Genomic DNA, 57,671 nt, shown 5'->3' with positions numbered 1-57,671 from the left:
TTCTGCTGCGACTCCACGTCGCCCCGGCGCGTCACGCTCAGCTCGCCGTCGCGCCAACGGATCATCGTACGCACCGATCCGCCGCCTTCTCCGTCTTCTTGATACAGGATGAAGACGGTTCCGCCTTTGCGGAACCACTCGCCCTGAAATACGTTCTCTTCCACTTCCCCGTCGATATCGCTTCGCAGCGAAATCGTGACAATCGCTCTATCTGTCATAATCTGCGGTCTCCCGTCGCCTTATATGCTACTGTCCCCACTATATACAGGAGCATCATCAATTTCAATGTCTCGTCATATCTGTTCCGGTGTCCGCAGCCCCAGCAGCGCAAGCCCCGAGCGGAGTACGCCGGCGACCGCAGCTGCCAGCAGCAGCCTGGCTTCCGTCTCCTCCCGGTTCTCGGTCAAAATGCGCTCCTGATGATAGAACCGATTGAAGCGCTTGGCGGCATCCAATAGGAACCGCGCGACAACGGCCGGCTCGTTCTGACGGAGGGCGTTTGCAATCGACTCGGGATACGCGGCAAGCAGCTTCAGGCATTCCCATGCCGCGGCGCCGGCAAGATGGCGACCCAACCCGCCGCTCTCGGTGACAGCGCCGGATAAGCTGCGCGCCTCCGCATCCGCCAGCGTCAGCCCGCCCTTATCGAGCAGCTTGAACGCTCTCGCCGCCGTATACTGCACGTATGGCCCGGTCTCCCCTTCGAAGCGAAGCGCATCATCCAGCGAGAAATCGATCTCCAGCATCCGGTGATGAAGCAAATCGCCGAAGACGATCGCGCCGATGCCGACAGCCTCCGCCGTATCCTGCGCATCGGCCAGATCGGGGTTTTTCTCGGCGATGATCGCCGCGGCCTTCGAGACCGCTTCGTCCAGCACTTCGTCGAGGAAGATGACCTGGCCCTTGCGCGTCGACATTTTGCGCCCGCCGAATTTCATCAGTCCGAAGGGAAGATGGAGACATTCGTCCGCGACTTCCTCGCCCATACGCTTCAGGACGGCAAACACCTGCTGAAAATGCAGCTTCTGCTCCGCGCCGACCACATAGAGCAACAGATCCCCGCCCATCTCGTTCTTTCGGTAGAGCGCCGTCGCCAAGTCGCGCGTAGGGTAAATCGTCGTGCCGTCCGATTTCAGAATGAGGCAAGGCGGCAACCCCTCCTCTTCCAAGCGGACAACCTGCGCGCCGTCGCTCTCTTCGAGCAGCCGCAGCTCCTGCAGCCTCGATACGACGGCAGCCATCTTGTCATTGTAGAAGCTTTCGCCAAGCGTATGATCGAACTGCACGCCAAGACGCGCATACACGCGGTCAAACTCCTCCATGCTGAAGGACACAAAATGGCGCCACAATTTATACGCTTCCTCGTCCCCGTTTTCCAGCTTCCAGAACCAATGCCGCGCCTTGTCTTCCAAAGAAGGGTCGCTTTCGGCCTCTTCGTGAAACTTCACATAAAGGCGCAGGCTCTCGCGAATCGGCTCTTCCTTCAGCTTGGCTTCATCTCCCCAGCGGGTATAAGCCTCCAACAGCTTGCCGAACTGCGTCCCCCAGTCGCCGATATGGTTGACCGTGACGACCTCATAGCCGGATGCGCGGTACAGCTGCGCAAGCGCATTGCCGATCATCGTGGAGCGCAAATGCCCGACGCCGAAGGGCTTCGCGATGTTAGGAGAAGACATATCGATGATGACCCGTTGCCCGGCACCGGCCTGCGATTGGCCGAATTCGGCCAGCAAAAGCGGCGCGAGCAGCTTAGGCGCCCATTCTTCCCTCTCGAAAAAGAGGTTCAAGTACGGGCCATTCGCCGCCGCACGGACATTCGAAGGCCCTCCGGCTCCGATATGCTCCGCAAGCTCGGCCGCGATATCGACGGGCGAGCGTTTCCATTGACGCGACAGCGAAAAGCAAGGAAAGGCGGCATCGCCAAGCTCCGGATTTGGCGGAAGCTCCAGCACCTGGGCGATCTCGTCGTGCGTCATCGCCGCCGACAAGTAAGGCTGCAGCTGCACGGCAGCCCACTGCAACAACAGATTCATCTTGATCATCCTCCCCGAACGTGGTTTTCGGCCTGAAAACAATAAAACCCCCGTCTCTAGTAAAGAGACGGAGGTCAAATTTCCGCGGTACCACTCTTCTGGTCTTTCCATGCCTGCGCGAATAAGCTGCAGGATCGAAAGCCTCTCAAGCACGATAACGGCGTGAACCGGATCCATCTACGTGCAGGCGCCGCCCGCAGTTCAATGCATCTACTCCCGGGTCCGCTTCGCTTGCGCCGCTGCACCGGCTTCCACCAAGGATGATTGGTTGCGAGGCCAATAGGCCGCGCAGCATTCATCCAACCCGGCTCGCTGCTAGCAACGATCTGCAAGGTACTGTCCCGTTCATCGCATGTTGCGTTATGCTGTATTTCCCCTATTATATGCAACCTCGCGAAAAATGCAAGCCTCTTTCTCGGGGCTAACGCTATGTAGTTTCCAGCGGATTCAAGTATGGCAGCAAAATGCGCCAAGCTTCGATGCGGTCTTCGGTCGTCCGCATGGCCGGTGTCGGAATCGGGCTGGTGGACGGCAGCTTCAGCAGCGTGAGTCCGTTCTGCTCGGGCAGGCTTCCAAAAGACTTCCGGAACGAATCGTGCGACTTGGTTCCGTTGCACGCGATGCAGCGGATGCCCGGATGCTCCTCCAAGAGGCCGGGAATATCGTTGGGCAGCTCCTCGCGGATGTTGGCATCGAGGCTGCCCTCGCGCTGGCAGGACGCAATTGTATCCCACAGAGCAATGCCGCGCTCCTTCGCAAACGCGAGCCGGGCCTCATAATCCTCGTCCGGGGAAAGGCCGAAAAGCCCGTAGATCACCCGCCAAAAATGATTGCGCGCATTCCCATAATACTTTTGCATCGCAAGCGAGGCCGCCCCCGGCATGCTGCCTAGAACAAGCACCCGCGCATGCGGGCCGACCTCCGGCGGAAACGAATGTACCCTCATCCCGCAATCCCTCCTCTCCTTCTTAAGTAACCTGAAGAGACGGTTTTTACAAGCATCGCTACAGCTGCGTGGATGCCGGCGGCGTGCCGGTCAGCCGTTCGATTTTGCGGCAAATGTCGTGCTGCCACTCCGTGTCGCCGGTCATTGACGCCAGCAGCGACAAATTGTACAAATTGGCCACTTGCCGGCAGATCATCGCGTTCACCGCCAGGCAGTGCTCGAAATCCGCCAGCTCCTCCGCCGAAAGCGCCCGTTTGCTGCGTATGGTCCACAGCTCCGCGAGCCGTTCGTGAATTGGCATTAAGCTCATGATTCCGCTCGCCCCCTTTTATCGTTAGCATGCTACTATTCTTCATTATGACCAAAATTTCAAGCGCTAAGCGGCCATGACGCAGGAAGCACGCTAACTGGGGCTGCTTATTTCTATTTTATAGCGGCGCCATGCGCTCCGAAACTTGACCGCGAAATAGAAAAAGCCTGATTTTCAAAGAAAAAAGGACGGAAGCCATGCTTCCGTCCCGCCTGTTTACTTAATGAAGCCGAGCAGCATTTCGCGGATGACTTTCGCCGCGACGATCTGCGTTTGCTCGGTCGGGTCATATGCAGGCGCAACCTCTACGAGGTCGCAGCCGACAATGTCGATGCCGGCATTGGCAATGGCATGAACCGCGTCGATCAGTTCTTTCGACGTGATGCCGCCGGCTTCCGCCGTGCCTGTACCCGGTGCCGCGGATGGATCGAGCACGTCGATGTCGATCGTCAGATAGACAGGGCGGCCCTTCAGCTCAGGCAGTATTTCCTTCAGAGGCTCGAGCACCTCGAACGGGTAGAAATTGATGTTCTCGCGCGCAAACTGCCACTCTTCGCGGGAGCCGGAACGGATACCGAATTGGTAAATGTTCTTGCCGCCGATGAGACCGGCTGCTTTGCGCAGCGGCGTGGAGTGCGAAAGCGGCTCGCCTTCGTACTGCTCGCGCAGGTCGGCATGGGCATCGAAGTGAATGATTGCCATGTCCGGATATTTCTTATATACCTCTTGGAAAATCGGCCAAGAGCACAGATGCTCGCCGCCTAGGCCGATAGGCATCTTCCCGTCTTCCAGCACGCCTGCCACGAACTCGCCAATGATGTCGAGCGAGCGCGCCGCGTTTCCGAACGGAAGCAGCAAATCGCCGGCGTCGAAATATTCGATGTCCTCCAGGCTGCGGTCCAGGTACGGACTGTACTCCTCCAGGCCGATCGACACCTCGCGGATGCGCGGAGGGCCGAAACGGGAGCCTGGGCGGAACGATACGGTAAAGTCCATCGGCATGCCGTATATGACGGCCTTGGATGCGTTATAGTCATCCGAGCTTAGAATGAATACATTGCCGGAATATTTTTGATCAAGTTTCATGGCAGCGGTCGTCTCCTCTTACTTAACCAGGTCTTCCACAAATTTCGGCAGAACGAATGCCGCCTTGTGCAGACGCGGGGAGTAGTATTTGGTGTCGATTTCAGGGATGCTGGACTCGTCCACTTCAAGCGGATCGTACTTTTTGCTGCCCATCGTAAACGTCCACAGACCGCTTGGGTACGTCGGTACGTTTGCCCAGAACACGCGTACGATCGGGAATACTTCCTTCACGTCGCGGTTTACGTTGGCGATCAGGTCAGGCGTGAACCAAGGGTTGTCCGTTTGGGCTACGAAGATGCCGTCTTCCTTCAGCGCATCGTAGATGCCTTGATAGAAGCCGCGCGTGAACAGGTTAACCGCGGGACCGACCGGCTCCGTGGAGTCAACCATTACAACGTCGTATTCGTTCTTATGATCGTGAATGTGCATGAAACCGTCGTTTACGATCACTTCTACGCGAGGGTCGTCCAAGCCGCAAGCGATTTGCGGAAGGTATTTTTTCGAATATTCGATAACTTTGCCGTCGATATCGACAAGCACCGCTTTTTCCACGTTCGGATGCTTCAAAATTTCGCGGATGACGCCGCCGTCGCCGCCGCCGACAACCAATACCTTCTTAGGGCTTGGGTGCGTGTACAGCACCGGGTGAGCTACCATTTCGTGATAAACCCACTCGTCTTTATCCGTAGTCATAACCATGCCGTCCAGGACGAGCATCGTGCCGAATTCTTCCGTCTCGATCATATCGAGCTTTTGGAATTCCGTTTGCTCGCTGACGTAGGTTTCCTTCACCTTCATCGTAATGCCGTAAGTAGGGGTTTGCTTCTCCGTGTACCACAATTCCATCGTTTCGTTACCTGCTTTCTTTGTATGTAGTGGTGCTATTGATCATAGGGTCCGATGTTTCAATCTGTATTATAAGTTAACGAGGGGAAAAAGCAACCTTTTGCCAGTATGGCACAAAAATTTCATATTAAGCTGCGCGTCCCTTGAATAGGGTGTCCCAATGTTTTCCATACTAGTGGGATAAAGCGGACTTTCTTCCGGTAAGGAGACGTGCACATGATGAAATTTCGAATCGGGCAGAGCGGCGGCAGGAAGCGTCGGCTGCCTGTTTCTATTCAATTGGAAAAATGGATGCCGCTGCTTGCGAGGGTCAAGAGATGGCTTCTTTATTCAGGCGCAGCGCTGCTGCTCATGTTCATTGCCGCGTTTTGTTTCCTTTATTACTTGCGCGTTCAGGCGCTGCCCGCTTCGGCGATCAGTCAAACCTCGCAGATGCTCGATGCGCAGGGCCATGTCATCGATACCTTTCATGCCGGCGAGAACCGGCAGTCGGTGCCGCTGAAGCAAATTTCGCCTTATCTCGTGGAAGCGACGCTCGCGATCGAGGACCAGCGCTTCTATGACCATCTCGGCTTCGACATGAGAGGAATGGCCCGTGCGGCGCTTATTAATGTAGAGCATATGTCGCGCAAGCAGGGGGCGAGCACGTTAACTCAACAGCTGGCCCGCAACCTGTACCTCACCCACGAGCGCACTTGGTCGCGCAAGCTGAAGGAAGCGATGTATACGATACAGCTGGAAATGCATTATTCCAAGGATGAGATATTGGCGCTGTATTTAAACCAAATCTACTACGGTCATGGAGCATACGGCGCGGAAGCCGCGGCGCAGCTGTACTTCGGCAAGCATGCCTCCGAGCTGACGCTCGCCGAGAGCGCCATGCTGGCGGGCATTCCGAAAGGCCCCAAGTACTACTCGCCGTATATGGATATGAAAAACGCGAAGGACCGGCAGCGCACCATTCTCCAGACGATGGTGAACCAAGGCATTCTGCAGCAAGAAGCGGCGGAAGCGGCCGGCGCCGAGCTGCTTAGCTTCGTGCCGCTCGGTACGAGCAAGCAGACGGGCATGGCCCCCTACTTCCGCGACTATATACGCTACATGGCGGTCGATAAGCTCGGCATCGACGAACGCACGCTTAGCGAAGGCGGCATCCGCATCTATACGACGCTCGATCCGGATGCGCAGCGCGCGGCGGAGGAAGCCGTCGCCGCGGGCATTCCGGAGGATTCGGAGCAGCAGGCCGCTCTTGTCTCCATCGATCCGCGTACCGGCTACATTAAGGCGATGGTCGGCGGGCGCGATTATAGGAGCAATCAGTACAACCGCGTCTTTGCCAAAACGCGCCAGCCCGGATCGTCGTTCAAGCCGGTCCTGTACTTGACAGCTTTGCAGGAGGGCGTGCTGACGCCGGTATCCCAATTCAAAAGCACGCCGACTATCTTCACCTACGATGAGGGGCGCAAGACGTACTCGCCGAGCAATTACAACAGCAAGTACGCAGGCGATTTTATCGATATGCGGCAGGCGATCGCAAGCTCCGATAATATCTATGCGGTCAATTCGATTATGACGGTAGGACCGGAGAAGGTCATCGGCATGGCCCGCAAGCTCGGCATCGACAGCCCGATGAAGCCGGTGCCGTCCCTCGCGCTCGGCACGTTCCCGATCAGCCCCTTCGAGATGGCCTCCGCCTTCGGCACGTTCGCTAACGGCGGCGTCCGCATGGAGCCTACCGCGATTCTTCGCATCGAGGACAGCAAGGGCAAGGTGCTGTATGAAGCGCAGCCCGCTTCCGAACAGGTGGTGGATGCAGCGCATGCCTACGTGCTGACAAGCCTCATGGAGAGCGTGTTCGATACCGGCGGTACCGGCAACCGCGTCTCCGCGATGATCAAGCGTCCCGTCGCCGGCAAGACCGGCACAACCGCGACGGATGCCTGGCTGGTCGGCTACACGCCGGAGCTGGCGACGGCGGTCTGGGTCGGCTACGACAAGGGCCGCAAGCTGACCTCCGTTGAGGCCCGCCGCGCTGCGCCGATCTTCGCCTCGTATACGGAAGCGGCGCTTTCCGCCATTCCGCCTAAGATCTTCCCGCTGCCGGACGGCGTCGTCTCCGTCTACGTCGATCCGGACAGCGGCAAGCTCGCCGGAAAAGGCTGCCCGAACCGGCGGCTGGAATCGTTCGTGAGCGGCACGCAGCCGGTTGAGGTGTGCGGCTTGCACGGTGACGCCGGCTCGGAGGCTTCGCAGGAAAACAGCGCGCGCGAGGAAAAATCCCGCGGCTGGTGGAAACAGCTCAAGCGGTGGTGGACGAATTAGTTTAGTTTTGTGACGGGGTAATGCCGCGCGCCGGATTGGCGCGCGGCATTGTTTTTTGTGTTGCTAAGCGATACAACGCAAAATGGGTAGCGCTCGGCGGCAAAGCGGCGAATGTAACACCAAGTGAGGTAACAGTTACGCACATGGGCGGAAAAGCGGCGAAAGCAGCCCCAAGAGAGGTAACAGTTACCGCACATGGACGACAAAGCGGCGAAAGAAGCCCCAAGAGAGGTAACAAATTACCGCACATAGACGGCAAAGCGGCGAAAGTAACGCCAAGTGAGGTAACGATTACCGCACATGGACGGCAAAGCGGCGAAAGTAACGCCAAGTGAGGTAACAGTTACGCACATGTGCGGCAAAGCGGCGAAAGCAGTCCCAAGAGAGGTAACAGTTACCGTACATGTACGGCAACGCAGCGAAAGCAGCCCCAAGAGAGGTAACGGTTACCGCACATGGACGGCAAAGCGGCGAAAGCAGCCCCAAGAGAGGTAATAGTTACCGTACATGGACGGCAAAGCGGCGAAAGCAGCCCCAAGAGAGGTAACAGTTACCGCACATGGACGGCAAAGCGGCGAAAGCAGCCCCAAGAGAGGTAACAGTTACCGCACATGGACGGCAAAGCGGCGAAAGCAGCCCCAAGAGAGGTAACGGTTACCGCACATGGACGGCAAAGCGGCGAAAGCAGTCCCAAGAGAGGTAACGGTTACCGCCCTGGAGGCTCTTCTTTCGCTCGTCTGGGCGATTCCGCACCAATGTAGCGCTCTGGAGGCTCCTCTTTCGCTCGTTTGGGCGATTCCGCACCAATGTAGCGCCCTGGAGACTCCTCTTTCGCTCGTTTAGGCGATTCCGGGCCAATGTAGTGCTCTGGAGGCTCCTCTTTCACTCGTTTGGACGATTCCGCGCCAGTGTATCGCTTCGAAGGCTCCTCTTTCGTTCGCTAAGTCATCCCCTTTTGCCTGCCCCGTGCATTGACACCGTTTTCGCCCATTCGCTATGATACTTAAGTAAGCGTAAGTGGAAGATTGTGTAACCCGTTCAGCCAATCAGGAGAGGATGATGTTCACAATGTCAGGACTATTGGGCACCAAAGTCATTACGCAAATTGGCATACTCGTCAACGATATCGACAAGGTCAGCCAAGCCTATGCCGATTTCTTCGGCGTCGAGAAGCCTCAGGCAATCATTACGGATACCTATGATAAGGCGCAAACCCAATTTAACGGCGAACCGAGCGAAGCTCGCGCGAAGCTGGCTTTCTTCAACATGGGCTCCTTGCAGCTGGAGCTGATCGAGCCGGACGAGCATCCGAGCACGTGGCGCAACTACCTCAATGAGCATGGCGAAGGGCCTCATCATATCGCATTTGTCATCGAAGGAATGAAAGAGAAAATCTCGCTGCTGGAAAGCAGGGGATTCCCGCTTCAGCAGAAGGGCGAATATACCGGCGGACGCTATGCGTACATGGACACAATTCCAGAGCTGAAGGTGCTCGTGGAGCTGCTCGAGAACGATAAATAAGCAGGAGAGAAGCGTACATGAACATACTCATTACAGGCGCAAGCCGCGGACTTGGCTATGAATTGGCGGCCGAAGCGCTGGAACGCGGACATGCCGTCATCGCCGGCGCGCGGGGCGGCGGCAGCGGCAAGCTGGCGAGGCTAAGCGAAGCGCACGGAGCTCGGCTTACAATCGCCGAGCTTGATGTCACGGACGAGGCTAGCATCGCAGCCTATGCCGCCAGGCTAAAGCGAGAAGGCCGTACCCTTGGCGCGATTATAAACAACGCCGCCGTCTTGAACGCCCGCGAGACGTCGATCGAAGAGCTCGACATGGACGATGTCGTTTTCTCCTTCGAGGTCAATTTATACGGGCCGATGCGGGTGGCGAAGCAATTTCTGACTTTGCTGACGGAGGAGAACGCTGCTTTCTTCAATATATCGTCCGAGGCCGGCAGCATTACGAAGGCCTATCCCGGCGACTATCCGTACAGCATCTCGAAGACGGCGCTCAACATGTTCACGGAGCAGCTGCACCGCTACCTCCGGCCGCGCGGCGTGCAAGTGCTCAGCATTCACCCTGGCTGGATTAAAACGGACATGGGCGGCGAACGCGCACCGGGGGACCCGCGCAGCAGCGCCCGAGGAATCCTGGATCTTCTGGAGCGCCGGATCGTCCCTAAGAACCTGCAATTCCAATTCGTCGATATTACCGGCCAAGAAATGCCGATTTGATCGCCCGGCGACCCCAAAAAAAGCCTCTGCAGCGCAGCCCAATCGGCCGCCTGCAGAGGCTTTTTTTGCTTATTGTTTCGACTGCAGCACCGCTGCTTGATCCCCAACGGCCGCCGCATCATCGGCCGTACGCTCATCCCCGCTCCACAATTCCTGGAAGGTTGCGCTTGTGCGGAGCAGCTCCTCGGCTGTCCCCTCCGCTTCGATGCGGCCATCCTTCATTACGATAATATGGTCGGCATGCGCCAGCGCCGCTTTGCGGTGCGATACGACCAGACAGGTTGCGCCGCCTCTGCTCTCAAACAGACGCTCCCACAGCTTCTGCTCCGTCTCGACGTCAAGCGCGCTCGACAGGTCGTCAAACACGTAAAGCTGCGCATCGCGCACCAGCATGCGCGCGGCCGCTGTCCGCTGCATTTGTCCGCCCGAGAGCTTCACGCCGCGGGGACCGATCATGGTCTCCAAGCCTTGGTGCAAATGCTCGATATCGTACTCCATGACCGCATCATGAATCGCCTGCTTTAGCGAATCCCCTTCTCCCTTCTGCCCGAGCAGAATGTTATTGCGCAGCGTATCGCTGTACATGCGCGGGATTTGCGCCGAATAGGCGCTGTTCGGCGGCGTGAAGAACGTGCTCGGATCGACGACGGGCTTCCCGTTCCACTGAATGGTCCCTTCATCCTTCGGAAGCAGACCGAGCAATGTGCGAACAAGCGTCGTTTTCCCGGAGCCGATCGTACCGGTAACGACGGTAAACGAGCCGCCTTTCAGCTGTAGATGCACATCCTCGATTCCTCTGCCTGTATCCGGGAACCTGTAAGTCAGCCCCGTAACCGATAACGTGTCGAGCCTCTCTTGCCGCGCTGCCGCATCCGCCGGCTTCAGCATCTCGCCCTTGCGGAGCAAAAGAGCATCCTTCATCGTCAGCACTTTGGCCGGCGCGCCTTGCAGCAGCGATATCAGCCGCTTTAGCGCGACGCTCATCTGTTTGAAATTCGTGATGAATTTGCCTACATTCGTAATGAATGTCGTGACAAAGGTCAAATAGTACACGAACAGCGAGAAATCGCCGACCGTGAAAGCGCCGGACTGCATCTTTTGCCCGGCCAGCAGCAGAATAATCCCGATGCCGAGATTGACGGAGTTAGTGAAAATCGAATCCAGCGCCTCGCCCATCAATTTATCCTTTAGCATCGTTTTGCGCCGTTCGTCGTTAAACTTGCGGAACCGCTCGATGACGCGCTCCTCTGCGCCAGCTACTTGAATGGCCTGCACGTTGCCGAACATCTCGCTGATCGCGCCCGTCACGCGCGAGGTCGCTTCCCGGCTTGCCGCGCGGTACTTCTGCAGCCGCGAAGTCGCCAGCTGCGCTACGGTCACGACAACCACGAGCGGCAGGAAGACGAGCAGCGTCATCTGCGCGTCGATGCCGATCAGTATATAGCTCGCTACCGCCGCAAAGCAGGTGAGGCCGAACACGTCGACCGACCAGCTGGCCGCCTCCTCCGTTTGATCCACGTCATCGCGGAAATGGCTGATTGCCTCCCCCGGCGAGCAAGGGATAGCCCGCGCCCCAGGCTGCTTAAGCACATGCTGCAGCAGATTGCGGCGGAGCATCATCCCCATCCGGTAGCGGAAATGCACGTCGGTCATGAAGCCCATGATAATGAGCATGACGCGGCCGAACGCGGCGCCGATCAACAGCGCGATAATGCCCCAGGTGCCCAGCTCCAGCGCGTCATCGCCGGTAAGCGAATCAAAGAACTCTTTCGTAATGAGACCAGGCGCTATCGGGACCAAATAAATAATCGTCCAGGCAACCGCATTCGTCACATAGAGGCCCGTTCGGAAAGTAATGAGCCTGAGTAAAAATTGCAAGGTTGTCACGCGAGCACCTCCTCAAGCCCGGTCGCCAGCATGCCGCTGAAGCGCGAGCCAGGATCCGCCGCGAGCTCGGCTCTATCGCCAGACTCTATGACTCGGCCGTTCTCCAAAATCAGTATTTGATCGGCGCGCTGCACGGTTGAGAGCCGATGCGCAATGATGATGCAGGAGCGCTCGGCCAATAGCGCGCTGATCGCTTGCTCGATCCGCTGCTCCGTAAGCGGATCGAGCCTAGACGACGCCTCATCCATAATGACGAGTCCCGGATTGGTCAGAAACACGCGCGCGAACGCAAGCAGCTGCGCCTCGCCGGCAGACAGACTGCCGCCCCCGGATGCCAGCTTCGTATCGAGCCCTTCGGGCATCGACATATACCAGCTCGTCAGTCCGAGCTGGCCAAGCACGGAAACAATGCGCTCATCCGGTATCGAATCCTCATAGAAGGTCAGGTTATCTCGAATCGTGCCTTCCATAATTTCGATGTTCTGCGTAACCAGCGCAACGCGCTTGCGAAGCTGGCTGAGCTTCAGATCGCGGATGTCCGTGCCGCCGAGCGAAATGACGCCTTCCTGCGGATCATAGAATCGGAGCAGCAGCCGCGCCAGCGTGGACTTGCCGCTACCCGTTCGGCCGAGCAGGCCGAGCACCTCGCCCGGCTTCAGCTCCAGCCGAAGCGAGTCAATCGTCGGTTCGCCCGGACCGTCCTCATAGCGGAACGTAACATCGTCGAACCGGACGCCAAGCGCCCCCTGCGGAAGCGGAGCTCCCGGACCGTCCGCTATCGCCGAACGCGTCTCGAGCAGCGCCCGGATGCGGGAGATGCTTGCGTCCGCCTTCTGCAAATCCTCGATCTGCGTACGGATTTTCTCGATCGGTTTCGTCAGCAGCTCCGTGTAATAGAAAATCAAATACACCGTGCCAAGCGTAATCGAGTCCGCCTTCCATAAATACGCGCTGATCGCGAAGGCCATCGCATTGCCCAGCGCGAACAAAATGATCGTCGTGCCCCACATCGACCCGAAGCCGAGAAACGCCTTCACGCGCATTGGCAGCATCCGCTGCATCATGCCGTAAAATCGGTTCATGACGAATACGGATGCGCCGTTCGCGCGAATATCCTCCGTCCCCTCCAGCTGCTCGCCAATGAACCCGTACATATCGGCGTTCGCCTGCCGCCATTCCTTCCACAGCGGCGCCGCCAGCTTGCGGATCCGCTGGATAATGAGAATCGCAGCGAATACGAATACCGTCATACCCGCGCCGATCAGCCAGTTTTCCCTAAACAACAGAAAGAGGATGCCGACCATGAGCAGAAAATTGCCGACCAGATGAATGATCATGCTGGAGAAGAAGTTCGCCAGCGCATTCACGTCGCCGTCCACCCGCTCAATAATGGCTCCCGACGTTTGCGACTTATGAAACGGCATGTCTAGCGACAGGCAGTGCGCCGCCAAATCGCTGCGCAGCACGTTCGTCGTCTTCCAGCCGAGGTTTTCGCTGAAATAGGTGGCCGCAACCGAGACCGCACCTTGTGCGAGCGAGAAGCCGATAAACAGACAAGCAGCGACGAGCAGCGGCTGGAGATCGCCCTCCGATTGCGCGGTATCAATAAAGTATTGGATAATTTGCGGATTGACGAGCTGCAGGCCGATGGAAAGCAGAAGCAGCGCGGCAAGGCCGGCCAGCGTTCGCTTCTGCGGGAGCAAATAGCGCCTCAATAGCTCCGAATAGTGCTTGCGCGATTCGCGCGGTAAGTCCCGTTTCATGCCGGTTCCCCCAGACAATAAGAAATAAACAGGCTAGAACAAGCGTTCCGTCATACGACTATACCATAACTAGAATGGACTTCAACAGAAAAAAAAGCCGCTTCACCTGTCCTTCCATGGGACGGTAAAGCGGCTCTATCCGCTTCTTTCATTTTACGCGTTCAGCGCTTCCTTCAGCTTATCCGGGGAGCGTTCCCACCACTCCGGGTTGTTGGAAACGAGCAGCCCTTTCAGCGCGGCTTTCTCTTCCGTGCCAAGCTCATCCAGGATGAACCGGCGCTTGATCGCATAATCCAAATTGTTCACGTGCTGCGCGAGAATTTTCCAGCCTCTCCGCGCTTCCGTATCGACCAGCATCGGACATGCAGTCGCTCCCGCGTAGTAGGACCCTTCCTCGTTGCGGTCGACCGCGACCCAGACGATCCAGCACAGACGGCCGTTCGGGACGTCCTCTTTGTTCGTGCTGAATTTAATGCCCTTCTCCACCTTGCTCTTCGCATGCATCGCGCCGACATCGATGTATGCCTCGCCGTTATCGATAATGACGCAGGACACCGAACTCAGATCGATCGTCCCCGCACCGAAACCTTTATGCTCTTTATTGCTCACTACGTTCAAAGAGAGAGACTTCTTCTCTTTCTTCTCTACTGGCTGTTCATTCTTCTCTTGCTCGCTCACTTGCCTGTCAACTCCCATCCTCGAAACGTCTAAAACCCGCGTCCGGCGCGGTTTTTGCGCCTGTCCGCACTTTAATTCCATTTTAGCTAATAATCTAGGAAAAGCAAACATATACATGCTTTAGATGCTTGTCAACGGGAGGGAATCTTTCAATGAATCCACGTCACGCCAAACGATTTCTACTCTTTGCCCTCGTCGCCGTGCTGCTCGGCGTAACGGCAAGGCAAGGGTTCGGGGATGCCTGGGTTTCGCAATATACATACGCCTCCGCTCCTGCCAAGAAAGACACGGCTCTGAAGCCCGCGGCACCGCCTGTCGCCCAGGAGCCAGATATCGTCATGCAGCCGAAGCCGGTAGCTCTGAGCAAAAGAGTGACCGAGTACCACATCGATGTGCAGCTGAAGGAAGATACGCACATGCTCGTCGGCGAGCAGGCCGTCACATGGACAAACCCCGGCAGACAGCAGGTGTCCGAGCTGTATTTTCACCTGTATCCGAACGCCTTCCGCTCCAAAGACACCACGTTTATGAGAGAGTCGGGCGGCCAGCTTCGCGGCGATAGGGCGACCGTGGACAGCGTCGGCTACATGAACCTGCTCACTCTGGAGACGACCGAGGGCTACAGTCTGCTGCCGCGCCTGCATTACGTACAGCCTGATGACAACAACCCGAATGATTTAACGCTGGCCAAGCTGAAGCTGCCGAACGCCGTCGCCCCCGGCAAGAGCGTTACCCTGCGCATGAAGTTCGAGGTGAAACTGCCGCAAGTGTTCGCCCGAATGGGCTATGCAGGCGACTTCGTCATGGCGGGGCAGTGGTTCCCGAAGCTGGCCGTGTACGAAACGGCAGGCACCCGCGGCCGCGCCGCAGAGGGCTGGAACATCCATCAATACCATGGCAACTCCGAATTTTACAGCGACTTCGGCATCTATAGCGTGAAGATCAACGTTCCCTCCAGCTACAAGGTAGCCGCGACCGGCTTCCAAACGAAAGCTTCCGTCGTGGCGAACGGCCGCAAAACGTACCAATATTATGCCGACGACGTGCATGATTTCGGCTGGTCGGCCTCGCCGGATTTCGTTTACGCAGAGGAGCCGTTCTCTACGGATGGCGTGCCTGGCGTCCGCATCAAGCTGTATCTCGATCCGCTCCACGCGAAGTTCAAGGACCGGTATATGCACGCGGCGAAATCGGCGCTTGCCAAGTATGCGCAATGGTACGGCGCTTATCCGTACACCACCCTCTCCATCGTCGTTCCGCCTAAAGGCGGCAACGGTGCGGGCGGCATGGAATATCCGACGCTCATCACCGCATTCGCAGCCGAGAACGAGAATCCGGGCTACGATCTGGAGAGAACGGTCGTCCACGAGATCGGCCATCAGTACTGGTACGGCATGGTGGCCTCGAACGAGTTCGAGGAAGCGTGGCTCGACGAAGGCTTTACCTCCTACGCCGAAGATAAAGTCATGGAAAGCGAATACGGCGTGGAGCCGAACCTGCCCGTAGAGGCCAGCTATATGACCAACCCGGCACCGCTTAAGCAGCTGTCCTGGTCGTACCATAGCAACAACCACTATGCGGAAAATGTGTACATGCGCGCGAAGCTCGTGCTCTTCGGCATCGAGAAGCAGGTCGGCGCGCAGACGATGCGCAAGATCATGCGGACGTACTTCCAAAAATATAAATTCAAGCACCCGTCCACAGCCGACTTCCAGCGCGTCGTGGAGAACGTGACGAAGACCAAGTGGAACGATTACTTCAGCCACTTCGTCTACGGCAATGCGATGTCCGACTACTCGGTCGCCTCCATCCATGTGCGCCCGGTGAAGCAGAACGGCGAAACGCAGTACGAATCGGTCGTGCTCATCAAGAAGACGGGCGGCAGCCTCGGGCCCGTGTCGGTCGTGTTCCATTTTGCCGACGGAACGCTGATGCCTAAAGTGTGGGATGGGCAGGAATCCCACATTCAATATAAAATCGTCCACTCCTCCAAGCTGCTGTGGGCCGCCGTCGACCCGCACAACGACAACGTGCTCGACAACAAGCACATCAACAACTTCATGAAGGCCGAGCTTGCCGAGAAGTCGCGCACGCGCTGGAGCGTAGGCATCGCCAAGCTGGTCGAGAGCTTCTTCTCCTCGCTGGCCTGGTAGTTCCCTGAGGCATCCTTAATAGGAGTGATCGTGATGAGAACGCATATTAAGCAAGGCTGGCACCTGACCATTAAGCACTTTTACATTATCATTATGCTGTTTCTGTATGAGTTGATTTGGGGCTTCTTCCTTTACCGGACCATCGAGGGCATAACCGTACCGCTGTTAAAACGGTTCCCCGACAGCATCGGCGGCGGCTCGGCGGCCGTACAGCTCTTCATGACCGAAGCGCAGTTCCAGCTGCTCAAGACCGATCTCATCCGCCCGTACGTCTGGCTCTTCTGCGGACTGCTGGCGGGGAGAATCGTCATCACCACGATTCTGAACGCCGGGCTGTTCCACTCGCTTCATCATGTGTCGGATGCGAACGGCACGAAGTTTCTAAGCGGTATCCGCGCGGCATGGAAGCCGGTTGCGCTGCTCTACCTCATAGAAACAACGCTCACCCTTCTGCCGGCGGTTTGGCTCCTGCCGCGGGCGCTCACGATCTTGCTCGCCAGCAGTTCGCTGCTTGAATTCGCGCAGCAGACCGGACCATGGGCGGCCGCCTGGCTGGCGTGGGCGGTGCTGATCCATCTGCTCTTCCTCTCCATGCAGTTCGGCGCGGTGGCCGGAACGGGCGCCCTCCGCTCCCTCTGGAGCGGCATCGTGAACTTCCTGCCGTTCGCAGGCATCTCCCTGCTGATGTGGGGCATCGGAGCGCTGCTCAGCATGACCGTCGCCTCCGTATCCATGCTATGGGCGGGACTGCTCGCGCTCATCCTGCATCAAGGCTACCAAATGGTACGGACGATTATGAAGGTGTGGACGGTTGCCGCCCAGTATGACGTGTGGCGGTCCAAGCAGGTATAGCGGGGATGGGCGGCCGCCCGGCATGCCGGCAGCAGAGGCGGCCGTTCCCAAGTAAAAAGGCTGAACAGGATGATTGCCTGTTCAGCCTTTTTGCTTTGGAGATTGATCGCTTTCACGTCTAATGGACATCTATGTCCGTTAAACGTTATAAAAAGCGAATAAACTGAAATTGTTCGTTTTAGGGCTCTAACGGACATTCTCAACACTCAGAGGCGCTCCTTAGCGGAGCGCCTCTCAAGTCAATCTATTCCCGGCTAGCCGGTACGCGGACCGCCTCTTCCCCGCCCTCCCAGCGAAGGACAAGCGTCAGCGGAACATTGCTGCTTACCTGAATGTCCGGTTTATCGGTCGCCGCCGTCCGGGCGGCGCATTTCAAATCCAGCAAACCTTCGTTACCGAAGGGATATCGCTCGATGCCGTGCTCTTCCAACACGCGCACATCCCACACCAGTTTTGCACCCGACGCTGCCGCCCGCAGTCCGAATACATACTCAAACAAAACGGCGATAGGCGCTAGCCCGCTCCAGCCGACAAAGTTCGGCTTGGAGGGATCGCCTCTCTCGATCCGATCAGGCGCATAGTTTTCCCAGATCGTCCCTGTATGTTCGAACACCTCGGCAACATTCATCACATGAGTGAGCGCGATGTCATGAGCCAGCGCGTCATAGCCGTGCAGAGTCAGTCCTCGCAGCGTCATATAGTTAGTCGGCATCCAGACGCCTCCGCGCCAGTAATCGCCTTCCGGACGGTAACAAGGGTCGTCGGCCGACAAGGACGGGATGCGGTGCGGGCGGTTAAACTCGTTCGGATTTTCCAAATGGGCGATAAACCTCTCGATCCGTTCCTGCGGCACAACATCCGCGATCAATGCCCAGTAAGCGCCGATCGATTTCATGCCGAGCCATTCCTGATCGGGTTTCAGGTCGTAATAGAACGCTGTTTCGTCATCCCACATCCGTTCGTTAATGAGCGCGGCCAGCCGATCACGCTCCTCCTGCAAATCTTGCACCTCAACCTCTCGGCCGACGGTGTTTGCGATCTGCAGAATCAGCTTTGCCGAAAGCATCTGCTGCAGGCAAGTGTCGATCCAAGCGAGATGGCCGTGATAGAATTCATCGGCCTGATGCGGCATATGAGCCGGCATCCTCGGCTGATTGTCCATTCCCGCGCCCCAGCCGGATGACCAATAGGTGCCGTCCGGCCATGTCCGGTACGCTTTCAGCCACCGATGATAAGCGGCAAGCACGGGGAACACGTCGTGCAGCCGTTCCGTGTCGCCGGTAATGCCGTAATATTCCCACTCGGACCAGGCCATCACATTCGGTCCGGTGCTCGTAGGATCATACCGGTGGAACCGGTCCTCGCCGTCGGTCATGCTGAGCTGCCTGCAAATGAACCCGTCCGGATGCTGTTTGACGTAGAAGTTGTCCAGCGTCCGTTGGAAAGAGAAGACCCGGTGCCCGTATTTGGCGAACATCAATATAAAGCAGGTGTCCCACATAAAGATGCAGTCATTGAACGCCGTATCGATGTAGTTGGCAACGAACCCGTTGTTCGCATCGGGTTTGCGCAAATGGTCGAAAGCAAGCTCCCATGCTTTCCAGTAGCAGTCGATCACGCTGTCATTCCCCTGCCAGAAAGGCTTCGGCAGACTGCTGCGAACCGCCTCGTACGCCGGCAGCTCGTTTTCTTCCATCGGAAGGTTCAAAAATATATTTTCCTCCGCAAGCGCATTTGGCACGTAGGTATTATAATAGCCGTTCTTGGAAACCGTCTGCAGCTTCCGCTCCACTTTCACATTTTGCCTCCGTGCGGTACTCATGCCCATCCACAAGAACCTCCCTTAGGTGCATATGCTTGCTACAGCACGTACGTTTGGCCGAAATGAGGCCATTCCACGCTGCCGCCGAACTCCTGCTTCGCCGCTTCCACGCAGGCTTCCGCTCTGCTTGCCGCACCATGCAGCAATAACAGCCGATCGACGCCGGCAGCCTCCGCTATTCGTGCCGCATCGATCGAACCGGAATGCATATAAGCGTTATCGTTAGGGTCAGCCGCCTTCGGCCCTAGTGCCGCTTCATGAATGAGCAGCGCACTTCCTTTGGCGAGCTCGGCAATAGGCGGGTGATACGCCGTATCACCTGAAAACGCGAATGACTTGCCCGTGCGCGCATCCGTAAACCGGTAGCCGAGGCCCTGCACGGGATGAATCGTGGAGCAGGTGTCGAGACGGAAACCTTCCGTCTCATAGTTGTCGCCCGGCTGCAACGGAATAAGGGTCGGAACCTCGTCCTTTGCAAAAAACCGTTCCGCGTCCAAGAAGTCCAGCGCGCGCTTCACCATCCGTTCCAGGTCTTCTGCCGGCCCGATGATCTTCAGCTCCTGCAGCTTCCCCCAGCTCAAGAAATAGAAAAGCAGCGATGGCAGCGAAAGATAATGATCATGATGGAAGTGCGTGAAGATCAGATAGTCGAGCTCCAGCGGATCAACCCCGTGTCCGCGCAGATTCTGGATGGCCGCCCAGCCGGTGTCGACCAAATATTTATCGTTAATGAGAAACGACGGCGAATCGCCGCCGATCTCCGGCACCGCTCCCGAAGTTCCGAAAATCGTTATTCTCGTATTCATTTCGCTCAAGATGATCAAACCCTCCCTTTGTATTTTAGATCGCAACCCGCATTAGATCATACGCCACATTCACTTCACCCGAATGCCCTTCGGATACGATTTCACGCAGCTCTTCCGCGCGCAAATCCCATTCGTGATGAATATGCGTAATGAGCAGGTTCGGTATCTGCTGCTCCTTGACGAACGCATTGAGTTTGTTCGGCGGCATGTGGCCGAATTCGTGGATCACCAGATCCGCGTCAGGCAGCACCGGAATCAGGTCATTGGAGCTGAACACATCTCCGCTTACGACGATCTTCTTGCCGTCGACGTGAATGACAAGCCCATACGCAATCGGCGTAATTTCATGGCCATGCTTTTCATCGAGCTTCCGCCATGTTTCCTGCGCCAGATGATTCGTCTTGAAAAACTCAATGCGCAGGCCGTCAAAATCAAAGACGGTTTCCTCGTCGTATTCGATGGCGTGCAGGTTGAACGGGTAAATTTCCGGCGGCAGGATGAACATCTTCTGCAATTGCGCCAGCTTCCGGCCCGTTCCTGCCGGGCCGTAAATCGACAAGCCCTCCGGCTTATAAGTAAGCTGCAAATCCTGAATAAGCATCGGCAAGCCGCTCGCATGATCGGGATGCCAGTGCGTCAAGAACACCGCATCGATTTTACGCGGATCCTCGCCCATTTTTTTAAGGAGCATGTTGGCCGGACAGCCGCAGTCGATCAAATAAAGACGTCCGTTTCGTTTGATCGCCATGCTGAAATGATGGCGGTTAGCGGTAGATACGCCGGCGCTCGTACCTAGGATCAACAATTCAGTCATATTATCCACCTCTTGTTCTCGTTTTTGAAGGCTATTCTTTTACACTGCCTAAGACGATGCCATGGACAAAATATTTTTGCAGGAACGGGTACACGAGAAGAATCGGCATAGTAGCCACAAAGATCTGAGCCGCGCTGCTCGTCCGATCCGACACGAGCTTCAGCAGTTCTACATCCTCCGGAGTCAGGAACCTCATATCTCTCTGGATGACAACCGTCTGCAGGAAGCTTTGCAGCGGGTAGTGCTCAGGCTGATTCATGAAAATAAGACCGTCAAACCAGCTGTTCCAGTGCATAACCATAGAGAACAGCGTAAGCGTTGCGAGCGCGGGCACCGACAGGGGAACGAAAATTTTCCACATGATGATAAAGGGATTCGCCCCGTCGATCGTTGCCGATTCCTCCAGCTCCTTCGGAAGCCCGCGGAAGAAATTAAGCAGCAAAACGATATTGTAGACCGGAACGGCTGCCGGAATGACGAGCGCCCAGATCGAATCCATCAGGCCGGTCATCTTGACCGTCATGTAGAGCGGAATGAGGCCGCCGCTGAACAGCATCGTCAGCACGAAAAACCAAACATATACGGTCCGAAGCCGGAAATGGGAAACTTCTTTGGACAAAGGGTAGGCAACCAAGACGGTTAGAAGCATATTAACGGCAGTACCGAGCAACACCCGCTTGAGAGAGACGCCAAACGAGGTCAGAAACTCCCGCTTGCTCAGCACGTTCTCATAAGAAGCGATCGTAAAATCAATAGGCCACAGCTTCACGGAGCCTGCCGATGCAGCGGCTGCCGAGCTTAGTGAAACCGCAAAGATATGAATAAATGGAATCAGGCACAGAAGAGAAATCACGGTCAGAAAGGTATAGTTGGCGGCCAGGAAGCATTTTCTGCTCCACGACATTCTATAATCCACGATAGCCCCCCTCTCTCAGGCTAAAATATGCGATAGTTCGCGAAGCGATAGGCGAAAATATAGGATAGCGAGATAAATACGAACGATACGACCGACTTGAACAACCCGACGGCCGTTGCCACGCCGTACTGCGCCTGCTGAAGACCAAGACGGTATACCAGCGTGTCAATAATATCTCCGCTCTCATACACCTGGGCATTGTACAGATTGAAAACTTGATCAAAGCCTGCGTTCAAGATTTGCCCGAGACTGAGCGTAGCCAGCAGGATCATAATGGGCACCATCCCCGGCAGCGTGACGTGGCGCGTCTGCTGCCAGCGGTTCGCGCCGTCAATCTCGGCGGCTTCATAAAGAGACGGATTGATCCCGGTCAGCGCCGCCAAATAGACAATGGTGCTGAATCCGAACTCTTTCCACACGTCGGAGCCTACGAGCACGTATGGAAACCACCGGTTATCGCCAAGGAAGAAGATCGGCTCGAAGCCGAGAGATTGAAGGAGCTGATTGGCCAAACCCGAAGATGGGGACAAGATATCGAGCATGATGCCCCCGAGAATGATCCAGGACAGGAAGTGCGGCAAATAAATAAAAGTCTGGTACAGCCGCTTGAATACCATCGCCCTTATCTCATTCAGCAGCAGCGCCACGATGATCGGCGCAATGAGCCCCGCGACCATCTTCATAAAGGAGATGTACACGGTATTATAGAGCACCCTGTAAGTATCGGGGAGAGAAATGACATACTTGAAATTATCCAATCCGATCCACTTGGAATGAATCATCCCTTTAGCAGGAACGTACTTCTCGAATGCGATTACCAGGCCGACCATCGGCCCGTAGCTATAGATAAGGACGATAATGATGGCAGGCAGCAGCATAAGATGCAGATACCACTCGCGTGCCCATCTTTTTAGAATCACAGGTATTCCCCCGTTTAATGAAGAAAGGGGAAAATAGTCGTTCCTATTTTCCCCCTCTTCTCTTTTCATCGCGGATTGAGCAGGATTAGCCGCCTCTCTTCGCGCTCCAATCATTGACTTCGGTCGTAATTTCTTCGCCGCCGAGCGATTTCCACTCTTCCACGAACTTATCGAACTCATCGACCGGCGCTTGATTGATCACGATTTTCGTGAACAGCTCCTGTTCCTTCTGATCGAGAATGGACTTCTTCGCTACCATAGCCGGCGTAGGCGCCCCGGTAAACGCGTTTGTCAAGAACTGGCTGGCCGTCAAATACTGATTCATAATTTCCAGCGAACCGTGCGGCTTCGCGTTCATCCAGCTGCTCCACAAGCTGGTGTCGCCATCCAAAAATTTAATCGCGTCATTGTAATACGCCGTGCCGCTCACATTGCCATCAAGGGAGGACGGATCTTTCGCTTCTACCGCTTTCGACAGCAAACCGCCTGTCTTCGCGTTCAAATCCTGCGACATGACAACGATCGGGTTCAGCTTCCACAGCTCTTGGTCGCTGCTGCCGAATTTATAGGCTTTCGTCTCCGGCGTAATCGGATGGCTGTCGACTTCGATGAACCGGTTAAGAAGCTTAATGGCCGCCTCCGGATGCTCGCTCTTCTTCGAAACCACATAGTAGGCGTTTACGCCAAGGCCGACTTGATTCAAAGCAGGAGAATCGTCGGCGGACGGAATCGGGTATACTTCCCAGTCCGCGGTCACTTTATTATCTTTCACAACCGCGCTGGGCATCGGCCAGCTCGTTAGCCAGAACGGACCATACGCCATGCCTGCCTGGCCGTTGGCTACCAATTCATTTGCTTTCATATGATCCACAGTGAAGAACTCTTTATCGAGCTGACCGGCTTTGAACAAGTCCTGCAGCGCCTTCAAAGCGGTTTTCATTTCAGGCTGGATACTTCCGTATGCAAGCTTGCCGGAGGCATCCTTCACCCATGCGCCCGGATAGGCGTGGAAGCCGTTGAAGAAACCGGCAAAGCCATAGGCAGGATTGTAAATTTCTTTCTGGGCGACAAAGCCTACGGTATCCTCCTTGCCGTTGCCGTCCGGATCCTGCTTCGTAAAGGCCTCCGAAATCTTAAGCACGTCGTCCATCGTTTTCGGCTCAGTGAGGTTCAGCTTCTGCAGCCAATCTTTGCGCACATATAAGAACTGCGCATCGTTATAAGGGCTGTTCGTAACCGGAATCGCCATCAGCTTGCCGTCAAACTTCGCGGAGTCCAGCTGCTTGCCGCCGTCGCTCGTCATAAACGTTTTCGTTTCATCGGTCGCGTACTTCTCATAAACGTCGGTCAAATCGGCAAGTATATCGTTCTCGACAAGCTGCTGCAGATCGTCGACCGTTACTTTCATCAGATCCGGAATGTCGTCGGAAGCGATGCTAAGCTTTACTTTCTCGGGATATTGCTTGGAATCGACCATCCACTTGTTCTTGATCGAGATGCCGAGGTCCTTCTCATACATATCGTAAACGCCGTTCTTCTCGTAGGTTTGGCCGCTGTCGAACTTCAAGTTGGGATCCGATTCCCCGACAATCGTAAATTCAATCGGCGGATCGTACTTGGCCGCAGGATCTACGGTTTCGGAAGAAGCGCCATCATTGTTGTTCGCGCTCGCTCCCGAATTCGCGCTCTCGCTTGCGTTCGAGCTGGCGCCGTTATTCGAGTTGGTGCTATTCGTTGTGTCTGAATTGCCGCATGCCGATAGAATGAGAGCGCAGGTAACGATAGCGATAGCCGTACGGTTAAGATGCTTGCTTGTCATTGAATGGTCCTCCTCGGAATGGCTATAGAATGAGTAATGAGCATTGTTGATCCTCTTGCCTTCATATTAGTCACGCTTCGATCAACAGTCAATCATTTTTTGATTATTTACAATCACTTAAAAATGGATATATGATTAATATTGATCAAATATGCGTTGGTCGTTGGTCCCAATCGAATGTTTTTGACAGATCTCAATCGATATTGTGGAGGAAGCGCTTCATCAGCTTGATAATAATCAGCAAAATAGTATAGTTATTATGTAAGAGTTGTAAAAACAGCTAGTTTTTGATCGGGACTGATAAACCATTCATCCAGGAGCGATATAGAAATGAAAAGCAGGCACATAGAGATCATCGAGGCATTAAAGAAAAAGCCTTTCATGACCATTGAGGAATTATGCCTCGAGTTGGATGTATCGCCAGCCACCGTCCGGCGCGATTTGTCGCAGCTCGAAGATACGGGCGTGGTCCTGCGAATTAACGGCGGAGCTATTTATAACCATCAAGCAGACGGCGCGCATCCGCCTGCGCAGCTCCCTGCGGATCCTTATATAAATGAAAAGATCCGGATTGCCAAAGCGGCTGCCGAAGTGGTTAAGGATGGCGACACCATCTTTATGGACGCCGGTTCGACCAACCAGCATATCGCCGAGCATCTTGGAAATAAAGAGCGGATTACGGTTATCACGAACAGCCTCGAGATTGCGCACAAGCTCCATAACCTGAAAAATAAAAAAGACCTCTCCATCATCATTTGCGGCGGAGCGCTTGGCGAAGCGAATCTGGACGCCATTGTCGGCCCGGTCGCCGAAACGATGATATCCATGTTCCGCGCGAATATTGCTTTCATCGGAACCTCCGCGCTTGATACGAAGCTCGGCATTACCGACGCTTATCTGGCATCCGCGCGAATCAAAGAGAAGATGATCGAACATTCCGGCAAGGTCTGTCTCGTAACCGACCATAGTAAATTCGGAATCACGAACACCGCGTTCGTCTGCACGATCGATAAGATCAGCCAAGTCATCACCGACCAGCAGGCGCCTGCGGAAGATGTCAGTTATTTGCGAAACAGAGGCATCTCGGTTACGCTCGTTTAGCGAGAAATGACGAAAAAGAAGCAGCCGCGCCATTATGCGCAGCTGCTTCTTTTTTCAATTCAACCAATAATTAGTCAAAACCATGAATAAGGAAAGCGGCGCTGCCCCCCATTCGCATTCCGGGCGAGACACTATCCGTCAATTTTTCCCACTCAGGTGGCTTCCTAAAGCTGGAAGGTGAATCTCCTCAATTGCAGGCCACCCAACGAGTTGACGAGCCCAAAGGTTGCGTTCTAATAATTTTAATTTGTGAACAACCTGTGAACTCAGAAGGAGAAGGAAGAAAATAATCGAATAATTATGCCTAGAAATGAAAAATTTGCCGAATTCCCTTACAGGGAAACGGGGGAACCATTCTGGGTGAATTGATCCCGACATCCGCAGCAAGCAATTCGCGGCATGCCAGAGGGTATCATAGGGAGCCTTCAACCGAACCCCACAGCTAACCTCGTAGGCACCGGAAGGGGTTTCCCGTTTTGAAGAAGATTTCCGCCTTTTTGATCGGACTTGCGATGCTGCTGGCTTTCCAGACTGGAAGCGCTTTCGCGCAATCCAAAATGGATGGCGTCATCAATGGCCTGATCGGTACGCCTTACTTGTACTCCGGCACGACCAAGAAGGGGTTTGACTGCTCCGGCTTCACCATGTACGTGTTCAACAAGCTCGGCATGGATATGCCGCATTCTTCCCGTTCGCAAGCACAGATGGGCAAGAAAATCGCGAAAGCGGATTTGATTCCCGGCGACCTCGTATTTTTCAATACGACCGGCAAAGGAATCTCGCATGTCGGCATCTACGTTGGGGATGGCAAGTTTGCTCACTCCTCCTCCAGCAGAGGTGTTAGAATCAGCGGAATTAACGAGTCCTACTATGCGAAACGTTGGGTTACCGCTCGCCGGGTAATGAGCACGGAAACGTATGAGAAATACGCGGACGAGCCCTCCGACGAAGCTGGGGGCGGCGGAGATTCCGAGTAATGATTATCCTGCACCCGTTCTTGGTGCATCAGAAGAAGCCGCGGCCGTTTGTCCTGCATGGACAAGCAGCCGCGGCTTCTTCTGCATTTCGCTATTTGCGCTCGTAGCGCACCCACCAGAATGTGCGTCCGACCTGCACATCCAGCTTGCTGCCAAGCGGCGCGAACAGATCGTGCAGCTCGATCGGCGTCTCGCAGCCTTCACTGCGACGGTCGGCCATGACGACGGTCGCGCCCGCGGCCAGCCGTTCATGCCAGGCTTGGAGGAAGCGTTCGCGTTCGCCTTTCGAAAGCTCCCCAAGACAGAAGCATGCAAGCCCCGCATCAAAAGTTTCGGATACCGCGGCCAAGTCCTCTTGCCGGACCGTCTTCGTCACCGGCGTCGACAGGCGCGGCGTTCTCGGCCCGGTTACCCGCAGCACGCGCCGTCCAGCCAGCGTATCGGTCATTGCATGCTCAAGCTTCTTCCATTCTTGGCGCCGATTTTCCAAGCTGTTCCGCCATCTCGCCATGTCGCGATACCTCCTGCTGGGTTTTCTTTTTTCTATGTCTATGTCGCAGGGCCGCGGATGATTAATTGGAATGCGGATTTTTTATGGTTCGATTAAGCGGCTGCAAGACGTGAACCATGGGAGTGTCTAAAGAGGAATCATTTGACTCATGATGAATACTAGGATGATAGATTGATTAACATGCTTATTCTTGGGAAAGGAGCTTGAAGCATGCCACACCCTTCCCCCGCGCTCGCGGGATTTCATCGAACGCTGGCTGGCTGGTTCGCTCACGCTTTCGGCGAGCCGACGCCTGTTCAGCAAGAAGCTTGGGCCGCTATCGCCGAAGGCCGGCATACGCTGATCGCCGCCCCTACCGGCTCCGGCAAGACGCTGGCGGCTCTGCTGCCCTGCTTGAACAGGCTGGCCGAGCGGAAGCTGGCCGCGTCCAGACCGCGGGGCAAAGCGCTCGCGCCGGGTGTTCGCATCTTATATATTACGCCGCTCAAAGCGCTCAATAATGACATCCAGCACCACCTGGTCGGATTTATGGAGGACATTGAGCGGTTTGAGAGCGGTCGGGCCGGCGGCGAGACGGCAGTGGCGGAAGCCGAAAGCGAGCCTTGGCCGGGCATCCGCTCGGCGGTCCGCACCGGGGATACGCCTTCGCATGAGCGGGCCCGCATGGCCCGCCGTCCGCCGGACGTGCTCGTCACGACGCCGGAGTCGTTTTATTTGCTGCTGACCTCGGACAAGGGCCGCGGCATGCTCGCGACGGTGGAAGCCGTCATCGTCGACGAAATCCACAGCCTTGCCGGCGATAAGCGCGGCGCGCATTTATCGCTCTCGCTGGAGCGGTTGTCCGCGCTCGCCGCGCAGCCCGTGCAGCGCATCGGCGTATCCGCGACGCAAAAGCCGCTGTCGCGGGTCGCCCGCTTTTTGGGCGGCTGGGCGCCGCTCGGGCAAGCCGGAGCGGCAGCCGCGCTGGCGACGGGTTTGGGCGCCAACGAGCGGAGCGAGGCGGCTCGTGCCGGCAGCGGCCAGAGCGTTGGGATGCTGCCGGGCAAAGGCGGAAGAACGGGCGAAGGCGGCACGAAGGCCGCTTTGGCCGAGCCTGATCATCCGCTCGGGTATGCGCCTCGGCCCGTGACCATCGTCGAAAGCGCGATGGTCAAGACGATCGAGGTCCGGGTGACGATGCCGGACCTCAGCCGTCCTCCGCGAAGCCGCGACGGCGTGTGGCAGCCGATCATCGAGCGTATCATGGCTCTCATGGAAGGCGCCCGGTCCGTGCTGCTATTCGTCAACAGCCGCCGGATTTGCGAAAGGCTCGTGCTGCGGCTCAACGAGCACGCGGGCGGCGAGCTGGCGCGCGCCCACCACGGCAGCCTTGCGCGAGAGCGCCGGCTTGAGGTCGAGCATATGCTCAAGGCCGGCGAGCTGCGCTGTCTCGTCGCGACCTCCTCGCTCGAGCTCGGCATCGACGTCGGCCACGTCGACCTCGTGATCCAGCTCGATTCGCCTAAGGCGGCGGCCGCGGGCATCCAGCGCATCGGCCGCGCCGGCCATGCCGTCGGCGACGTCAGCCGCGGCTTTATCGTGGCGCGGTCGCGCAGCGAGCTGCCGGAGACCGCCGTGCTCTGCCGCAACATCGCGCGGCGCGACATCGAAGCGATCACCTTGCCGCGCGAGCCGCTCGACGTGCTGTCACAGCAGGTCACGTCCATTGTGGCGGCTGACGACATCACGCTTGCGGAGCTGTACGGCCTCATACTGGGGAGCGAGTGCTACCGCAGCTTCCCGCGAGAACGACTGGTTGCGGCGCTGAAGGTGCTGTCGGGCTTTTACCCGTTTGCGAGACCGCTCATGGAATGGGACCCCGGTACGGATCGGCTCCGCAAGCGGGCCAACACGTCCATGGCCGCCATTACCGGCGCAGGCACGATCCCGCAATCTTCCGCCTTCCCGATTCATCATGCGGAGAGCCGCGTCCATCTGGGCGAGCTGGATGAGGAGTACATCGGGGAAAGCCGCGTCGGGGACGTGTTTCAGCTCGGCACCAGCTCATGGATGATCAGCCGCATCGAGAATGATCGCGTCTATGTGCAGGAAGCGCCGAACCGGTTCAGCGAAATTCCGTTCTGGAAAGCGGAGAATGCGAGCCGCAGCTTCGAGGTCGGCGTCCAGCTGGGACGGTTTCTGGATCAACTGTCCGTCCGGCTCGCGCTGGACGATTCAACGATCCACGGCCCGGACGGCGATAAAGCCCAGGCTAGAGCACGGGAAGATGCCGCGATTCACTGGCTGGATACGGAATACGGACTGGATCATAACTCGGCATCCGAGCTGATCGGGTTTGTCGACAGCCAGCATCAGGCGCTCGGGCTGCCGACCGAGCGTCGGATTATTATCGAGCACTACCGCGATCTGATGAATATGACCCGCATAATCATCCATAACCCGTTCGGCAGGACCATCAACCGCACGTGGCTGCTGGCGATCCAGCAGCAATTTCAGCGGCTCCTGCCCTACAGCGTCTACGGCAATGCCAAGGACAACGGCATCGAGATCGTCGTGCCGGACGGGGACGCCTCTTGGCTGCAAGCGCTGTGGCAGGTTACCCCTGCCGCCTTGGAGGCGCTGCTCACCGAAGCGATAACCGGCTCGCCGATGCTCGGCCTTGCTTTTCGCCGGATTGCGGAAACGTCGCTCCTCCTCTCCCGCAGCTTCACGCGCACGCCGATGTGGCAGAAGCGGCTGCGCGGCGAGGAGCTGCTGAAGCAGTCGCTTCCTTATGCGGATCAGTTTCCGTATTTGCAGGAAGCGATTCGGGAATGCCTGTACGATTATTTGGATACGAACGGACTGGCGGAACTGCTGGAATCCATTGCATCGGGCCAGATTCAGGTACTCGTCAAAGAATCGCACGCCCCTTCCCCGTTCGCCGTCCAGTTCCTCGCCGATTACGCCAACATGCAGCTGTATGAAGGCGAAGGCTTCAGCGAGGCGACGCAGCTGCAGCTGCTCAGCGTAAGCAAGGCGATGGCCGGTCAGCTGTTCGGCGAAGAGAGCGTGCAGCGCGCGGTCGACCCCGCCATCGCCAAGGATGAGCAGGAGCGGCTGACAAGCGGCCGCCCGGCCCCGGCCAATGCCGATGAGCTGCTCGCGCTGCTCAAACAGCGGGGCGATCTCTCGGCCGAGGAGCTGGCCGGCATTGCCGGGGAAGCTGCAGCAGGCTGGCTGCAAGCGCTGCAGCAGGCCGGCCGCGCCGTAGAGCTGCCGCTGGGTCAAGGTCTGCGGCGCTGGATCTGCGCGGATGAGCGGGACATGTATGCCGCTTTCCCGGAGACCGAGGCCGCCATTGCTTTTATTGCCGGCCGGTTCGCCGATAACCGGCTCTCATTTACCGAGGAAGAGCTGCGCGAACGCTATCCGCTGCTCACGCCGGCCGAGGCCGCGCGCGTGCCGGAGGCGCTGCTGCGGCTAGGCCGGATCGAGCCGGCGCCCTTTGCGGTTGACGGCCAAGAGCGCATCTGGTCGAGCGCCCAGGTAGCTCGGCGCCTGATCCGCCTGACGTTGGAACAGGCCCGCAAGAAAGCGGAGCCGGTCGATCCGATTCGCTGGTGCACGCATATGTCGATGCTCCAGCACGCCCTCTCCGGTACGCAGCTGAGCGGAATCGACGGCTTGCGCATGGTCATTGAACGGCTGCAGGGCTTCTTCCTGCCTGCCTCGCATTGGGAGTCGATCATATTTCCCGCCCGGGTGACGGGCTATCGGAAGGACGATCTCGATTTGCTCTGCGCATCCGGCGAGGTCATCTGGATCGGGCGCAAGGAAGAGAGCGAGAAGGAAGGCAAGATTGCCTTCTTCCTCTCCGAATCCAAGCCGCTCTACGCACCCGTCATCGCCAATGCGGCCAATGCCGGCGAAGCTGCCGCCAAGACGAAGCATCCGCGGCTGCTCGCGCTGCTGCAGGAAAGCGGCGCCAGCTTCTTGACCAAGCTGAGCCGCGACTACGGCAAGGTGCCGTCCGAACTGCTGGGCGACCTGGTCGACCTGGTCTGGGAGGGGAACGTCTCCAACGATCAGTTCGCGCCGCTTCGGCTGCAGCTATCGACGAAGGGCAAGCAGCTGGCCCGCACCGGCTCCGGTCTCGGACGCTGGTACTGGACCGGCTCGCTCGCCGATAACGGCGGGCGGCAGTCCGCCGCGCAGCAGGCGCCGGCCGCCGGCCCGAACGCCGCCCACGCCCACACGAGCGCCTATCCAAACAGCGGCTCCTCCGAGGAAATGTCGGAGTCGGCGCTTCATTGGACGCAGCATTTGCTGGACAGCTACGGCATCGTGTCCAAAGAGCTGGTCGCCCAGTTGTCGCCGTTCAACTGGGATGAGCTGCTGCCGATGCTGAAGCAGCTTGAGCAGTGGGGCGTCGTCACGCGCGGGCTGCTCGTTCAGGGCGTGCAGACGCTGCAGTTCGCCCGCCGCGAGCAAATCGACGCCGTCCGTCAACAGCTCCCCGGCCAGGACAGCTCGGCCGTCACGGTCCTTGCGGCGACAGACCCCGCCAACCCGTTCGGCCTTGCCGCCGATTGGCCGAACGCCCGCGGCACCGGATTCGCCCGTAAAAACGGCAATTACCTCGTGCTGCAGCATGGGCGATGGCGCTACTGGATCGAGAACAATGGCCGGCATATCGTCGACTTAGCCGCAAACAACGATCCGGGCCGATCCTCGCCCGCCGCTCTCCGCGAGCCGCAAGAATCGCCGCCGGACGCCGCCAATCCGGCCGAGCTGAAGGACATCTTCCGCATGCTGCTCCGCCAGCACGGACTCAGCAAGATCAAGATCGATCGCTGGAACGGCGAGCCCATCGCCGAGTCCGCCGCCCAAGAGATGCTGCGGGCGCTAGGCGCCGAGCGCGACAACCGTTCGCTCGTGCTGTGGCCGAGCAACCTGCGCTAATAAGCAAAAAGCTTCTCCGCAACCAGTTCGATGCCGGGCGCGGAGAAGCTTTTTTATTTTAGCATGCGGACATATTTTCATATCGTTCCCCGCCCCGGATTGTGTTATGGTGGAAACAGTCTATCACGTGAGGAGAAATGAAATGTCCCGGCTAGTTTTTCTCGGTTGTGTCGCGTACCTGGTCGTCGGAATCGGCCAGTTGGCCATCGGGGCGGTTATGGAGCCGATGGTTCACGCATATGGCGTGCAGTACGGCGACGGCGGCCAGCTTGTCATGCACCAGTTTCTCGGCGGCATGGCCGGCATCTTGTGCGCGCCTTGGCTAATCGGAAAATACGGAAAGAAATTCGTGCTTCTGCTTGCGATCGGCTTCATGACGGTTGCCGAATTGCTGTATACGCTGCTTCCGCCATGGGGGATCATGCTGACGATCGCTCCTTTTGCGGGGGTCGGTCTCGGCATGACGGAGGCGGTCGTGGGATCGTTTATTATCGGAGCCTCCGGGGAAAAGGCCAATACGGCCATGAGCCGCGTGGAAACGTTCTTCGGCGTCGGGGCGCTGCTCATTCCGTTCGCGGGCGCGGCGCTGATCGAGGCCGGTTTATGGAAGCTGTCCTTCGGCATCGTCGGCCTGCTATCGGCGGTCACCTTCTTACTGTGGTTGGTTTGGTGGCCCGCGATACTGGACCAGCCTGCCGCAGTCTCTGCCGCACATACCGAGCGTCCGGCCGGAGCAACTCCTGCTGTGCCGAAATTGACGGCGCGCATGCTTGTCATCTTGACTGCTTCCGCCTTGTTCTTCATGATTTATGTAGGGCTGGAGATGAGCTACATCCACTACCTGCCGTCCCTGCTCGTTCAGACGAACGGTATGGTGGAATCATCCGCGACCTTGGCGCTAAGCCTCTTCTGGGGCGCAATGGTCCTCGGACGGCTGGCAGCCGGCCAGATTGCCGACCGTTTAAGCGGTGCGGTCTATCTCCTGGCAACTTGTTTGACGACGTCGATTCTATTCGTGCTGATGACGCTGTTCACCGGCGTTTTGCCGGCATTCGTGCTTGCTTTCGCCGTCGGCTTGACCATGTCGGGCATGTTCGCGATCGCGCTCGTCTTCGCCAACCGCGCGGCGCCCGGCATGACGGAGCGGACGACCAGCCTGCTCATGGCTTGCGGCGGCATCGGAGGCGCCCTGCTTCCGAAAGGAACCGGTTGGTTCCTTGACCAGCACGGACCCGAAGCGGTTCGCTGGCTGTTCGCCGGAACGGCATTCCTGCTTCTGCTTGTCATGATATGGGCGTCGCTGTCCGCTCGCCGCTCCAACGCTTTACCCGCATCTGCACTCATGATGGCTCACAAATCCTGATCGTATGGAGGCGTTATACGTTGAACGATGCAATTTCCCGCCGCAAAAGCGAGCTTATGGCCTGCGCGGCCGAATTAACGATCGAGTCCGAACATCTTAATGCTTTCTGGGACTCCACTCTTCGCAGGTATGACGAAATCCCGCTGAACCTCAAACGCGAGCCGGCCGAATCCCCTTTCCCGGGCGTGACAGTCGACAAAATCACCTACTACGGCGCAGACGACACGCCGATTCACGCCTGGTTCATCGTGCCGCAGCAGGCTGTTGCGGACGGCAAGCGATTCCCTTGCATCGTCACGTTCCCGGGCTACACGGACGACCGCGGCTATCCGGAGCGCTATGCCAGCTGGCTGCTGCTCGGGTATGCCGTATTCGCCGTCGATGTGCGGGGCCAAGGCGGAGAAACCGGCAATTATTTGCCGGAGCGCGCCGGGTCGGTCAAAGGCTGGGTATCCAGCAATCTGCTGGAGCCGGAGGGCTCGTACTATTTTGCCATAACGCTGGATGCCGTCCGTGCTGTCGATGCGGCCGCAGCGCAGCCGGAAGTCGACCCGGCGCGGATTGCATCCGTCGGGGGCAGCCAAGGCGGCGGTCTCGCCTTGATTTCGGCGGCGCTGAACCGCAAGGTCACGGCCGTCGTCGCCGATATCCCGAATCTGTGCCACATGGATCACGGCGTGCTGAACTCGGGCAGCTCCTTATCGGAAATCGCCCAGCATCTGAAGCGCTATCCGGAACAGCTGGAGCCGATTCTCCATACGATCGCCCATTTCGACATGCTCAACCTCGCCTCGCGCATGACGGCGCCCGTGCTCATGTCCGTCGGGTGGAAGGACGGCGTCTGCCTGCCGGAGACGATTTACGCGGTGTATAACCGGATTCCGACAGAGAAAGTCATCTTCGATTATCCGTTTAGCGGCCACGAAATCAATGAATACCAGAATCGGGAACGGATTTACTTCCTGCAAAAGCATTTTCGCTGATCTTTCCCAAAGCCAGCGGTGGACGGCTAGCCCCGAACGCATATCATTTTCAGGTAACAGACTGCGCCGCCGCCATCTTAACCAAACCATTGCTGCCTAGGTATGCTGGGCTATTCGAAGAAGAACCTCTGTCACCCGCTGCGATTGCCCAGCGAGCTCACGAGGTTCTTCTTTGTTCAACCGGCAAAATATTGCTTCAGCCGCTCCGCGATCTCCTTCTGGTTGAATAAATCCGGGGCGTTATGGCCCAGCCCGTCCATTAATTCCAACGTTGAGTCCGGAATGGCGGCAGCAACGGCACGCGCGGCATTCAGCATAAAGTCCTTGCTCTTGCTGCCGGCCATAACCAAGGTTTCCACTGTGATGGCACTATAGCCTTGTACGGTGGAATCGTGCCGAAACACTTCTTCCATTTCCATGATCAGCGTTGGCAGCTTATCCCTTAGCTTCCGTCCTTCCCGGAACAGCTGTGAAGGAAGCAACATCAGCTTAAGCAGCCGGCGCGGCAGCTTCGCCAGCCGCTCGGCTGTCCCCACGCCTTTAATAAACGCTACGAAGGCGTCGAGATCTCTGCCTTGTTCGATCAGCCGCTTATATGCAGGCATCCAGGCGGACGGAAACTGGCCGCCGATCGAAACGGCCGGTTCGTACACGGCCAGCTTCGCAACAGAAGTACTGGCCGAGCGCGCCAGCTCGAGCGCGATCAATCCGCCGTAGCTGTGGCCGAACAGAAAAGAAGCGCCCGTCGCTTCCAGCACAGCCTGAGCATCCTCGCATTCCTTCTGCATGCTGTACTGCTCGCCCTGCGGTCCGCTGTAAAGCCGTCCGCGTCGGTCTACGACGTAAACGGTGAAGGTATCTTCAAGCGCCTGCGCCAGCCTCTCGTATTCATGGCCGGAGACGAACGCGCCGTGAATGACGACAAGACCGGGACCGCGGCCCGACTTGCGGTAGCCGATGACGGTTCCGTCCTTGGATGTCGTGCCGGCTAACGTATAAGCCGATTTCTTCATGCCGGATCTTCCTTTCTGGGCGCGGCAACCATAGTGATTAAAGGAGGCGGAATGTCCGTGAAACCATCCATCGTCAAATGTCCCGGGTGCGGCCTGATGCTGCCCAACCAATCCTTTGCGGAGCCCCCGCGTTTTCATGCCTCGGGTGAATGCATGGATCTGTTCAATCAGCTGTCCTATTACACCATCGCGCATGGACGGCCCGATTTCATCCATCAGCTGGCGCTCGACAGCTACGGTGCCCAACATTCGGGCGGCGTCACGCGCCCGATTACGACGGCTTTCTCTCTGATCGGCCTCTACTTGGTCGTGGAGCATGGATTTACGGGCAAGCAGGTGCAGCAAGCCCATATGCGGCTTGCGCGTAAAAAGACCGAGTGGCCGCTCCTCGCCTCTCCGCCAACCGGCGCGGCGGTCACGGTCCAAGACATACTGCAGGCGGAAGCCGGCAGGACGCGGGACGCTATGATCCGCAAGTGGGTGCACGCCGTATGGGACAGCTGGGCACACGCCCGCGACTGGGCGCGGGAAGCCGCCCGGCCAGTGCTGGAGCCATAACGAAAAGGGTCGCTCCGGGCAGCCGCTGCTTGGGAGGGACCCTTTTTTATGGCTCTATTTTCTCTCGCAGATTGCTCAAATATACAATAGCAGCTGAAGCTGCGCGATGTTCCCTAGCTTCTCTGGGTCTGCACTTCCGCCGCTAAGACCTGCGGAGCAGCTCCGTGCCCAGCGCCCATGCGGAGCGAAGGCGCGAGGCGCGGCCGTGCCGTGCGATGAACGCGTAGTCCGTCAGCGTGACTCCGGCATCCTTCATCGCGGCATGCACATCGTCGTCGAGCATGAGCCGGTATTCCCATACCCGCTTCTCCCAATGGGGGATTGCAGCCAGCATCGCGTCATCCGGGATTGCCGGATGGATGTACGTCTCGCTAATGCCCTCGGGCAAGCGGTACAACTTCGCAATCATCGACTGCTTGAACGATTCGTAAGTCTCGCCGTCCTCTATCTCAAACGGATGGGACAGCAAATAATCCGGGATCGCCACGCCCAGCGTGCCGGCAAGCGCCGATGCCTTGCCGACAGCCCGTTCCACGCCCGGGACGGAGGCCAATATATCCTCGGGATGAACGCGGCGGAACAACCGGAACGGCACTTTCCATTTCACGCATTTCATAAGCGCTTGCGGAATGTGGCTGCGGCCCATCGCGATGCCGTACAAGCTGCCCATATGGTTGTCGGCGTGCGTGATCGCAATGCCCGCCCGCCGCACACGCTCGTACTGGGCGTCCAGCTCCTTAACCACTGCTGCCGTATTCGCGCCGCGTTCGAATTCCAGCAAGGTCCGGTACATATGGCCGCCATCGTCATGCAGCGACGGATCGCCGGTCAGACTCTTCCATCGTATCGCCTCAAATTCGCTGGTCAACGTCAGATGCAGCCCGATGTTAGCCTGCCCGCGCTTCCTGCACCAGGCCGCCGCTTCCTCGAAGCCCGGCGCAGGCGCCATAATCGTTGCCGATGAGACCCGGCGCTCCTCCAGCAAATGCATGATCGCCGCATTCATCGGTGCGCTTTGGCCAAAATCATCGCAATTGATGACGAGATACTTCTGCTCCCTCACGATCATCTCACTCCCCCTACTGCCACCTAGTTCCGCCACCAAGGGGGCGGGTACGACGGTGAATGCTGCCACCTAGTCCCGCCACCGAGGGGACGGGTACGACGGTGAATGCGCCACCTAGTTCCGCCACCAAGGGGGCGGGTACGACGGTGAATACTGCCACCTAGTCCCGCCACCATGGAGCGGCGGGATGGTCGACATCGCGCCCGACCGATACGGTTTCGCCGATTTGCGGCGTCGCGATGCGGACCCCCTTCGCCTGAGCCGCTTTGACGGCGCGTTCGACCGGATCCGTCCACGCATGATAGGCCAGCATGAAAGCGCCCCAATGCACGGGGATCAACAAATCTCCTTGTACATCGAGATGAGCCTGCACCGTTTCCTCCGGCATCATATGAATCGCCGCCCACCGTTCGTCATATTGGCCGCACTCCATGAGCGTCACGTCGAACGGGCCGTATTTTGCCCCGATCTCCTTGAAATGCGGGCCATAGCCGCCGTCCCCGCTGAAGAACGCCCGGCTCTTCTTGCCAAGCACCGCCCACGAGCACCACAACGTCGAATTGCGGTCGAACAGACCTCTGCCAGAGAAATGCCTGGCCGGCATGCAAGCCAGCGTAAGCCCTGCCAAATGCAGCTCATCGCCCCAGTCAAGCTCGGCGATTTTCGCCGGATCGACTCCCCACTTGCGCAGCCGCTTCCCTACGCCGAGCGGCACGATAAACCGCCCCGCCTTGTCCTTCAGCTTCCGGACCGTGCCTTCATGCAGGTGATCAAAGTGGTCATGCGACTGGATGACGGCATCGATAGCCGGAAAATCCGCCGCAGCCAGCGGGAGCCCGCCGCTAAAGCGCTTGCCCGTAAAGTACGAGCCCGGCGGCGGGGACGGCGCATCACCGAACATCGGGTCAAACAGCAGCCGTTTTCCCTCGATCTCCAGCAGAAACGCCGAATGCCCGAACCATGTCACCTGGATGCCCTCCGGCTGCGGCTGATCCGCGAGCGCCAGCTTCAAATACGGAATCGCCTTCGACGGCTTGCGGTTCGGAACTGGCTTCAGCTGATCGCGCAGCATGCTGATGATCGACTTCAAGCTCATGTCCATCGTAGTCGGGATGCTGTTAGTAAACTTGTTTTTATGCCGATTGGATACCATTGTGCAACGATGCCCCTTTGCTTGCGCTTGCCATTTTATTCTTATTATAGTTCAATCCGCATGCAATGAACCATCCGGACAAGAAGCACGTCCCTATTGCGCAGCTGAATGTGCTAAACTGATAGCATTGAAAATTCGACAACAGCCAAGGAGAAGGACGAACGCGATGAAGCTGGTCTCATGGAATGTTAACGGGCTGCGCGCCTGCGTGAACAAAGGATTTATGGATTATTTTAACGAGATGGACGCGGATATTTTCTGCTTGCAGGAAACGAAGCTGCAGGAAGGTCAGATCGAGCTTGAGCTTGGCGATGCCTACGAATGCTACTGGAACTATGCGGAGAAGAAGGGTTACTCCGGTACGGCGGTATTCACCAAAATCAAACCGTTGTCCGTACGCTATGGCATCGAGGAGGATTACGAGCCGGAAGGCCGCATCATTACGCTGGAATTTGACGATTTCCACCTCGTTACGGTATACACGCCGAATGCAAAACGCGACTTGTCGCGCCTGGATTACCGCCTGGATTGGGAGGATCGGTTCCGCGGCTATCTGCTCGAGCTTGATGCGAAGAAACCGGTCATCGTCTGCGGCGACCTCAACGTCGCGCACGAGGAAATCGACCTTAAGCACCCTAAGCCGAATATGGGCAACTCCGGATTTACGCTGGAGGAACGGGGCAAAATGACCTCTCTTCTCGCCGCCGGATTTACCGATTCGTTCCGCCATTTCTATCCCGATCGGGAAGATGTCTATTCCTGGTGGTCTTACATGCCGAAGGTCAGAGAGCGGAACGTCGGATGGCGGATCGACTATTTCCTCGTATCGTCCAGAATCGCGCCTGCACTGGTTGACGCGGAGATCGATTGCCACGTCATGGGAAGCGACCACTGCCCCGTTGTGCTGACAATCGGCGAATTGAGCGCCTCGGCCAAGACTTCAGTCGCAGCGGCGCAAGCGTAGCCATAAGGAAAGCCGGGCGTTCCCCTTCTGCAGGAGAGCGCCCGGCTTTCTACATGATTATATATTTTCGTCCAGCCCGTCCCATTCCAACATGAACCGCTCCACATAATCCGCCATGTAACGATGCCGCTCCTCGGCAATCCGTTTGGCGGACGCGGTGTTGATCCGGTCCTTCAGCTTCAGCAGCTTCTCATGAAAATGGTTGATCGCCGTGCTTTTCCCTTTGCGGTATTCGCCCGGGCTCATCTGTTCGCGCGGCTCCAGCTGCGGATCGTAGATCGGATCGCCCTTCCAGCCGGCATAAAGGAAGGTTCGCGCGATGGCAATCGCGCCGATGGCATCGAGCCGGTCGGCATCCTGCACCACTTGCCCCTCCAGCGTACGCATCGGCGGGTTCGCTCCGCCGTTAAACGACATCGTCGCAATGATTTCCATGATGTGCGCCCGCTCCGCCTCCGATAACGGCTGGCCCGCGAGCCAATCGCTCACTTTGCGCAGCCCGCTTTCCTTGGACTCGTTCAGCTTCTCGTCCGCTACATCATGCAGCAGCGCGGCGATGATGCATATGGCGGTATCCGCCCCTTCCTGCTTGGCAAGCCGCTCCGCCATCCGCACGACGCGGTGAACATGCCACCAGTCGTGGCCGGTCGCATCGCTCTCCAGCTCGGCGCGGGCAAAACGCTCCGCCGCTTCAACCACCTGCCGCTTGTCGCCTGTTCGTTCCATGCACGGCGCCTCCCTATCTAATTATCTCTGCGGCTTTGCAGCTCGCGCCATACCTTTTTGTTGCTATACTGCTTCTCCGTGCTAATGTCCCGCCCGAACCAGGCCGGCGGCTCAAACGTCAGCGCCGCGTCTTCGGAATCAAATTCGACCTCCAGCACCGTCAGTTGAATTTGATCATAGATGTCGATTTCCACGATGCGCCCGCTCCACTGCGCGGTGATGCGGTTTTTCGTAAGCGGAATGGCACCGAAGGCTTGGGCGACCTGTTCATAAAGCCCCTGCGAAATCTCGTATTCCACCTCTTCTCGTGCAAGACCGTGGCCGTTCTTAAACGTATGCGTGAACGTCACGCGGTCCGTCGCCAAGTCGACGATTCGCCGCACTCTCAGCTCCTGCGCGCCGTCGATCGCCAAATAAGTTTGCTCGATCCGCTGCTCTGTCTGAACGGTTAGCTCCCCGTTGCGAATAAGCTCCTCCACGTTCTCGGTCAATAAAAATTTGCGTTCGATTTCCAGCCCCATGGTTTACTCCACTCCTTGCCTAGCAATGTCAATAGAACCAGTATAGCTGCACCGGCCTCGCGTAAGATATAGTTTCTTCAAAACACCGCGGCATCATGTGAATGTGATGGGCGGGCGGCCGCCGGTTTCAAATTGCTTCCAGCGCCGGAATCTGTCACTATGGAGATAGCGTTTCTACTCATACTTTCTAATAAAGGAGCCCGTTTACGATGAAAATTGCGTTTCACGGCCATGCCTGCATTCAAATCAGCACAGGCGGCAAATCGCTCGTTATCGATCCCTTCCTAAGCGGCAATCCCGTTGCGGTTAAAAAACCGGAAGACCTGAAAACCGATGCCGTGCTGCTCACTCATGCCCACCAGGACCATATTCTCGATGCCGCGCCGGTCGCCATTGCCAACGATGCTCCGGTTGTCGCAATCGTCGAGCTTGCCACTTACATGTCGTGGCAGGGCGCCAAGACGATCGGCATGAATATGGGCGGAACGGTGGATCTCGGCTTTGCGAAAGCAAAAATGGTGCAGGCGTTCCACAGCTCCGGCATTGTCGATGAAGAGACGAAGCAAATTTTGTACGCGGGCATGCCTGCGGGCTTCCTCGTGTTTGCCGAGGGGCTGACGATTTTGCATGCGGGGGATACGGCGCTATTCAGCGATATGAAGCTGATCGGGGACCTTTACCCCATCGACGTCGCGTTCGTGCCGATCGGGGATCATTATACGATGGGGCCAGAGGACGCGCTGCACGCGGCTAAATGGTACAACGCGAAGTTGACCGTGCCGATCCACCACAGCACCTTCCCGCCGATCCGGCAGGACGCCGAAAAGTTCGTGCAGCAGCTGGAGGCAAACGGGCTAAAAGGCAGAGTCATGGCTCCGGGCGACGAGATCGAGGTGGGCGGGCGCTAGGCGGGCGGCCGATGTGCGGTAACGGTTACCTCTCTTGACCTACTTTCGCCGGTTTCTCGCCAATGTGCGGTACCTGTTACCTCTCTTGGGCCATTTTCGCCGGCTCCTTCGCCAATGTGCGGTAACTGTTACCTCTCTTTGGCCTACTTTCGCCGGCTCCTTCGCCAATGTGCGGTAACTGTTACCTCTCTTTGGCCACTTTCATCAGCCCCTTAACCAATGTGCGGTAACGGTTACCTCTCTTGGCCTACTTTCGCAGGTTTCTCGCCAATGTGCGGTAACTATTACCTCTCATTAGCGTTATCACGCGCTAAACGACATCATCCACGAAGGGAGTGAGCGTATGCCGGACTGGTCGTATCAAACGCTGTTCCGACCGCTGCTGTTCCGGCTGCCGGGCCGCGTGGCCCGCTCCGTTACGCTGGGCGCAATCGGCGGTTTAAGCCGCCTGCCGCTCGGCTCCTTCGTCATCCGCACGCTTGGGCACATGGAGCCCGCTCCGTTGCTGCGCAGCCATGCGTGCGGGCTCGCATTCAACACGCCTGTCGGGCTAGGCGGTACGGTGGATCCCGCCGGGACCGCCCATAAGGCGATCGCCCAATTCGGGCTAGGCTTTATGGAGATTGGCCCGATTACGGTACAGCCGGTCGACGGCTCCGCCTCGGAGGCGCCGATCCGGCTCAACAAAGAGAAGCAGTTGATCTCGTACCCCGCCTACCTTGAAAATAACGGAGTCGCCGCGACCGCCCGGCGCCTTGCAAAGCCGGGCCATAAGCTGCCGCAATTCGCAAGGCTGGCGCCAATGCCAGGCAGCACGCCCGAGCAAGCCGCCGAGCAGCTGCTTATTATGATGCAGCAGCTAGGTAAAGCCGGGGCGGCCGGGTTCTATCTCGATATCCTGCAGCAGCCTATGGAGCTCGACGATGCATTTAGGCTGCTGCATCTCCTTGCAACCGCGAACGCCCCAGCCGACGCTCGGCTGTTTCTCTACGTCCCGCATAGCACGCCCGAGAACATGCTGGAGCCATTATTCGCATCAGCCGATCTCACGGCTTGGTGCGGCGCTGTCGTAGGCGAGGCCCGCAACAACGAAGGCAAGCTCATCGTGCAGCCTGCCGATAAGCAGGCCTGCGCCGAGAAGCTCCGGCTCATCCGCGAGCTGGTCCCCCGAAACAGCTTCGTGCTCAAAGCGTCCTGCGGCGCCTATGAGCCGCAGGACGCGCTGGACCTCATGGCCGCCGGAGCCGATTACATCCTGCTGCATGGCGGGCTTGTTTTCGCTGGCCCCGGCTTGCCCAAGCGGGTAAACGATGCCATCCTGCACGAACGGGTTCGGGAGCTATCCGATCCGGAGCCGCCGCCATCGTTTTGGCGTCACTGGGGCTGGATGTGCCTGCTCGGCATCGGCATGATTTTCGGCGGGCTGCTCGCATGGATCATTGCGGAGACGACTGTGCTGCTTCCCTACGACGAAGCGTTCCTTGGCATTAAGCGCGATGCGCTGCATCACTGGAACCACCGGCTCGTGCATTTTATGGCGCATGACCGGATTACGCTGGCCGGCACCATGATCTCGATCGGCGTGCTCTATTTTCAGCTGGGCCGCCATGGACTGCGCCACGGCATGCACTGGGCGCGCACGGCGTTGTTCGTGTCCGGCCTAACCGGCTTTATGAGCTTCTTTCTTTATCTAGGCTACGGCTATTTCGATCCGCTGCATGCGATCGTCGCACTCCTGCTGCTTCCGCTGTTTCTATTGAGCATGCGAAAAAACCCCGACAAGCCGTTCCGCCATCCTGTCAACCTACATAATGACCGGATCTGGAAGCGTGCGATGTGGGGGCAATGCTGCATGGTGGTGCTCGGATTCGCGCTGGTCATCGGCAGCATCGCGATCTCTGCCTATGGCGTAACCACCGTATTTGTCCCGCAGGACCTAGCCTTCATAGGCTTGACTTCCGATCAAATCGCGGCGATTAACCCCAAGCTGATCCCGTTAATCGCGCATGACCGCGCCGGCTTCGGCGGCGCGCTGTTCTCCGACGCGCTGGCGCTGCTCACGATGGCGCTATGGGGCATCCAGCAAGGCGAGCGCTGGCTGTGGTGGACCTTCCTGATCGGCGGGACGCCGGCATTTTACGCCGCGTTTTCCGTCCACATGCAGATCGGCTACGCCGACTTGGTTCACCTGTCGCCGGCCGTGTTTGCCTTAGCGCTTTATGCCGCCGGCTTGGTGCTGCTCTACCCGTATTTGATGCGGCCGGTTAACGCACCGCATAGCCGACGATCGGATCAAACCGCTTAATATACGCGGAAGGCGGCACCGCAGCAAGAAGCCGATTGCGCAGCCAAATGAGCGGCTTGCTCTCCAGCTGCACCATCCGTCCCATGGAACGCGACATTCGGACAATGCGGGAAGTCCGCGCCATCCGCTCCTTCTCGTACGCTTCAAGCGCTGAAGGCACGTCGCCTTGCTCCAAACAGCGGGCCAGCACGATAGCATCCTCGACCGCCTGGGCGCCGCCCTGCCCCAGGTTGGGCAGCATCGGATGCGCCGCATCGCCGAGCAGCGTCATGTTCCCGGTGCTCCACCGGGACAGCGGCGCCCGATCGGCTATGTCATGAGCCAGAATTTCGGAGGCCTCCGTCGCTTCAAGCGCGTCCAATACCGGCCTGTACCAGCCGCTAAACCGGCTCAGCAGCGCCTGTTTGCGCGCCGGCACCGGCAGCAGGCTCCCTTGCGGCGCATTAATCGCCGCGAACCAGAACACGCGGCCACGGCCGAGGCGCGAGTAACCGAACCGCAATCCGGTTCCAAGCGCTTCGAAGCCGCCGCCCGCAGTCGAGCCGATCCTTGCCTCATTCAGCGTGCAGACGCCCCGATAGGCGGCATAGCCGGAATACCGCAGCGGACTTTCGCCGAACAGCCGCTCCCGCACGGTGGAATGAAGGCCGTCTGCACCGATCAAAACATTCGCATCCTCGCGAGTATCATCCTCAAAGACAGCCGTCACAAGGTCGCCCTTCCGCTCCCCGGTTAACCACCGCATCCCGGTGTGCACCGGCGACTCCGCAGCGACCGCATGCAGAAGGATGGACTGCAGGTCGGCTCTATGCATGACATAGCTGTGCGTGCCGTATTTGGCCGCCTGCTCGGCAGCCGGGAGGCTGGTAATCAGCCGCCCGTCCCACGAGCGTATGTCCGCTTGCTCAACCGGCGCGCCCACAGTCCGCGCTTGCCCGCCCACGCCCAGCAGGTCGAGCGCCTTCATCGCATTGGCGGCGAGCACGATGCCCGCTCCAGCCTCGCGCAGCGCGGCGGCACGATCATACACGGCCACCTGCCATCCCCGCTGCCGAAGCGCCAATGCGGCGCTTAACCCGCCGATACCCGCCCCGATGACAATGGCGCGTCGTTTGTTTGCTTCACTCATCCCGATTCCTCCGACTTATTCCGGCTTCTTTCACCTCATTCGACTCGCATCCGCTGCCGCCATTCACTACTCTTTCAAAATCCCCTGCTCGACCGAATTCCGCACCACTAGCTGGGCGTAATCCCACAGCTTCTCCGATCCATTCGCGATCTCGCGGTTGCGGTTCAGAACCTGTCCGCTCGTAATGCCGTATTTCTGCCACGTATCGCCGTTATTCAAATGATTGATAACCATCGGCTGCAGCCGGTCGAGCGATCCGGCGAATTTCGCTTCAGCGCTCTCCTTCTGTTCGAACTCCAGCCATAATCCCATCAGCTCCGCTTCCTGCTCCTGCGGCAGCAGGCCGAAAATGCGCTTGGCCGCCTTCATCTCCCGCTCGAGCTTATCCTCGTGTCCCTTCGTATCGTAAGCGAACGTGTCCCCGGCGTCGATCTCGACCAAATCGTGAACGAGCAGCATTTTGATCACCTTGAGCAGATCCACGTCCAGATTCGCATGGTCTTGCAAAATCAGCGCCATCATGGCGAGATGCCATGAATGCTCCGCGTCATTTTCCTGTCGCGCGCCGCCGATGATTTTCGTTTTGCGCTCGATCTGCTTCAGCTTGTCCACTTCGATCAGAAACTCCATTTGCTTCGTAAACTTGTCCTCCACGTGTCCGTCCACTCCTTCTCATCTCATTGGCGAGGTGGTAGAATTCAGATACCAGTATACACCATTTTCTGGAACGCCGAAGGAGGCATAGAGATGGCTGCACGAAAAGTTTGGCTCGACACCGATATCGGCGGCGATATCGACGATGCGCTTTGCCTCGCCTATCTGTTGAACCAGCCCCACTGCGAGCTGATCGGCATCTCGACCGTGGGCGGGGAAGCGGGGAAACGGGCGATGGTCGCGGACGCCATCTGCAAAGCCGCCGGCCAAAACATCCCGGTTTACGCGGGTGCGGATAACCCGCTTATGCCGACCGATATCTATCCGACGCCGGACGGCGCAGCCAAGCTGCCGAACTGGCCGCATGACACGGGCTTCCGTCCCAACCAAGCCGTGGACGCCATGCGGGCGGCCATCCGCCGGCATCCCCATGAAATTTCGCTGCTTGCCGTCGGCCACTTGACGAACGTTGCGCTGCTTTTTCGGCTCGATCCCGAAATACCGCGGCTGTTGAAGGAGCTGTACATCATGAGCGGCGTCTTCTCCGAGGAGCTGGAGGCCGGTCCCGACATGCCGATGGCCAACTGGAATGCCTGGATGGACGCGCATGCCTGCGCAATCGTCTACGGAACGCAAGTGCCCGTTCATCGCACATTCGGGCTCAACGTTACGACCCGGCTAGTGCTCGGCCGGCATGACAACCCCGGTTTGTTCGCAGCAAAAGTGATGCAGGCGGTGGAGGATTTCGGCTCTCCTTGGCTGGAGCGCCACGTCATGACGTTCCACGATCCGCTGGCCGCGGCGTGCTTATTCGAGCCGGAGTTGTGCGAATACGAGCGGGGATCGATCGGAGTCGACTATACCCGCGACGAAACGCTCGGCAAAATGACGTTCCGCGCGAGCGGCGCAGGCACCCTCGAGATCGCCGCCGCCGTTGATCGCGAGCGCTTTTTCGAGCACTATTTTGCCATGACGGGCCGCAAACCCTAAACGCACAAAAGAAGCCTCTTAACCGCACCGCGCGGTTAAGAGGCCTCAAAGCCGTCAAACCTTATTCAACACATACAACAACCGATAAATCAGCTCGGCGCATTCCGCGCGGTTCGATTTCTTGTCCGCGTTGATTTGGAACGTATCGTAATCTTTGACGATGCCTTCCCGCAGCAAATTATGCACCGCTTGCTTCGACCAAGCGTCGTACCCCTTCGATTGGTCGAAGAAATGCAGCAGCTCTCCCTTACCCGCGCTTGTCTGCTTATAGCCGCCGTACAACAGCGCATTGTTCACGATCTCCAGCGTCTCCTGCTGCGTTATCGTCCGGTTCGGATGGAAGGTGCCGTCCGTATATCCCTTGATCAGACCGGCCTTCGCGCTCGCGGATATCACTTCGTAATACCAGGCATTGCGAGGCACGTCTTTGAAATACGACCCGCCGGCAGCCGGAATGCGCAGCGCTTTGACCAGCATCGTCGCAAACTCGGCTCTCGTAACGAGACCGTAAGGCTGGAAGGCGCCGTCCTTATACCCCTGCACCACCTTCATGTCCGCCAACGTTTCGATCGCGAATTTGGCAAACAGGTCCGTACGCACATCCATAAAAGCGTTCTTCGACGTACGGTTATCCGCCAGCGGAACGAATAGCACGGCCTCGTTCTGCTTGTCCAGCGTGTTCTTCAGCACCGGGACGATCCCGATTTTCTTCACGGTTTCCGGCACGATTTTCATCGGCGCAATCAGCTTGTGCGCGTAAGAGCCGTTCGGCAGCTGCTCGGACTTATAGACCGTTTCCGTAAAATCCAGCTTCACCGGCCGGTTGCTGCCGTCATACAGCTGAATCTCATAGTGATCTACGAATCTGTCTAATACACCCGGGCGGAACGTAACATAGCCATCGATCACTTGCGGCGCGGTATTGCGGTCGACGAACCTCCCCTCCTGCGGACGCAGCCGGTTGTCCATCGCCGTCTTCAACGAATCGAGGCCGTCGAACCGGTACAAGATATAGTTCGGACCCTCTTTGCTTGTCAAATCGTCCTCTGCATAAAGCAGAACGGAACCATCCTTCTTCACATATCCGTACACGATCGTGAAAGGCAGCTTCAGCGCCTGATTAAACGTATCCCGGTTGTAAACGGCCTTCGTGCCGATCACCGTGCTGCCTCTAGCGAACAGCAGATGGGCGAAATACTCGTATTTCTCCTTGTACTCGCCGTAGATAAGGCCTAAATCCCCGGTCGAAAATCTTCGTCCCGCATAGTACACCATATCCCCGTCAAGCGGCAGTTCGCGGTTTCCGTACGAGTAGCCCTCTACGGTTTTGTCCAGGATTTGCTTCGCAGCCACGTTGACTTTGTAGAGGTCGCCGCCGCTTGTCCCCGTCTCGCCGATCCACAACGTGTTCCCGTCCGGACCCATCGTTAACGACGGCTCATACACCGATTCTTTAAAAGGGAACGCCGCATCGTCCCGCCATGCATGGACCTTCAGCCATCCGTAGCCGCCGATGCTGTAGTAGATATCGCTTGCCCCCGCGGCAATGTCCAACGTCGGCAGGCCAACCTCCAGTTCATCGAGCGGGGCCATAAAATCCGTCTCCCGCTTCGTATCGATGCGGACCATATGCGTGCTGCCTTTCAGCGAAATATACAGGACTCCGTCCCTGAAATCGATATCCGACGGCTGCGAGCCGACGTAACGGTCCGCTTTTACCGTGAAGGTTGCGGTATCGATTTGCAGGAGCCGATTCGCTTCCGCGGATATGGCATACAGGTACTTTTCGCCCTCGCCCATCACCCATCCCGTCAACTTATGGTTAAAAGCCATCGAGTCGGCGCCGCGGTCCACCTCGACTGCCTTCTGCGCAGCGTCGAGTTTATAGGTGCGTTTCACAATGGCTCTTGAATTAATCCCGCTGTAGCTAAAAACATGCCCGCTGCCGTCAGCCTCCGCATCCGATCCCCGGGGCAATGCGGCATACGAAGCGGCTTGCGCTCCCTCGTTCTTCGTATATACGCCGGACGTCGTATAGATGAAGGCTCCGTCGACATCCAGCACTTCGCCGCCGACCGCGGTGGACACGATCCGCTGCCGATCGGGATCAACCTGCGTGCTGCCGAAGTACACGCCGCTTTGATCGACGATGAGCGAAGAGGAATAACCGCTGCCGATGTCCGGCTTCATTAGCCATAGCTCCTCGAATGTCACCGAGTTAAATGCGTGCAGTCTGTAGCTCGATAGGCTCTCCCCTGCGTACAGAACATGCCGGGAACGGTCAATGCCCAGCGCAAGCCGCCCAACCTTGTCGGCCATCACAGTGTCCGTGCCGTCCGTCAAATCGATCCGGCGTATATCTCCCCACGAATCGTCCTCCGTATAGAACAAGCCGTTGCCGTCCACGGCAACGCTCATCGGCTGCGCCTGCGTCACGATCGTCTTCTCGACCTGCTTCGTATCGAGATTCACGACGGCGATTAACGTTGCGCCTTCCAGCGCGACGTACATCTTATTGCCGACTTGATCCATGGCGCCCGGATGGGAGCCGACGGAGAGGCTTTTCTCGATCCGCATCGTATCAGGATTGATGAACAACAGCTGGTTCGTCTCCGATGCCGTCGCATAGAGATAGCCCCGTTCATTATCGAACTGCAGCTTCTCGATATACGAGCCGGTATCGAGCGATACCTCCTCCGCCGGTGTATAAACCGGAGCCGCCTGGGCTGTGGTCACACCTGCGGAATTGAATACGATGAAAGCCGCGCCGACAAGCAGCAGCCATTTTTCAAACCTGCTCTTTCTCATTGTTGCTTCTACTTCCTCTCTCACTCTATCAAGCATCCACTATTATAAGCTTAGAGAGGCCGTAAAGCGCGGGTATACGGGCTGCCAAATATAGGAACGAAAAAACCGGAAGCCGCCTGGTTGATAGGTGACTCCCGGCTCATACCCTCCTAATTCAACGCTTCTTTCTTCCTGCCCGCCCCGAGCACGGTGCCGAGCTTCTGCACGGGAACGCTCGACAAAATCAGCATCGCCGCGATGCCGTCCATGAGCGTGAGCCGCTCATCCAGCAGGAGCACGATAAAGAGAAGCGTAATGAACGGCGTGAAGAAGGTAAAGCTAGCGATCAGGGAAGCCGGCGAATAACGCAGGGCCCGGAAGTACAAGAAGAAACCCAGCACGATATTGCTCATGCTCAACCAGAAGACGCCTCCGAAATCGGCCGCGCTCGGCAGCGTCAACCGGGAATACGCGAGCATGCCTGCGGCAGACAGCACGAACGCGACCACCGTAATCAAGAAGGTGCTGATCAGCATATCCTTCTCGTTCTTTTTCACGAGGTTGGTAAACAGCCCCCAGCTCACCGCTGCCAGTATCGCCAGCACATCGCCTACCCAGTTGGTCAGCTTAAACGCGGCCAAATCTCCCTTGGTCATAAGCAGCACGGTACCGGCGAAGCCCATCAGCACGGAGAGCAGCTTATACCGGTTCATTTTTTCCCCATTCATGGGAATGGCGAAGAGGACGATAAAGATCGGAAACAAATAATTGAGCATCGAAGCCTCCACGGCGGGAATGCGCTCGAAAGCCTGCAAATAGAGAAAATCATAGAGAAAAGCGAACAATCCGCATCCGGCAAGCAGCGCGAAGTCCATCCTCTTCCAAGCGGCCAGCGCCCGCCAGCGCACCTTAAACGGCACGATGCAGGCAAATACGATCACCCCGATACCGTTCATATAAAATAACACCTGATAGCTGTCCAACTTGGCCAGAACCAGCTTGCTCACCGCCGCCACTGACCCCCACAGCAGCAGCAATAGCGGCATGAGCACATATGGACTTTGGGAAAGCGCCAGCTTCCCGTTGCGTTCTTCCATCCTGTCTTCTCCTCACCAGAGCACCCGATCGGCCCCTCGCTCTGCCGGCAGCCGGTGCGCAGCTTAAATATGATCCGTATTGAACGAGAACGTTGAACGCGCAGCATGCACGCCATTCTATCATATCGGATTTTTGAACGGCTTTCATTCACAAAAAAGTTCTTGAAATCTTCCAATTACTGAGATAATATAGGCTTCGTCGACAGTTAATTGAGAATTATTATCAATAATAATAAGTACTATTCACATACCAGGAGGCATTTTACTATGAAACAGCCCAACATCGAGGAAACACGCGTCAAATACATCGAGTTCATCGAGAGCCGGAAATCGCTCGTCATCAGCACCTTGGACGCGGAAGGCACGCCGTTTATCAGCTATGCGCCGTTCGTGAAAGTCAATGGCAAGCTGTATATCTACATCAGCCGCATTTCCGACCATTACCGCTTTGTAGAGAACAACGAGCGGATTCATGTCATGATGATTAATGACGAATCGGCAACGCCGAATGCTTTCGCAAGGGAGCGCGCCCGCTGGGCGTGTACGTCGGAGAACCTCGGCAACGAAGGATATGGAGCTATTTATGCGGCATTCGACGCGAAGTTTGGCGATAAAATGATGGGCATGCTGCGCGGCCTCGATTTCTCGCTGTTTGAACTGACGCCTTCGGCCGGCCGTTATGTCGTTGGGTTCGGGCAAGCATTCGACGTTGACCTGACCGGCGACCGGTTCGAGCATGTTGTCGTAGACCGCAAAGATAAATAACGAGGAGGGTGTAATCATGAGCTACGAGGCGATTGGACCGATCTGGCGGGTTGTCCGCGACCGGTTTCAGAAGACCGTTGCTGAGCTTGGGATACCGTCGTGGAATCGAAAATCGGACCGTCCACCACGCGCGAAGCGCTGGGCCGGGCTATCTACCATACAGGACTGCATGCCGGTCAAATCGCGCTTATCCGTAAAGGATTTAGCGCCTAAATAGGGTATTTATATACATACCGGCCATTCATTTTGTTTTCTCCGCCCGTGATTCTGCCACTGCCATCACGGGCATACAAAATGCACCATCATTATAGGGAGTGATTTCGACCATGGTCAACAACCGTTCCGTACCGGCTAATGTCGTACTGCCGCACCTTTACTACGAGCATATGGAAGAGGCGCTGAATTGGTTAACCCGCACCTTCGGCTTTACCGAACACTACCGTTTCGCTCTACCTGACGGCCAGCTCCATGGCGTGATGATGGTTTACGGCGATGCGTGGATTATGTTGAAGAGCCTCGGCGCGCACAGCGCCAGCCCCGCGTCGCTCGGTGCGACGACGCAGTCTTTGATGATCTTCGTGAGCGATGTGGAGGCCCATTACCGGCAGGCGCGTTCGGTGGGAGCTATGATCGCGGAAGAACTCATCGAAACGGAATACGGCGAAAAGCACTATGCCGCGCTGGACACCGAGGGCCATCTTTGGATGTTCGCGCAACATATCAAAGACGTCCATCCTACTGAATGGGGCGCCTCCATGGCCTCGCCCTTGGCATGAATCAGCGAAAAACCGGGAGTTTCTCTGGAAGAGAGGCCCCGGTTTTTTTGTGCATGCATCTATTTGGCAATAGGAGTCTCACGATCCCTACTCAGGTACCTTTATCTATTTCATATATCAAAATTGACATATGAGCGATGATGCTACATAATATTTCGTATGCGAAGTTTCGTATGCGAACTAATTTGTCTGCTGCTGAATCGTAGCAGCCAATGCAGGAGGACATCATGAACGGAGAACAACGAATTCTACAGATTTTTCAAAGCTATCGCGAGGTGAATCAGGCGTTCTTCCACGTGATGAAGAAGGTCGCCCAGAAGCATGATCTGACGCCGATGCAGCTTATTGTGCTTCGCATTCTGAACAGACACCCGGCGATTAAACTGACCGAGCTGGCGGAGAAGCTCCATCTTGGCAACAGCACAACAAGCGGCATCATCGACCGGATGGTGAAGGCCGAGCTCGTCTCCAGGGAGCGCACCGAGGAAGACCGTAGGGCGATAACGCTCACGCTGACGGATAAAGGGAAGGCCTTGTGGGAAGCTTCCGACAGCACCCGCATCATGATGTTTCAGCCTCTGCTTCGCCTGCCCGAGGAGGATCAAGAACAGTTCCTTCGTATTCAAAACGAAATTCTAGATATCTTAAGACAAGTGAGAGAGGATGAGACTCCATGACAAGTTTAGTCAGCAGCACGCTGCGCAAAGGCCCGATTATGGCGTCCCTGCTTATCGCCGCCTTCGTGGCGCTGCTTAGCCAAACCGTTTTGAACGTCGCTTTGCCCAAAATGATGATCGACCTGAACGTGAACGAGAACACGATCCAGTGGCTCTCCAACGGCTACATGCTCGTGAACGGCGTGCTCGTTCCGGTCAGCGCCTTTCTGTTCAACCGCTTCTCCACGCGCAAGCTGTTTCTAATCGCCTCTTCGCTGTTTGCGATCGGCACGATCATTTGCGCGTTCTCCGGCAACTTCGGCTGGCTGCTCTCCGGACGCCTTGTGCAGGCAGTCGGCGCAGGCATCCTGATGCCGCTAATGTCTGTCGTCGTCCTGACCATCTTCCCTGTGGAAGAGCGTGGCAAAGCGATGGGGATGATGGGGATCGCCATGATTTTCGCTCCTGCCATCGGGCCGACCATGTCCGGCTGGGTCGTGGAGCATTACAGCTATCATGTCCTGTTTTACATCATCATGCCTCTAGCTATTCTGGCCGTGGTGTTCGGCGCCTTCTCCATGAAGGACGTCATTAAGACCAGCGACGTCAAGCTCGACATTCCGGGCGTCATCCTCTCCACCATCGGTTTCGGCGGTCTTTTGTACGGCTTCAGTGATGCCGGCTCGGACGGATGGGACAGCGCCGTCGTTGTTTGGTGCCTGGCCTTAGGCGGTATTGCTTTGCTGCTCTTTATTATTCGCTCTTTCTTTACGGAAAAACCGCTGCTCGACCTGCATGTATTCAAATATCCCATGTTTTCGCTGACGACATTGATCAATGCGATCATTACGATGGCGATGTTCTCGGGGATGATTTTGCTGCCGATCTTCCTGCAAAATATCCGGGGCTTTACGCCGCTTGAATCGGGCCTCCTTCTCCTGCCCGGGGCGATTCTGATGGGCATCATGTCCCCGATTACGGGCATGATCTTCGACAAGGTAGGCGCCCGCTGGCTGTCCGTTATCGGCCTGATTATAACGACAATCACGACATACGAATTCAGCCGTCTCACGGCGGATACCACGTACAACCATATGATGCTGATGTACACGCTGCGGATGTTCGGGATGTCCATGCTCATGATGCCGATCCAAACAGCCGGCATGAACCAGCTGCCACGCCGCCTGAATGCGCACGGCTCGGCGATGTCGCAGACGCTTCGAAATGTCTCGGGCGCCCTCGGTACCGCCATTCTGGTAACGCTTATGACCAATAAGACGGCATCGCACGCCAAAGAATTGATCATCGCCGGCAAAATCGATCCGGCGGACAAAGCCAAGATGGCCGAGGTAACGCAAACCGCCATGATCTATGGCATCAATCATTCCTTCGTCGTCGCCACTTGGCTGTCGGTTGCCGCGCTTGTGCTCGCATTCTTCATCCGCAAGGTAAAGCCGCATGAAGAGCCCGCTGCCGCACCGGCTCCAGCCGCCGCTAAATAAAACAACAAAAGCCGGAAGCCTCCTAAAGAGAGCTTCCGGCTTTGTATTAGTAGGCAGAGCCGCCTTGGCCTTGTTGGCCGCGCAGCTGCTCGTAGAAGTGCCCTGCCGCAGTCGAGTAGTACGGTCCCAGCCAGAGGAACCCGATGCCCAGCGTCAGGATACACAGCAACGCCCAGCCGATAAACGACAAGTAGAGCATAAACAGCTTCCACTTGTAACCTGCCATCATGGCCTTGCTGCGGTTGATGGCCTCCATGGGCGTCAACCCCGGATTATCACGCAAAATATAATAAGATTGCGAGTAACGAAATGCCGCGATGATGCCGGGAATAACGAAGAGCAGCGTCCATAGCAGGGTAAACACGATGATGGCCACATAGAGGATCAGCGTCTCTTTGTACCGCTCGAAGCCTCGGAATATGCCGCGCGGCTCCGGAACCTGAGATCGGGCGAAATCCAAATAGTGATTGTAAAGCCCGTAGGCTAACGGCGCTTCGAGCAGAATGCCGATCGCCCAGCCGATATAATGGATTTTGTTCGTCACCGATGAGATGATCATCATGACGATCATATAAAGCAAGAAATGAATGACCGCCGGCTTCCATTTACCGGCTAAGCTTTCCCTTGCTTTGGCGCGAATCTGGGCATTCGTGAGCATCTACCGAATTCCTCCCGTGTTAGGTATTTCTAGAAAGAATGATCCATTCTACGATGACGATATCGAGTATAATTGCCGTCCAAACGTTGACACGCAGGACATCCTCAATCATCCCCTCCCTTCCTGCCGGCAGCTCGAATCCGTTCAATAGGCAATATGCCAGGAGAAGCACAGGCACAAGCAATCGGGCGCAAACGGCGACCAGCGTCATGCCGAAGCTGCGGATCATCCAGATCCGATGCCGGGCGATCTTCCCCCGAACTGCCGCCCAGTACCCTTTCCAGGTCGTGAATAGCCACAGAGCTGTCAGCACCAAGAACGAGACGGATTTCGTAAATACTGCTATATACGGGACGATCACCAATGCGAGCAGGCCGCTCAGGAATACGCTGCCGACATAAACAAGCCCCATAATACGATGTATGCGGGGACGTCGCTCCCGTATGCGTCCAATAAATTGGACAAACCCCGCGACCATGGCGATAAACGCAAAGAAAATATGCAGCACAAGCGCCGGATACTGCACATGAACCGAAACGATGCTTACGCGGCTGTTGTCCGGATCCAGCGTCAAATATGGAACCATGAACGGCAGCATCACCGCGATCGAAACGATCGCCAGCAGCCACCTGCTCTTGCTAATCCTCACCGCTTATCACCCCTGCCTGTTTTCTTTCCATTGTACGGAGCCACTCTATCGAAACCGTAAATAATATCTAAAAAAAGCATAAAAAAACCGGGTGGCCTCCATTCGAGTCCATCCGGCTTATAATCATTATCCCAGAACATCCCGCAGGCCGGACGTCCCCTAGTCCTCAGCCTAGATCATGGAACTACCGGAAGCTCCGGCATTGTCGGACCATCGCTACTCATCGTTCTCTCAGGCTTCGCTTCCGCTTTTACCGTTCTCTCAGGTTTCGCTTCCGCTTTAACTGTTCTTTCCGGCTTCGCTTCCGCTTTTACCGTTCTCTCAGGTTTCGCTTCCGCTTTGGCGGCTGCGAATGCAGGGGCTGCGGAAACCATCAGACTGGCAACTAACATCATGGCCATAACAATATTTCTTTTCATTTTGGACTGCCTCCTCTTAATATGGGGTTGTTGGGATCGGAGCTTTGTCATGCACACTCATCATAACCGGCACGGTCAGATGCCGAAATGTCCCTACCGGATACAACAAGTATAATCCCGCGTATATTCCCTCCGCCGACCACAAAAAAAAGAAGCCTGGAGGAAAATCTCCAGGCTCCTTACGATGCAATACCCAAGCGGCAACTCGGTTAACTCATGAGTTTTTTGACAAGCTCCGATTTACCCTTCACCTCGAGCTTCTCATAGATCCGGCTCAAGCACTTTTTCACCGTAATTTCCGATAAGTATAGCTTTTGGGCGATTTCCAGGTTAGAAGAGCAGGTTCTGGTGAGAAGAGCAATCTCACGTTCACGGGGGGTCAACTTCGACAAGATGGGATCAAGTGCGGCCGTCTCGTTCTCTTCCAGCGCCGATCGATACAGATTTTCCGCGAATTTCTTCATCTCTCTGTCTTCCCGAAAATCAAGCACAAAGACCGGTGCAGGGAAATCAGGACCGAAGCCTTTATGCGCCGCTTTTGGCACCTCCACGTAGCCGATTCCTTTTACAGCCTCTTGGTTATATTTCATCGGAGCCGTGTAAACCATGATGCCGCCTTTCAAATAGTAAGACAGATACGTTTGGAAGAACATGAATCGGGCGGACGCGCTGCCATCCATCGAGAAGTCAATCATATACTGAAACCAGCCTGCAGGCGACTCCGGCGGCACGAGCAACTTCTCTCTTTCCGTTCTGGACAGGCTGCGAAAATACGATTGGGTAATCGGATTCAGCTCCAGCAGCCGGAGGGAATCGCGGTGAATCGGAATATAGATGAACATGCCGACCGCTTCGTGTTTTTCATTCTTAAGCAGTCTTACGGCGTCGTTTCCACATGCCATAATCTCCGAAAGCTTGATGGATGTAAACCATCTCTCGTTAACGGCTTTAGGAATTCGATAAATATACTTTTCATTGCTAACAGGGTCGTACATCTCCTGAACGTAATCTTCAAGATTCGCAAGGCAATCCCGAACATATTGCTCGGCTTCATTCACATGATCGCGGTGAACCGTCTCGATATAATACGATTGATCGATCGCATCATCGTAGAACATGGCCCGAAAACCAGGCGCTCCCGCGATATAGATGAAGTCCATCATGAGCAAGTTTCTCTCTTCCATCGAGACATGCCGCGAGACAGCAAGCGTATAATGGTATTTCACGCTTCGCTGCCAGAGCCGATGATAGATCTGCGGCTTTTTTTGCCTGAAATCCTGGTAGAGCGCTTTTCGGAGAACCTGATGCAAGTACCAGCCCCGCTCGCTCTTTCTAACGAAGGACAGTTGGATGAGCTTCTCGAACTCTGCGTTGCTGATCACCTTCTCGAGCATGGTCTCGAGGATTTCTTGATTGAACACGCGGACCATTGTTACCGCTTCCAACAGCTCTCTCAGCGCGGGGTCCGGGATTTCCCGCAGCCACTGACCGGCGATTTCTCTAAAGGTCTCGTTCCATACGAGGGGTTCGGGCTCCTGTTCCCCTCTCATGGCATCCGATTCATTCAATCCCATGAAAAGGGACAGCGTTAATGGATGACCCTTAGTCATCATATAGGACTTCCTAACGAAGCCTCCGTTATAGTCTCCATAAATCGAAGTGTATTGTTCGCAGGTTTCGTAATCGAATGGCGACAAGGGCACAAATTTAATGAGCCTCCTCCACGCCGGGGACGAGACCCATCCGCCTTTTAACGGGAAGCGGCCGGATAAGACGATACGTATGCGGTGCGATAATCGGACCAAAAAAGATTGGCGCAGCCAATCGTCAAGCTCGTTCATCTCTTCATACGTATCGATCGCAAAGACCAAGCCGCTGTTCACGGCCAGATGGTTCAGCCGTTGCACGGCCTCCTGCAGAAGCTCTTCTTCCCGGCTATCCTCCGCAGCCTCGGCATTCAGAACGGCAAGCAGCCGCGAGGCAAAACCTCTCTGCGTTTTGGTAAAGTCCAGACAGTCCATATGAAAAAAAGGAATTCCCTCTTGGTCGCAAATTCTGCGGAACTGATCCAACAAGGAGCTTTTGCCGATTCCCCCCGTGCCGCTGATGTTCAGAATACGTGCTTTGCCTTCCGCGTCGAACACGAAATTCCTGAACAGCTCCGTCTCCGTTCTGCGCCCGACGAAAAAGCGCTCTTCCAATCGGCGAATCTCCTCACCAAAGCTTCTCATCGTATCCTCCGCCAGCGTTATGGGTCGCAATATGTATACTTTGATTATACTCAAGGGA

49 protein-coding genes and 1 riboswitch (1 of these 50 cut by a window edge) are annotated in these 57,671 nt (G+C 56.9%); of the genes, 20 read left to right on the top strand and 29 right to left on the bottom strand.

Annotated elements, in window-relative coordinates; translation table 11 throughout:
- The 6 genes from DL346_RS27675 to speE form a co-directional block, all read right to left on the bottom strand.
- Positions 1 to 218, bottom strand: partial view of a YwiB family protein gene (locus DL346_RS27675; RefSeq protein WP_112885618.1) — the 5' portion only. 241 nt of this gene lie to the left of the window's left edge; the window shows 218 of its 459 coding nt (coding positions 1-218); its start codon is at positions 216 to 218; the stop codon falls past the left edge of the window.
- A 75-nt stretch (positions 219 to 293) separates the two neighbouring features.
- Positions 294 to 2,033: an arginine--tRNA ligase gene (gene argS / locus DL346_RS27670; protein ID WP_112885617.1), complete on the bottom strand. Its 1,740-nt coding sequence runs from the start codon at positions 2,031 to 2,033 to the stop codon at positions 294 to 296.
- Positions 2,034 to 2,460: 427 nt separating this feature from the next.
- Complete coding sequence (locus DL346_RS27665; protein ID WP_112885616.1) at positions 2,461 to 2,979, bottom strand: DNA-deoxyinosine glycosylase; 519 nt, start codon at positions 2,977 to 2,979, stop codon at positions 2,461 to 2,463.
- A 58-nt stretch (positions 2,980 to 3,037) separates the two neighbouring features.
- Positions 3,038 to 3,289, bottom strand: a complete 252-nt coding sequence (locus DL346_RS27660) for a DUF7667 family protein (protein WP_112885615.1) — start codon at positions 3,287 to 3,289, stop codon at positions 3,038 to 3,040.
- Positions 3,290 to 3,505: 216 nt separating this feature from the next.
- Positions 3,506 to 4,375, bottom strand: a complete 870-nt coding sequence (speB, locus tag DL346_RS27655; RefSeq protein ID WP_112885614.1) for an agmatinase — start codon at positions 4,373 to 4,375, stop codon at positions 3,506 to 3,508.
- A gap of 18 nt (positions 4,376 to 4,393) precedes the next feature.
- Entirely contained in the window at positions 4,394 to 5,221 is an 828-nt protein-coding gene (gene speE, locus DL346_RS27650; RefSeq protein WP_112885613.1) for a polyamine aminopropyltransferase, read from the bottom strand.
- A 216-nt stretch (positions 5,222 to 5,437) separates the two neighbouring features.
- Here speE and DL346_RS27645 point away from each other — a divergent pair, with 216 nt between their 5' ends.
- The 3 genes from DL346_RS27645 to DL346_RS27630 all read left to right on the top strand — a co-directional run bounded on the left by DL346_RS27645 (position 5,438) and on the right by DL346_RS27630 (position 9,777).
- Positions 5,438 to 7,543: a transglycosylase domain-containing protein gene (locus DL346_RS27645; RefSeq protein WP_112885612.1), complete on the top strand. Its 2,106-nt coding sequence runs from the start codon at positions 5,438 to 5,440 to the stop codon at positions 7,541 to 7,543.
- A gap of 1,068 nt (positions 7,544 to 8,611) precedes the next feature.
- The gene (locus tag DL346_RS27635) at positions 8,612 to 9,064 is read left to right on the top strand and encodes a VOC family protein (RefSeq protein ID WP_112885660.1); all 453 of its coding nucleotides are present in this window, start codon (positions 8,612 to 8,614) and stop codon (positions 9,062 to 9,064) included.
- 17 nt (positions 9,065 to 9,081) lie between these two features.
- Positions 9,082 to 9,777, top strand: a complete 696-nt coding sequence (locus DL346_RS27630) for an SDR family oxidoreductase (protein WP_112885610.1) — start codon at positions 9,082 to 9,084, stop codon at positions 9,775 to 9,777.
- A 69-nt stretch (positions 9,778 to 9,846) separates the two neighbouring features.
- Here the strand turns inward: DL346_RS27630 and DL346_RS27625 are convergent, their stop codons facing one another.
- The 3 genes from DL346_RS27625 to DL346_RS27615 all read right to left on the bottom strand — a co-directional run bounded on the left by DL346_RS27625 (position 9,847) and on the right by DL346_RS27615 (position 14,105).
- A complete protein-coding gene (locus tag DL346_RS27625) occupies positions 9,847 to 11,664 on the bottom strand; it encodes an ABC transporter ATP-binding protein (protein ID WP_112885609.1) in 1,818 nt (605 codons plus the stop codon).
- Positions 11,661 to 13,427 carry an ABC transporter ATP-binding protein gene (locus tag DL346_RS27620; RefSeq protein WP_112885608.1) on the bottom strand — a complete coding sequence of 589 codons (1,767 nt, stop codon included), beginning with the start codon at positions 13,425 to 13,427 and terminating at the stop codon, positions 11,661 to 11,663. Before DL346_RS27620 ends, DL346_RS27625 begins: the two co-directional genes overlap by 4 nt.
- A gap of 153 nt (positions 13,428 to 13,580) precedes the next feature.
- The gene (locus tag DL346_RS27615; protein ID WP_240633478.1) at positions 13,581 to 14,105 is read right to left on the bottom strand and encodes a YwhD family protein; all 525 of its coding nucleotides are present in this window, start codon (positions 14,103 to 14,105) and stop codon (positions 13,581 to 13,583) included.
- 152 nt (positions 14,106 to 14,257) lie between these two features.
- Between DL346_RS27615 and DL346_RS27610 the strand changes: the two genes are divergently transcribed.
- Both DL346_RS27610 and DL346_RS27605 read left to right on the top strand, forming a co-directional pair.
- Positions 14,258 to 16,258, top strand: coding sequence for a M1 family metallopeptidase (locus tag DL346_RS27610; protein ID WP_112885606.1), 2,001 nt, complete (start codon positions 14,258 to 14,260; stop codon positions 16,256 to 16,258).
- Between the two features lie 33 nt (positions 16,259 to 16,291).
- On the top strand, positions 16,292 to 17,110 hold the full coding sequence (locus tag DL346_RS27605; RefSeq protein WP_112885605.1) for a hypothetical protein: 819 nt from the start codon (positions 16,292 to 16,294) through the stop codon (positions 17,108 to 17,110).
- Between the two features lie 244 nt (positions 17,111 to 17,354).
- Here the strand turns inward: DL346_RS27605 and DL346_RS27600 are convergent, their stop codons facing one another.
- The 6 genes from DL346_RS27600 to DL346_RS27575 all read right to left on the bottom strand — a co-directional run bounded on the left by DL346_RS27600 (position 17,355) and on the right by DL346_RS27575 (position 24,207).
- Positions 17,355 to 18,938, bottom strand: a complete 1,584-nt coding sequence (locus tag DL346_RS27600; protein WP_206098597.1) for an MGH1-like glycoside hydrolase domain-containing protein — start codon at positions 18,936 to 18,938, stop codon at positions 17,355 to 17,357.
- Positions 18,939 to 18,970: 32 nt separating this feature from the next.
- On the bottom strand, positions 18,971 to 19,738 hold the full coding sequence (locus tag DL346_RS27595; protein WP_240633488.1) for an MBL fold metallo-hydrolase: 768 nt from the start codon (positions 19,736 to 19,738) through the stop codon (positions 18,971 to 18,973).
- A 34-nt stretch (positions 19,739 to 19,772) separates the two neighbouring features.
- A complete protein-coding gene (locus tag DL346_RS27590) occupies positions 19,773 to 20,552 on the bottom strand; it encodes an MBL fold metallo-hydrolase (protein WP_112885603.1) in 780 nt (259 codons plus the stop codon).
- A gap of 31 nt (positions 20,553 to 20,583) precedes the next feature.
- The gene (locus DL346_RS27585; RefSeq protein WP_112885658.1) at positions 20,584 to 21,456 is read right to left on the bottom strand and encodes a carbohydrate ABC transporter permease; all 873 of its coding nucleotides are present in this window, start codon (positions 21,454 to 21,456) and stop codon (positions 20,584 to 20,586) included.
- A gap of 32 nt (positions 21,457 to 21,488) precedes the next feature.
- On the bottom strand, positions 21,489 to 22,346 hold the full coding sequence (locus DL346_RS27580) for an ABC transporter permease (RefSeq protein ID WP_420849614.1): 858 nt from the start codon (positions 22,344 to 22,346) through the stop codon (positions 21,489 to 21,491).
- Between the two features lie 127 nt (positions 22,347 to 22,473).
- A complete protein-coding gene (locus DL346_RS27575; RefSeq protein WP_112885601.1) occupies positions 22,474 to 24,207 on the bottom strand; it encodes an extracellular solute-binding protein in 1,734 nt (577 codons plus the stop codon).
- 330 nt (positions 24,208 to 24,537) lie between these two features.
- Here DL346_RS27575 and DL346_RS27570 point away from each other — a divergent pair, with 330 nt between their 5' ends.
- Together DL346_RS27570 and DL346_RS27565 are read left to right on the top strand one after the other, a co-directional pair.
- Complete coding sequence (locus DL346_RS27570) at positions 24,538 to 25,308, top strand: DeoR/GlpR family DNA-binding transcription regulator (protein ID WP_112885600.1); 771 nt, start codon at positions 24,538 to 24,540, stop codon at positions 25,306 to 25,308.
- Positions 25,309 to 25,618: 310 nt separating this feature from the next.
- Positions 25,619 to 25,780: riboswitch (cyclic di-AMP (ydaO/yuaA leader) on the top strand.
- A gap of 4 nt (positions 25,781 to 25,784) precedes the next feature.
- Entirely contained in the window at positions 25,785 to 26,285 is a 501-nt protein-coding gene (locus tag DL346_RS27565; protein WP_420849611.1) for a C40 family peptidase, read from the top strand.
- A gap of 91 nt (positions 26,286 to 26,376) precedes the next feature.
- Here DL346_RS27565 and DL346_RS27560 read toward each other — a convergent pair whose 3' ends face one another.
- A complete protein-coding gene (locus tag DL346_RS27560) occupies positions 26,377 to 26,796 on the bottom strand; it encodes a hypothetical protein (protein WP_112885599.1) in 420 nt (139 codons plus the stop codon).
- Positions 26,797 to 27,006: 210 nt separating this feature from the next.
- On the opposite strand from DL346_RS27560, the gene DL346_RS27555 reads away from it, so the two are divergent.
- From DL346_RS27555 to DL346_RS27545, 3 genes are all read left to right on the top strand, one after another.
- Positions 27,007 to 31,740 (top strand): DEAD/DEAH box helicase, encoded by a 4,734-nt coding sequence (locus tag DL346_RS27555; protein ID WP_112885598.1) that lies wholly within the window; start codon positions 27,007 to 27,009, stop codon positions 31,738 to 31,740.
- 142 nt (positions 31,741 to 31,882) lie between these two features.
- Positions 31,883 to 33,103: an MFS transporter gene (locus DL346_RS27550; RefSeq protein ID WP_112885597.1), complete on the top strand. Its 1,221-nt coding sequence runs from the start codon at positions 31,883 to 31,885 to the stop codon at positions 33,101 to 33,103.
- Between the two features lie 56 nt (positions 33,104 to 33,159).
- On the top strand, positions 33,160 to 34,086 hold the full coding sequence (locus tag DL346_RS27545; RefSeq protein WP_112885656.1) for an acetylxylan esterase: 927 nt from the start codon (positions 33,160 to 33,162) through the stop codon (positions 34,084 to 34,086).
- 176 nt (positions 34,087 to 34,262) lie between these two features.
- Here DL346_RS27545 and DL346_RS27540 read toward each other — a convergent pair whose 3' ends face one another.
- Positions 34,263 to 35,099, bottom strand: a complete 837-nt coding sequence (locus DL346_RS27540; protein ID WP_165822708.1) for an alpha/beta fold hydrolase — start codon at positions 35,097 to 35,099, stop codon at positions 34,263 to 34,265.
- A 57-nt stretch (positions 35,100 to 35,156) separates the two neighbouring features.
- Between DL346_RS27540 and DL346_RS27535 the strand changes: the two genes are divergently transcribed.
- Positions 35,157 to 35,657: a DUF5946 family protein gene (locus DL346_RS27535; RefSeq protein WP_112885655.1), complete on the top strand. Its 501-nt coding sequence runs from the start codon at positions 35,157 to 35,159 to the stop codon at positions 35,655 to 35,657.
- Positions 35,658 to 35,799: 142 nt separating this feature from the next.
- Here the strand turns inward: DL346_RS27535 and DL346_RS27530 are convergent, their stop codons facing one another.
- Together DL346_RS27530 and DL346_RS27525 are read right to left on the bottom strand one after the other, a co-directional pair.
- Entirely contained in the window at positions 35,800 to 36,726 is a 927-nt protein-coding gene (locus DL346_RS27530; RefSeq protein WP_112885595.1) for a polysaccharide deacetylase family protein, read from the bottom strand.
- Between the two features lie 157 nt (positions 36,727 to 36,883).
- Positions 36,884 to 37,876, bottom strand: a complete 993-nt coding sequence (locus tag DL346_RS27525) for an MBL fold metallo-hydrolase (RefSeq protein ID WP_240633474.1) — start codon at positions 37,874 to 37,876, stop codon at positions 36,884 to 36,886.
- A gap of 166 nt (positions 37,877 to 38,042) precedes the next feature.
- Between DL346_RS27525 and DL346_RS27520 the strand changes: the two genes are divergently transcribed.
- Positions 38,043 to 38,840 (top strand): exodeoxyribonuclease III, encoded by a 798-nt coding sequence (locus DL346_RS27520; RefSeq protein ID WP_112885594.1) that lies wholly within the window; start codon positions 38,043 to 38,045, stop codon positions 38,838 to 38,840.
- Between the two features lie 57 nt (positions 38,841 to 38,897).
- Here the strand turns inward: DL346_RS27520 and DL346_RS27515 are convergent, their stop codons facing one another.
- Positions 38,898 to 39,566 carry an HD domain-containing protein gene (locus tag DL346_RS27515; protein WP_112885593.1) on the bottom strand — a complete coding sequence of 223 codons (669 nt, stop codon included), beginning with the start codon at positions 39,564 to 39,566 and terminating at the stop codon, positions 38,898 to 38,900.
- Positions 39,567 to 39,583: 17 nt separating this feature from the next.
- Positions 39,584 to 40,087, bottom strand: coding sequence for a CYTH domain-containing protein (locus tag DL346_RS27510; protein ID WP_112885592.1), 504 nt, complete (start codon positions 40,085 to 40,087; stop codon positions 39,584 to 39,586).
- Between the two features lie 209 nt (positions 40,088 to 40,296).
- On the opposite strand from DL346_RS27510, the gene DL346_RS27505 reads away from it, so the two are divergent.
- Together DL346_RS27505 and DL346_RS27500 are read left to right on the top strand one after the other, a co-directional pair.
- The gene (locus DL346_RS27505; protein WP_112885591.1) at positions 40,297 to 40,995 is read left to right on the top strand and encodes a metal-dependent hydrolase; all 699 of its coding nucleotides are present in this window, start codon (positions 40,297 to 40,299) and stop codon (positions 40,993 to 40,995) included.
- Between the two features lie 343 nt (positions 40,996 to 41,338).
- Positions 41,339 to 43,300 carry a dihydroorotate dehydrogenase gene (locus DL346_RS27500; protein ID WP_112885590.1) on the top strand — a complete coding sequence of 654 codons (1,962 nt, stop codon included), beginning with the start codon at positions 41,339 to 41,341 and terminating at the stop codon, positions 43,298 to 43,300.
- Here the strand turns inward: DL346_RS27500 and DL346_RS27495 are convergent.
- On the bottom strand, positions 43,260 to 44,429 hold the full coding sequence (locus DL346_RS27495; RefSeq protein WP_112885589.1) for an FAD-dependent monooxygenase: 1,170 nt from the start codon (positions 44,427 to 44,429) through the stop codon (positions 43,260 to 43,262). The two genes, DL346_RS27500 and DL346_RS27495, sit on opposite strands and share 41 nt — an antisense overlap.
- A 66-nt stretch (positions 44,430 to 44,495) precedes the next feature.
- Complete coding sequence (locus DL346_RS27490) at positions 44,496 to 45,059, bottom strand: HD domain-containing protein (RefSeq protein ID WP_112885653.1); 564 nt, start codon at positions 45,057 to 45,059, stop codon at positions 44,496 to 44,498.
- A 117-nt stretch (positions 45,060 to 45,176) separates the two neighbouring features.
- Between DL346_RS27490 and DL346_RS27485 the strand changes: the two genes are divergently transcribed.
- Positions 45,177 to 46,073 carry a nucleoside hydrolase gene (locus tag DL346_RS27485; protein ID WP_112885588.1) on the top strand — a complete coding sequence of 299 codons (897 nt, stop codon included), beginning with the start codon at positions 45,177 to 45,179 and terminating at the stop codon, positions 46,071 to 46,073.
- Positions 46,074 to 46,127: 54 nt separating this feature from the next.
- On the opposite strand, the gene DL346_RS27480 is transcribed toward DL346_RS27485, so the two are convergent.
- Positions 46,128 to 48,881, bottom strand: a complete 2,754-nt coding sequence (locus tag DL346_RS27480; RefSeq protein ID WP_165822707.1) for an S-layer homology domain-containing protein — start codon at positions 48,879 to 48,881, stop codon at positions 46,128 to 46,130.
- Between the two features lie 149 nt (positions 48,882 to 49,030).
- A complete protein-coding gene (locus DL346_RS27475) occupies positions 49,031 to 49,957 on the bottom strand; it encodes a DMT family transporter (protein WP_112885586.1) in 927 nt (308 codons plus the stop codon).
- 267 nt (positions 49,958 to 50,224) lie between these two features.
- On the opposite strand from DL346_RS27475, the gene DL346_RS27470 reads away from it, so the two are divergent.
- The 5 genes from DL346_RS27470 (at position 50,225) to DL346_RS27450 (ending at position 53,656) form a co-directional block, all read left to right on the top strand.
- A complete protein-coding gene (locus tag DL346_RS27470) occupies positions 50,225 to 50,722 on the top strand; it encodes a HugZ family pyridoxamine 5'-phosphate oxidase (protein WP_112885585.1) in 498 nt (165 codons plus the stop codon).
- 16 nt (positions 50,723 to 50,738) lie between these two features.
- Complete coding sequence (locus tag DL346_RS27465; RefSeq protein WP_112885584.1) at positions 50,739 to 50,939, top strand: hypothetical protein; 201 nt, start codon at positions 50,739 to 50,741, stop codon at positions 50,937 to 50,939.
- 109 nt (positions 50,940 to 51,048) lie between these two features.
- Entirely contained in the window at positions 51,049 to 51,498 is a 450-nt protein-coding gene (locus DL346_RS27460) for a VOC family protein (protein ID WP_112885583.1), read from the top strand.
- A gap of 227 nt (positions 51,499 to 51,725) precedes the next feature.
- Entirely contained in the window at positions 51,726 to 52,175 is a 450-nt protein-coding gene (locus tag DL346_RS27455) for a MarR family winged helix-turn-helix transcriptional regulator (protein WP_112885582.1), read from the top strand.
- Positions 52,172 to 53,656, top strand: coding sequence for a DHA2 family efflux MFS transporter permease subunit (locus DL346_RS27450; RefSeq protein ID WP_112885581.1), 1,485 nt, complete (start codon positions 52,172 to 52,174; stop codon positions 53,654 to 53,656). Before DL346_RS27455 ends, DL346_RS27450 begins: the two co-directional genes overlap by 4 nt.
- Positions 53,657 to 53,702: 46 nt before the next feature.
- Here DL346_RS27450 and DL346_RS27445 read toward each other — a convergent pair whose 3' ends face one another.
- The 4 genes from DL346_RS27445 to DL346_RS27430 all read right to left on the bottom strand — a co-directional run bounded on the left by DL346_RS27445 (position 53,703) and on the right by DL346_RS27430 (position 57,613).
- On the bottom strand, positions 53,703 to 54,314 hold the full coding sequence (locus tag DL346_RS27445; protein WP_112885580.1) for a DUF975 family protein: 612 nt from the start codon (positions 54,312 to 54,314) through the stop codon (positions 53,703 to 53,705).
- Positions 54,315 to 54,333: 19 nt separating this feature from the next.
- On the bottom strand, positions 54,334 to 54,963 hold the full coding sequence (locus DL346_RS27440) for a DUF2306 domain-containing protein (RefSeq protein ID WP_240633472.1): 630 nt from the start codon (positions 54,961 to 54,963) through the stop codon (positions 54,334 to 54,336).
- 176 nt (positions 54,964 to 55,139) lie between these two features.
- Entirely contained in the window at positions 55,140 to 55,382 is a 243-nt protein-coding gene (locus DL346_RS27435) for a hypothetical protein (RefSeq protein ID WP_112885579.1), read from the bottom strand.
- A gap of 209 nt (positions 55,383 to 55,591) precedes the next feature.
- A complete protein-coding gene (locus tag DL346_RS27430; protein WP_112885578.1) occupies positions 55,592 to 57,613 on the bottom strand; it encodes a LuxR C-terminal-related transcriptional regulator in 2,022 nt (673 codons plus the stop codon).
- Between the last annotated feature and the right edge of the window lie 58 nt (positions 57,614 to 57,671).

Origin of the sequence: Paenibacillus montanisoli (assembly GCF_003268025.1) — a bacterium.
GTDB classification, from domain to species: Bacteria; Bacillota; Bacilli; order Paenibacillales; family Paenibacillaceae; genus Paenibacillus_Z; species Paenibacillus_Z montanisoli.
This window is presented reverse-complemented; position numbering and strand designations above follow the sequence as displayed.

Coding starts and splice junctions, on each gene's coding strand:
- DL346_RS27470 (WP_112885585.1), top strand. CDS start 50,225: ATGAAACAGCCCAACATCGAGGAAACACGCGTCAAATACATCGAGTTC.
- DL346_RS27455 (WP_112885582.1), top strand. CDS start 51,726: ATGAACGGAGAACAACGAATTCTACAGATTTTTCAAAGCTATCGCGAG.
- DL346_RS27590 (WP_112885603.1), bottom strand. CDS start 20,552: ATGACTGAATTGTTGATCCTAGGTACGAGCGCCGGCGTATCTACCGCT.
- DL346_RS27525 (WP_240633474.1), bottom strand. CDS start 37,876: ATGGTATCCAATCGGCATAAAAACAAGTTTACTAACAGCATCCCGACT.
- DL346_RS27630 (WP_112885610.1), top strand. CDS start 9,082: ATGAACATACTCATTACAGGCGCAAGCCGCGGACTTGGCTATGAATTG.
- DL346_RS27495 (WP_112885589.1), bottom strand. CDS start 44,429: ATGAGTGAAGCAAACAAACGACGCGCCATTGTCATCGGGGCGGGTATC.
- speE (WP_112885613.1), bottom strand. CDS start 5,221: ATGGAATTGTGGTACACGGAGAAGCAAACCCCTACTTACGGCATTACG.
- DL346_RS27465 (WP_112885584.1), top strand. CDS start 50,739: ATGAGCTACGAGGCGATTGGACCGATCTGGCGGGTTGTCCGCGACCGG.
- DL346_RS27560 (WP_112885599.1), bottom strand. CDS start 26,796: ATGGCGAGATGGCGGAACAGCTTGGAAAATCGGCGCCAAGAATGGAAG.
- argS (WP_112885617.1), bottom strand. CDS start 2,033: ATGAATCTGTTGTTGCAGTGGGCTGCCGTGCAGCTGCAGCCTTACTTG.
- DL346_RS27620 (WP_112885608.1), bottom strand. CDS start 13,427: ATGAAACGGGACTTACCGCGCGAATCGCGCAAGCACTATTCGGAGCTA.
- DL346_RS27550 (WP_112885597.1), top strand. CDS start 31,883: ATGTCCCGGCTAGTTTTTCTCGGTTGTGTCGCGTACCTGGTCGTCGGA.
- DL346_RS27430 (WP_112885578.1), bottom strand. CDS start 57,613: ATGAGAAGCTTTGGTGAGGAGATTCGCCGATTGGAAGAGCGCTTTTTC.
- DL346_RS27660 (WP_112885615.1), bottom strand. CDS start 3,289: ATGAGCTTAATGCCAATTCACGAACGGCTCGCGGAGCTGTGGACCATA.
- DL346_RS27510 (WP_112885592.1), bottom strand. CDS start 40,087: ATGGGGCTGGAAATCGAACGCAAATTTTTATTGACCGAGAACGTGGAG.
- DL346_RS27595 (WP_240633488.1), bottom strand. CDS start 19,738: ATGAATACGAGAATAACGATTTTCGGAACTTCGGGAGCGGTGCCGGAG.
- DL346_RS27600 (WP_206098597.1), bottom strand. CDS start 18,938: ATGGGCATGAGTACCGCACGGAGGCAAAATGTGAAAGTGGAGCGGAAG.
- DL346_RS27605 (WP_112885605.1), top strand. CDS start 16,292: ATGAGAACGCATATTAAGCAAGGCTGGCACCTGACCATTAAGCACTTT.
- DL346_RS27475 (WP_112885586.1), bottom strand. CDS start 49,957: ATGGAAGAACGCAACGGGAAGCTGGCGCTTTCCCAAAGTCCATATGTG.
- DL346_RS27490 (WP_112885653.1), bottom strand. CDS start 45,059: ATGGAGTTTCTGATCGAAGTGGACAAGCTGAAGCAGATCGAGCGCAAA.
- DL346_RS27530 (WP_112885595.1), bottom strand. CDS start 36,726: ATGATCGTGAGGGAGCAGAAGTATCTCGTCATCAATTGCGATGATTTT.
- DL346_RS27635 (WP_112885660.1), top strand. CDS start 8,612: ATGTCAGGACTATTGGGCACCAAAGTCATTACGCAAATTGGCATACTC.
- DL346_RS27585 (WP_112885658.1), bottom strand. CDS start 21,456: ATGTCGTGGAGCAGAAAATGCTTCCTGGCCGCCAACTATACCTTTCTG.
- DL346_RS27555 (WP_112885598.1), top strand. CDS start 27,007: ATGCCACACCCTTCCCCCGCGCTCGCGGGATTTCATCGAACGCTGGCT.
- DL346_RS27645 (WP_112885612.1), top strand. CDS start 5,438: ATGATGAAATTTCGAATCGGGCAGAGCGGCGGCAGGAAGCGTCGGCTG.
- speB (WP_112885614.1), bottom strand. CDS start 4,375: ATGAAACTTGATCAAAAATATTCCGGCAATGTATTCATTCTAAGCTCG.
- DL346_RS27575 (WP_112885601.1), bottom strand. CDS start 24,207: ATGACAAGCAAGCATCTTAACCGTACGGCTATCGCTATCGTTACCTGC.
- DL346_RS27540 (WP_165822708.1), bottom strand. CDS start 35,099: ATGAAGAAATCGGCTTATACGTTAGCCGGCACGACATCCAAGGACGGA.
- DL346_RS27480 (WP_165822707.1), bottom strand. CDS start 48,881: ATGAGAAAGAGCAGGTTTGAAAAATGGCTGCTGCTTGTCGGCGCGGCT.
- DL346_RS27500 (WP_112885590.1), top strand. CDS start 41,339: ATGCCGGACTGGTCGTATCAAACGCTGTTCCGACCGCTGCTGTTCCGG.
- DL346_RS27485 (WP_112885588.1), top strand. CDS start 45,177: ATGGCTGCACGAAAAGTTTGGCTCGACACCGATATCGGCGGCGATATC.
- DL346_RS27450 (WP_112885581.1), top strand. CDS start 52,172: ATGACAAGTTTAGTCAGCAGCACGCTGCGCAAAGGCCCGATTATGGCG.
- DL346_RS27460 (WP_112885583.1), top strand. CDS start 51,049: ATGGTCAACAACCGTTCCGTACCGGCTAATGTCGTACTGCCGCACCTT.
- DL346_RS27505 (WP_112885591.1), top strand. CDS start 40,297: ATGAAAATTGCGTTTCACGGCCATGCCTGCATTCAAATCAGCACAGGC.
- DL346_RS27610 (WP_112885606.1), top strand. CDS start 14,258: ATGAATCCACGTCACGCCAAACGATTTCTACTCTTTGCCCTCGTCGCC.
- DL346_RS27665 (WP_112885616.1), bottom strand. CDS start 2,979: ATGAGGGTACATTCGTTTCCGCCGGAGGTCGGCCCGCATGCGCGGGTG.
- DL346_RS27435 (WP_112885579.1), bottom strand. CDS start 55,382: ATGAAAAGAAATATTGTTATGGCCATGATGTTAGTTGCCAGTCTGATG.
- DL346_RS27580 (WP_420849614.1), bottom strand. CDS start 22,346: ATGCTGCTGCCTGCCATCATTATCGTCCTTATCTATAGCTACGGGCCG.
- DL346_RS27520 (WP_112885594.1), top strand. CDS start 38,043: ATGAAGCTGGTCTCATGGAATGTTAACGGGCTGCGCGCCTGCGTGAAC.
- DL346_RS27445 (WP_112885580.1), bottom strand. CDS start 54,314: ATGCTCACGAATGCCCAGATTCGCGCCAAAGCAAGGGAAAGCTTAGCC.
- DL346_RS27545 (WP_112885656.1), top strand. CDS start 33,160: ATGGCCTGCGCGGCCGAATTAACGATCGAGTCCGAACATCTTAATGCT.
- DL346_RS27515 (WP_112885593.1), bottom strand. CDS start 39,566: ATGGAACGAACAGGCGACAAGCGGCAGGTGGTTGAAGCGGCGGAGCGT.
- DL346_RS27570 (WP_112885600.1), top strand. CDS start 24,538: ATGAAAAGCAGGCACATAGAGATCATCGAGGCATTAAAGAAAAAGCCT.